Raw genomic sequence first — 56,709 nt, 5'->3', positions numbered from 1 at the left:
TGGCTGAGCGTTGTCGGACCAGGTAGCGGAGGACTCCTCGACGACCCCCTCGGGGACCGCCTGAGTCGCGTGGGCGGAGCCCGCCGAGGAGCTGAACGGGCAGGACGCCGGAAGTGCACCGAGGGCGAACGGAGGTGGCACAGCGGCCGCGGTCGGGCCCGCGCCAAGCGCCAGGGCCGCGACGACGGCGAGGCTGGTCAGCACCCGTGTCGCCCAGCGCGCCACCCACCACAGCGGACAGGTGATCGCGACCGGAAGCACGTCCCCACGCTACCGCCGTGCCGACCCCTGCGCACCGACCACGGGCGTGTCGGCTCACGCCGCGCCGAACCCCGCTGAGCAGGGTGGACAGTGTCAGCGCGAGTCGACGTACGGCGATCGACCGCCGCTCTGGTCACCCTCGCCGGCGGCGTCGGTCTGCGGCCGGGCGGCGTCAGTCTGCGGCCGGGTGGCGTCGGATTCGGCCGTGCGTTGTCGGGGGACGGGCGCCGGTCGGGCCGGACGGCGGGGCGCGAGCCGGCGCATCATCGGAGTCTCGACGTAGCGGTGCAGCAGCCCGGCGAGGACCAGGTTCGCCACCAGGAAGCCGAGCACCACGGCCGGGCCACGCCAGCCCGCGAACCCGGTCCCCCAGTCACCGCTCCAGCGCAGCACACTCGTCATCACCAGCACGTGGACCAGGTAGAAGGCGAAGGAGACCTCTCCGAGCCAGACCAGCGGCCGAGACCGCCACGGCGAGCGCTTGTTCAACACGTCCGCGTTCGCGGCGGCGGTGATCACCAACAGGTACGCGACCGCGAGCAGTGTGGTCCACAACTCCGCGCGGATCCACTGCGCGGCTGCCACCCAGGTGCCCAGGAAGATCACGGTGGCGACGGTCAGTCCCGGGCCACGCCAGAGACCCCGGCGCATCAACTCGGCCGCCACCGCGCCCAACCAGAACTCCAGTGACCGTGCCGGCGGGAAGATCTGGGTGAACCACCACCGGCTCACCTCCGGGACCAGCTGCTGGGCCGGCCAGAGCGCGAGAATCAGCAGCGGCAGCGCGACGATCAGCACCCAGAGCAGCTTCGGCCGGGCCCGGCGCAGCAGCGGCAGGGCCAGCGGCAGACACAGGTAGAAGAAGAACTCGCAGGACAGCGACCAGCTCACCGTGTTGATGCTGTAGAACCAGCCCGGCCGGGGGTCCCAGGCCTGCAACAGCAACAGGTTCTCCAGCGCGGCGGCCGGCAGGACCGGGTCGGCGAACCACCAGGCGACCAGCAGCGTCGCCCCGAACAGCACCAGGTGGTTGGGGTAGATCTTGGCGACCCGTCGCCGCCAGAAGGCGAGCCGGGAGTCGCCGTCCCGGGCCGACCAGACCAGCACGAAACCGCTGAGGATGAAGAAGAACTGCACCCCGGACAGGCCGAGGGTGAACAGCGCGTCGATCACCGCCTTGTAGTCCGGCTCGGCGATGATCCGCATGGTGCCCGCGTGGAAACCGAAGACCAGCAACGCGGCGATCCAGCGCAGCCCGGTCAGCGAGGGCAGCCGGGCCGACGTGAGGGCGGGTCGGTCGGCCGACACCGCGGGGGCGCTCGTCATGCCGGGATCCTGAAGCTCGGCAGGGTCACCAGCACGTTCGTATCCCTCCTCGGCGCGGCGTCGGACGGCGCGACGGCGACGCCCGCGACGGCCCAGCAGGGCCGCACCGAGGCACCCTACCGGGTCACTCCCGGGTGAACCGGACGCATCCCACCCGTCATTCCCGGGCCGGGCAGGCACCGGCCGGCCGTCGTTAACCTTCCGTCGGGCGGGAGTTCAGAGACTTCACCACCGGCGGCCACGCCGGGTTCCGGGGCCGGCCACCCTGGTCGCCGAAGGTGGCGGGCGTGGTCAATGAGCCGACGCACGCACCGCTGCTGAGCATCGTCGTGCCCGTGTACGGCGTCGAGGCGTACCTGTACCAGTGCCTCGAGTCGATCCGGGCCGACGTCCCGGCGGGCGAGTCGGACGCCGTCGAGCTGATCGCCGTCGACGACGCCTCCCCGGACGGCTGCGGCGACATGCTCCGCTCCTACGCCGCCGGCCACGACGGCGTGCGCGTCGTGCACCTGAGCAGCAACGTGGGTCTGGGCCTGGCCCGCAACGCCGGGCTCGACGTCGCCACCGGCAGGTACGTCTGGTTCATCGACAGTGACGACTGGGTGCCGCCCGGCACGATCCCGGCGGTGCTGGACCGGTTGCGCCAGCACGAGCCCGACGTGCTGATGCTGGACCACCTGCGGGTGCACGAGGACGGCCGGCGGGAGGTCGACGCGAGCAGTCACCTGTTGCGCGCGATCCCCGGCGTCAACCGCCTGGACGACCAGCCGCAGCTGTTGCGGGTGCAGCACACCGCCTGGAACAAGGTGGTCCGCCGGGACTTCCTGGACCAACTGGAGCTGCGGTTCTTCCCTGGCTGGTACGAGGACATCCCGTTCAGCCATCCCCTGCTGATCGGCGCCGAGAAGATCTCCGTGCTGGACCGGGTCTGCTACCTGTACCGGCAGGGCCGGCACGGCGCGATCACCTCCACCCGCAGCGGCCGGCACTTCGACGCGTTCGCCCAGTACGAGCGACTGTTGGACTGGGTCGCCCGGAAGCACCCGGACGAGCGGTTGCAGGCCGAACTGTTCCAGCTGATGATCAACCACTACCTGGTGGTGGTGGGCAACGACGGTCGGCTGCACCCCCATCTGCGGCGGGACTTCTTCCACCGGGCCGCCGCGCACTACCGCCGGTATCTGCCCACCGGTGGTTACCCCGTGCCGTCGGGCGTGGCCGGGCTCAAGCACCGCCTCGTCGGGCGCGGTGACTGGCTGGCGTACTCGGCGCTGCGCCAGGCACACCGGGTCGCTGGTCGCCTGCGCCGACCCGGCCCGGCGGCTGTCGACAGCGGCGCCGGTCCGGTCACCGCCGACGACGACCCGGGCCGAGCAACGGGCACCGCGACAGCGGTCGACGGCCGGCTCGCCGTGGCCACGGATCGGCGCGACGCGCTGGCCGGGAGCCGCCGGTCGTGACCGCGCCCACCGCACACCACGCCGGAGGCCGGATTGGCTTCCGGCGCCCTGGTTCTCCAGGTCGCCCGCCCGCCGGGTGGACGACGACAGCACCTCCGCACCCCGGTGCGGGCGTCAGTGAGCAGAGGTCGGAATGACGGCGACAATCAAGATCGGACCGCACGTGGTCGGTGCCGGGGAGCGACCGTTCGTGGTGGCCGAGATGTCCGGCAACCACAACGGCGATCTGAACCGGGCGCTGGCCATCGTCGACGCGGTGGCCGAGAGCGGGGCGCACGCGCTGAAGCTCCAGACGTACCGGCCGGACACCATCACCATCGACGTCGACACCCCGGCGTTCCGGATCTCCAGTGGGCACGAGCTGTGGGGCGGGGAGAACCTGTACCGCCTCTACGAGCGGGCGCACACCCCGTACGAGTGGCACGCCCCGATCTTCGAGCGGGCCCGGGAGCGCGGTCTGACCGTCTTCTCGTCACCGTTCGACGCGACCGCCGTGGAGCTGCTGGAGTCACTGGACGCGCCCGCGTACAAGATCGCTTCTTCGGAGCTGGTCGACCTGCCGCTGATCCGGCTCGTGGCCAGCACCGGCAAACCGATGGTGATCTCCACGGGGATGGCGACGGTCGCCGAGATCGACGCCGCGGTGCGCACCGCCCGTGACGGTGGCGCGGCGGGCATCGTCCTGCTGGCCTGCACCGCGTCCTACCCGGCGCCGCCGGCCGACAGCAACCTGCGCAGGCTGCCCGTGCTGGCCGGCGCGTTCGACGTGCCGGTCGGGCTGTCCGACCACACGCCCGGCATCGGGGTGGCGGTCGCCTCGGTGGCGCTCGGCGCCTGCTTCATCGAGAAGCACGTCACGCTGGACCGGGCCGACGGCGGCGTGGACTCGGACTTCTCGCTGAACCCGGCGGAGCTGACCGCCCTGGTCGCCGAGTCCGGCCGCGCGTACGCGGCACTCGGTGGCACCGCGATCGGCCCGACCCCGGCCGAGCGGGAGGGACTGCGGTTCCGCCGTTCGCTGTTCGTGGTCGAGGACGTGCGGGCCGGCGATCCGGTGAACGCCCACAATGTCCGGTCGATCCGGCCGGCCGGCGGGCTGGCACCGGTGGAGATCGACCGGGTGTTGGGCCGCACCTTCACCACCGACGTCCCCCGCGGCACCCCCCTGAGCTGGGATCTGATCTGACCGGGTCTCGCCCACCGGCGTCGATCATGGAGTTGTGGTGGACATTTACACCTGCGGTGCCCGCTTGGTTGGGCACCACAACTCCATGATCGACCGTGGGGGTGGGGTGGGGGTGCCCCGGATGTGGGGCAGCTCTACAGGCTGCGGTCAGCGGCACCCCGGCCGTCGGGGACGAAGCCCACGGTGACCACCAGGTCGGCCGTCCAGAGGGTCCGCCAGACCGCCGAGCCGTCGGCCGGCGTACCCAGCCCGTGGCGACGCCACCACGCCGCCACCGGGACGTCGGCCAGCTTGCAGCAGCACTCGGCGCGGGTCCACCGCGCCCAGAAGTCCTCCACACCGAACCGGCGGGCCAGCGCCGGGGGCACCGGAGCGGCCACGCGTTCCGCGTCGATGGCCACCCGCCACCCGGGTGTCGGCGGGCCGTACCAGCCGACGCACCGCCCGTCGTCGAGGTGACTGCGGGTCACCGCGTCGGTCAGGTCGGCGGGAGCGCCGATCCGCAGGTGCCGCTCGGCGGCGACGAGCAGACCCGGCACCGGACGGGGCCGGACCAGCCGGTCCAGGTCAGATGGAGGCGGCACCGTCCACCACGATGACCTGGCCGTTGATGTTGGTGTGCTCCCGCAGCAGCATCCGTACGACCGGCACGACCTCCTCCGGCTCGGTCAGGTGACCGGTCGGGGTACGGCGGACGATCTGCTCAAGCTGGGTCGGGCCGAGCACGGCGGACATCTCCGAGGCGAAGAAGCCGGGCGCCACCGCGTTGACCAGCATCCGGCCGCCCAACTCCCGTGCGAGCGAGCGCGTGGCGGCGTCCATGCCGCCCTTCGTGGCCGAGTAGGCCACCAGGCCCGGGAAGCCGCGCTGCGCGCAGATGGAGGTGATGTTGACGATCCGCCCGCGTAGCCCCTTGCCGAGCATCCGGCGGACCACCAGCCGGGTCAGTTGCAGCGGGGCGGTCAGGTTGGTTTCGATGATCCGGGCGATGTCGTCGGTGGCGGTGTGCACGTGCAGGGAGTCCTGCCCGATGGCCGCGTTGTTGACGATGCCGTCGATCGGGCCGAGACGCTGCTCCACCTCGCGGACGAAGCTCTGCGCGGCGCGCAGGTCGGTGACGTCCACCGAGCCGACACACACCTCGTCGGGGTGCTCGGCGGCGAGTTTCTCCAGTTCCGGGGTGACGGTACGGGCGAACGCCGCCACCCGTACGCCGGCGTCGAGCAGGTCGGTGACGATGGCCAGGCCCAGCCCCCGGGAGCCTCCGGAGACGAGGACCACGGAGCTGGGTGGGACGAGCTGGGTGTCGGCGGGGTCAGACATCGCTCTTCAGGGTCTCCTTGACGGGAATCTCGGTCAGCACGCGGATACGCCGTGGCACCGCGTGCTCGGGGAGCCGGTCGGCGCACCAGCGGACCAGCGCGGCCTCGTCGGCGGGGTCGGCCGGGTCGAGGACCACCTCGGCGACCACCATCCGGCCGAGCACCGGTGCGCGGCGGCCGGTCACGCGGGCCCAGGCCACCGCCGGATGTCCGGCCAGCACACCGCGGACCACACCGGCGGAGACCTTGCTGCCACCGACGTTGATCTCGTCGGAATCCAGTCGGCCGGTGATCAGCACCCGGCCGTTCAGAACCTGCACCCGGTCGCCGGTGCGGATCGGGCCGGCCAACCCGGCACCGTGGTACGGGGAGGTGACCACCAGCTCGTCGTCGCGGACGGAGAGCGTCGGCCGGCCGGGGGTCTCGCGGTCCAGCCAGTCGACCGGGAAGCCGGCCCGCCCGTCGTGCACCACAATGGACGCACCGACCTCCGAGGACGCGTAGATCCACGAGATCCGGGCCGTGGGGAAGACGTCGCGGAGCTGGTCCAGGATGGCCTGGTCCACCGGCTCACCACCGAGGGTGATCTGGCGCAGCGGCACCCGCGCCAGCGCGGCGGCATCGCGGTAGAGGGTGCGACGCCAGAAAGTGGGGGTGCCGGAGGCGGCGTCGACGCCGTGCGCGGCCGCGACCGTGGGCCAGTCGTCCAACTCGTCGGGCTCCACCACCACGAGGTGCTGACCGGGCTGGGTCAGCGACAGGGTGACCACCTGCCACCAGGCGTACGTGCCGGGTGCGTACGGGCAGAGCCAGGTGCGGTCGGGCTGGTCGCCCCGCACGGTGGTCAGCGTGTCGAGGGTGTGCCCGACCCGTTTGGGACGCCCGGTCGAGCCCGAAGTCAGCAGCCACAGCCGGCCAAGCTCGGCGGCTCGCGGTCGGGCCGGTGCGCTCGGGTGCACACCGTCGTCGTCGAGGACGCCCACGGTGAACCCGGCTTCGCGCAACTCCGTACGCAGCTGCGCGTCCACCCGGCTCGCGGTGCTCAGCAACAGTTCGGTGCCGTGCACCGCGTGCTGCCGGGCGGCGGTGAGCGCGTGCAGGGCGGAGCGGGCGAGCACCGCCGCGGGGTCGGGCAGCGTGGGCATCGGCAACGAACGCCAGGTCAGCGTGGCGTCACCGACGACGAGCCGGTTGTCGACACCAACAGGCTCCGGCTGCGCCGGTGTGGGGTGACCCGCCGTCGCGACGATCACTGGTGCTGGAGCTCGACGAGAAAGTCGAGGACGTCGGCGACGGTGGCGATGCGGCGCAGGCCGGGGGCGTCGAAGTTGAGCTCCTCCCCCGTCTCGTCCTCCACCCGCAGGGCCAGCTCGGAGAAGTCGAGCGACCGGAAACCGATCTCCCGCAACTGCGCCGCGTCGTCCGCGGGCAGCTCCTTGTCCTGGTTCTTGAGCACCTGAGCCATGAGGTCGCGAATCTGCGCGCGACTCAATTCGTTCATGCGCCGCAGTCTACAACCCAACGAATGCATATCTGCTTTCCCGGTAGGCCCGGGTAAGGTGCTCCGACCGGACGTGAACAGATTAGAAAGCGAGACGCACGTGCTGCGCGAAGCGACGGCGGACGACGTTCACCTGATGTTGTCCTGGCGTAATCAGGAAACGAACCGTCAGGTCAGCAAGACCAGTCACGAGATCACCGCCGAGGAGCACGCCCGGTGGTGGTCGGCGGTCCGGGACGACCCGTCCCGGCGGGTTCTGATGTACGTCCGCGAGGGCCTGCCCTGCGGTGTGGTCACCTTCTTCGACCTGCGGTTGGAGATCCCCCGATCGGGCGCGTGGGGCTTCTATCTCGACGCCGATGGGCTGGACGGGCGGGGCGAGACCCTGCCCGCCTGGCTGGGGGTCATGCGGGAGGCCGTCGAGTACGCCTTCGACGGGCTGCACCTGGACCGTCTCGACGGTGAGGTGCTTGGGCACAATACCGTCGTACGACAGATGAACCGACGTTTCCGATTCGTCGAGGGCACCCCCCGGCAGGAGCTGTCCGACGGTCGGGAAATCACGGTCATCCCGATTTCCCTGGCTCGCGCCGATCGTCGCCAGCGCTGATTGCCGCACATATTTCCGCTGCGGACCGAAACCATTAACCGACAGTGCTCCCGATGGACATCCGCCGTTCATGGACAGCGGTTTGCACCGGGGGCGCGACGGGTCAGGCTCGTCGCCAGGCCGCCCAGTGCTGCACCGGGTTGCCGCCCAGCCGGACGAAGCCGTACGCGGTGCCGTCCCAGTCGTCGGCCTGGCCGGGCGCCCAGCGGGCGAACACCACCTGCGCCGCGGCCGGCGGCTGCTCGCTGAACCACCGGACGTCGGTCCAGGTCACCTGGTGGCTGAGGTTGAACCGGGTGACGTAGTGCACGCCGGTCGAGGCCCACACCCGCTCGCCGGGGCGTACGCCGACGTCGGCGACCCGGGGCGTCGGCGCGGTGCTCGCGACGGCGGGCCGCACGATGCGGTGGTCGATCACCTGCATGGTGACGAGGTTGACCACGACGAGCACGCCGAGCACCGGCATGCGCAGTCGGGGAACCAGCACGGTGGCCACGAGCAGCAGACAGCCGGCGATGCCGACGAGCGACCCGATCACCGGCCGCATCTCCCGCAAGCCCCCGGTCAACGCCACCAGGTCCGGTGCGCTGAAACCGCCGTAGCGCAGCCGGTGGCCTCGACTGGCCACATACGCGAGCCGGACGGCGATCAGGGCGCCACCGCCGACCAGCAGGGTGACCGCGACGGCGGCCCGGCGCAGGACCACCCGGCGGCCGGCGGTGAGCAGCACCCCGAGCCCGACCAGCAGCCAGAACGGCGCCAGCATCTGCACGTAGCGGCCGTAGATCGCGTCCAGTGGCTTGCCGGTGATACCGGCCAGGATCACCGACGCGCCGCCGGCCACCCCGACGGTCACCACCAGCGCCACACCCATCGTCCAGCGGGCGGCGTCGCCGTGCCGTGGGCGCCACAGCTCGCGCACGGCGGCGGCCCAGGCCACCCCCGCCATCCCGAACGTGATCACCACGAGGTACCAGATCTGGGTGGCGACGCCCACGCTGACGCGGACCACCCCCTGGGTGGAGGCGACCGCCTCGACCGAGCCACCGCCGGGCGTGCTGCCCAGCAGGTAGACCTTGTCGCCGAGGTGACGGATGGCGGCGGCGTTGACGAGCGCCATGGCGAGCACGGGCAGCAGCGCGGCGAGAATCGCGGGCGGGCTGATTCGGCGGCGGGCGAACAGCAGCAGGACCAACCCGGCGTGCACCGCCACGATCACCAGACCCCGGGAGTGCAGCAGGTGGAACCCGCCGACCAGCAGACCGACGGTGGCGGCGGCGAGCGGACCGGGCCGCTCGATCCAGCGGTGCACGGCGAGCAGCCAGGCGACCACCAGCGGCGCCATCACCGTGTCGATCATCGCGACGCCCGCGTAGAAGGCGGTGGCCGGCAGGGTCGCCGCAGCGACCGCGCCGAGCAGCGCGTACGACCGGCGCAGGCGCAGCAGGCGGCGACCGAGTAGGTACGCCAACGGCAGCAACGCCGAGTTCACCATCGCGTTGATCAGCTGGACGAGCCGGTAGCTGTCGGTGAAGTCCCGGTCCCCGAGGAACGCCGGCGAGATCAGCATTGGGTAGCCGGCCCGGCGCAGCAGGTCGTTTTCGCTGCTGAAGCCATCCGGCCCGCCGGCCAGCGCGCGGGCGGTGTTCAGGTAGCTGTCCTCGTCGGTGTGCGCGATCGGCAACACGATGTGCCGGGACAGCCACATCCGCCAGGCGACGCTGAGCACCCAACCGACGACCAGCAGCAGTGGCATCACCCAGCGCCGCGCGGGTGCGGCCCCGGCCGTCGCCGCCACCACCTCCGGCCGTTCGATCACGTCGCTACCGGATGCCATCAACGCCTCCAGAGTTGCCAGCCGGACCGGGCCCGCGCGAACCCGGCGGGCAGGTGGGCCCGCGTCGGTGACGCTCGGGATGAGCCACCCGCACCGGGCTGGTGCGGAGGTCGGGTGAACGCGGTGACCGGCTGGGAAAGGGGCGGCCGGGCCACTCGCGCGGTCACTGTAACGGCCCAATGTGGCCAGGTCAGGCCCGTTAAGGGCGGGCTGGAAGTGTTCGCCTACGCGGTGCCCGGCATTCACAGGAGCAGGGGTCGTGGTTAACCCGCGAGCGCCGGGGAGTTAACCCGCCATGGCTAGCGTCTCACCCCGGTCGGCCGGAAGAGGGCCGCCCGTTCATCCACGATCACGGGAGCACCAAATTGAGTGAGTTGAATGGATCGTCCATTCTGATCACCGGAGGAACGGGTTCTTTCGGCAGGACCTTCCTGCGCCACCTCCTCACCGAGGCCGACCCCGCCCGTGTGGTGGTGTTCTCCCGCGACGAGCTCAAGCAGTACGAGCTGCGCCAGCAACTCGGCGACGACCCGCGCCTGCGCTGGTTCATCGGCGACATCCGGGACCGGCACCGACTCACCCGGGCCATGCACGGGGTGGACCACGTGGTGCACGCCGCCGCTCTGAAGCAGGTGGACACCGCGGAGTACAACCCCTCCGAGTACATCGCCACCAACATCACCGGCTCCCAGCACGTCGTGGACGCCGCGATCGAGGCCGGCGTCAAGAAGGTCATCGCACTCTCCACCGACAAGGCGTCCAGCCCGATCAACCTCTACGGCGCGACGAAGCTGGTCGGGGACAAGCTGTTCGTCTCGGCGAACCACTACGCCGCCCAGCACCCCACCCGGTTCGCCGTGGTGCGCTACGGCAATGTGGTCGGCAGCCGGGGCTCGGTCGTTCCGCTGTTCCGCCGGCTCGCCGCCGAGGGCAAGAGCCTGCCGATCACCGACAAGCGGATGACCCGCTTCTGGATCACGCTGGACCAGGCCGTGCAGTTCGTCATGGACTCGTTCGACCAGATGCAGGGCGGCGAACTGTTCGTGCCGCGCATCCCGAGCATGCGCATCCTCGACCTGGTCGAGGCCGTGGCCCCGGACGCCACCACCCACGAGATCGGGATCCGGCCGGGCGAGAAGCTGCACGAGGAGATGATCGCCCCCGACGACAGCCGGCGGACGTTGCGCGCCGACGGCCGGTTCATCGTCCAGCCGACCATCGCCACCTGGGGCTACCAGCCGCCGGTCGACTGCGACCCGGTGCCGGACGGGTTCGCCTACCAGTCGGACACCAACGACGAGTGGCTCAGCGTCGACCAACTGCGCGACATGCTCGGCATCGCCGCATGACGGGAATGCTCCCGTACGGCCGGCAGTCGGTCACCGAGGAGGATGTCGCCGCCGTCGCCGCCGTGCTGCGTGGCGACTGGCTCACCACCGGTCCGCAGGTGGACGCCTTCGAGGCCGACCTCGCCACGTGGACCGGTGGCGTCGGCGTCACGACCGTCTCCAATGGCACGGCGGCGCTGCACGTCGCGTACGCGGCCGCCGGGGTGGGGCCGGGTGACGAGGTGGTCGTCCCGCCGATGACGTTCGTGGCGACGGCCAGCAGCGCGGCCGCTCTCGGCGCGACGATCGTGTTCGCCGACGTGGAGGACGAGACCTTCTGCCTCGACCCGGCCGCCGCCGCCGACGCGGTCACCTCGCGTACCAGGGTGGTCTCCGCTGTCGACTACGCCGGCCACCCGGCGGACTACGACGCGTTGCGCACCTCGCTGGTGGGCTCCGACGCGCTGCTGCTCGCCGACGCGGCGCACTCGATCGGCGGGACGTACCACGGCCGGCCGGTGGGCTCACTCGCCGACCTGACCACCTTCTCGTTCTTCCCCACGAAGAACCTGACCACCGCCGAGGGGGGCGCGGTCGCCGCACTGGACCCGGCCGTGCTGAAGCGGGCCCGCCGGTTCCGCGGCGTCGGCCTGGTGCGCGAGCGCGACGACCTGCGGTTCCCCGACGAGGGCGGCTGGCACCAGGAGGTGCACGAGTTCGGGCTGAACTACCGCCTACCGGACGTGCTCTGCGCCCTGGGCCGCAGCCAACTGCGCCGGCTCGGCGAGTTCAAGGCGCGCCGCGACGCCCTCGTCGCCCGCTACGACAAGGCGCTGGCCGACCTGGACGGCGTACTCCTGCCGACCCGCAGGTCCTGGGCCGACCCGGCCTGGCACCTCTACCCGATCCGGGTGCTCGACGGTCGTCGCCGCGAGGTGTACGACCGGATGCGGGCCGCCGGCATCGGCGTCCAGGTCAACTACCTCCCGGTGCACTGGCACCCGGTCTTCGCCGACCTGGGATACCGGCGCGGGTCCTGCCCGGTCGCCGAGCGGTTCTACTCCCAGCAACTGTCGCTGCCGCTCTACCCGGGGCTCAGCGACACCGACCAGGATCGCGTCATCGACGCGCTGACCGCGGCCCTGCGGGCCGGCTCGGTGCGTTCCGCCGCCTGATGGGAACCTGATGCACCACGCCAACCACTTCTACGGCCACGCCCACGTGCTGGCCCGCTACGCCGGCCTCGGCGACCGGCACCCACCACGGATCAACGGGTACGTGCAGCACGGCTGGAACATCGGTGACGGCCTGGCACCCGGTCACCCGTACGCCGAGCGCACTCCCAGCCTGCTCTGGTCGGAACAGACCCGCCGCCGGGCCTGGTCGGTGGGGCGGCGAAACGTGGTCGTCATCGGCGCGCCGTTCGCCTACCTGCTGGCGATGCGGCCCGAGGACCCGCCGGCCGAGGAACGGGAGGGCACCATCTGGTACCCGTTCCACGGCTGGGAGGGCCAGCACGTGAAGGGCGACCACCGAAAGTTGATCGCCCTGATCCAGGCCACCGAGCCTGACCCGGTCACGGTCTGCCTCTACTGGCACGAGTACCGGATGCGCAACGTCCGCCGGCTCTACGAGCGGGCCGGGTTCCGGGTAATCTGCCACGGCTACCGGGGGCACTGGTGGAAGGACACCGACCCGGAGTTCCTCGACAAGCAACTGACCGAGCTGCGCCGTCATCGGCGGGTAGCATCCAACCGGTTGACCAGCGCGATCTTCTACGGCATCGCGGCGGGATGCGAACCGGCCGTCTACGGCGACCCGATGATCCTCTCCAATGAGGACCCGACCTTCGGTGGCACCGCCCGCATCCGTCGGCAGTGGCCGGAGCTGCACGGCGCCGAGGTCGACCTGCCCACCGCGGTCCAGATCGCCCACGCCGAGCTCGGCACGGACCACCGCTGCACGCCGGCCGAGCTGCGCGAGCTGCTCGGTTGGGCGAACCTGCAGGAGGAAGAGGACGACAGTGACGACTGAGACGGCACCCTCCGGCCGGATCACCCTGCCCGGTGGCGAGATGCTCGCCTGGTCCGACCTGCCGCGGAAGCGGTTGGCCGACGGTGGGCCCCTCGCCGCGCTCGCCGCCCGACTCGTGCCGCCCGGCGCCCGGGTCCTGGTGGCCGGCCCGCACGACCCTGCCCTGCTCGACCAGCTCGGTCACGCCGAGGTGACCTGCCTGCTGCGCAGCCACCCGGACGCGGTCGCGCTGGCTCCAAGAGCCGCCCATGTGGTGGTGGGCGGCCCGACCGGGCTTCCCGCCGACGAGACGTACGACGTGGTGATCGCCGGTGCCGGCCTGGACCCGGTGGAGTCCGTGGAGGGCGTCCGACTCGGCTGGGACGGCGTGCTGGCACGACTGGTCGCCGCCGTCCGACCGGGTGGCGCGCTGCTGCTGCGCCTGGACAACCCGCTCGGCCTGCACCGACTCGTCGCCACCACCCCCTGGTACGCCGGCCGCGACGATTCCGCCTGGACGATCGGCGGCGTCCTGGATCGCGGCCACCCGGCCAACCGGGACCAGCTACGCGAGCGGCTCACCGAGGTGGGGCTGCGCCCGGCCGCGTGCTGGGCCGCGTACCCCCACGCCGGTAGCCCGACGGCGCTGCTCGACGCCGACCACCTCGACCGGGACACCGGCTCCGGCCTCTTCGACGCCGTGCTGCACGGCGCGTGCGCCGGCGGCAACACCCGCGACACGGTGCTTCAGGACCCGGCCCGGCTGGCCGTGGACGCGCTGCACGCCGGGCGCGCCGCCGACCTCGCGCCGGGCTGGCTGGTGCTCGCCCGCCGACCCGCCGACGACCCCACCACGCCGGCCGCCGACAGGGATCTGCCGGTGGCGCTGATGCAGACCGGGCGTCCCGGCAGCGGCGTGCTTGATGTGCTGCACGGCCCGTCGGGGTGGCGCTGGGGGCGCACCGCCGCCACCGACCGGGACGTGCCGGCCGCCGCGCCGTTCGCCAGCCGCGAGGCCGCGTACCGGGACGCGGATGCGCTGTCCGGGCCGGTGCCGTCCGGCCGGCTGCTGCGTACCCTGCTGCTCGACGCGGCCCTGCGCCGCGACCTGGCGACAGTGCGCACGCTGCTGCACGGGTACGCGGGCTGGCTCGCCGACCAGGCCGACGGCGACGGCCGGATCGCCGGCGCGACGGCGCTGGCCGGCACCGACAACGTGGTGGTCGACGGCGGGCGTTACGCGGTGCTCGACCCGAGCTGGCGGGCCACCAGCCCGTTGCCCGCCGACGTGGTGCTGGCGCGCGGGCTGTGGCGGTTCGCGGCGGCCCTGCTCACCGGTGGGTACGCCCACCCGTGGTCATCCACCCTCGACGTCGCGGGTCTGACCGTGGTGCTCGGCGGCCTCGCCGGCCACGACCTGGACCGCGCGACAGTCACCGAGGCGGTGGAGACCGAGGCCGCCGTCGCCGCCGCGCTGCACGGCCTGGACCGCGACGGCACTGTCGACCTCGCCACCGAGTTGCACGCCGTCGCACCGACCGACCCTCCGGTGGGCGCGCGCAGCTACCAGCAGTTGCGTGAGGCGTGGCTGCGCCAGCGCGAGGAACTCACCCGGCTGACCGCACTGACCGCGTGGACCGAGGAACTGCTCACCTCGCGGGAACGCGCGCTGCGCCGGGCCGAGACGACGATCGGCCTGCTCAGCGGGTCGCTCAGCTACCGGGTGGGCCGACTCGCCATCACCCCGGCCCGGCTGGCCAAGCGGGGTGCCCGCGCCGCCAAACGCCGGGCCAGCGCAGCGCTCGCCCCGAAGTCTGAGGAACAGCAGTGACCGGCGTACCGGTGCCCGGGGTGGGCGCGACCGACGGCGCCGGGCCGCGGATCGTCGGCATCGTGCAGGCTCGGATGGGCTCGTCCCGGCTGCCCGGCAAGGTGCTCCGCCCGCTCGCCGGGCGTTCCGTGCTGGGCCGGGTGGTGCGCGCCGCCTCCGACAGCGGTGTCCTGGCCGACCTGGTGGTCGCGACCAGCACCGACCCGGTCGACGACGCCGTGGCGGCCGAGTGCGAACGGCTGGGCGTGCCGTGTCACCGCGGGCCGGTCGACGACGTCCTGGATCGGTTCGTGGGCGCGCTCGCGGCACATCCGGGCGACGCGGTCATGCGGTTCACCGCGGACTGCCCGCTGCTCGACCCGGAGATCATCACCCTGGTCGCGTCGGTGTACCGGGCCGTGCCCGGGCTGGACTACGCGAGCACGTCGATCGCCCGCACCCTGCCCCGGGGACTGGACGTCGAGATCATCCGAGCGGAGACGCTCCGCACCCTGGGCCAGCTCGCCACCGACCACCACCGGGTGCACGTGACCTCGTACGCGTACACCCATCCGGAGCTGTTCCGGGTGCTCGGCGTGACGCTCACCCCGGACCGCTCCCCGCTGCGGCTGACCCTCGACACCGAGCAGGACTGGGCGCTGGTCAACGCGGTCATCGACCACTTCGGTGACGTCAGCGTGCCGCTGGCCAAACTCGCCGACTGGCTCGACGGGCAACCCCACCTGCGCGCGCTCAACGCCGGCGTCCGACAGAAGCACCTGGAGGAGTCCTGAGCACGCTGCGGGTCGGGTTGCGCTGCGACGCCAGCCCACGGCGGGGCGTCGGCCACCTCGTCCGCTGCCTGGCGCTCGCCGAGGAGTTCCTCGCCCGAGGCGCCCACGTGGCCGTACTCGGCACCGTCGAACGACTCGACTGGGCGACCGCGGAGCTCGCCGCGCGGGGCATCTCCCTGCACCCGGGCCCGGACTCGCCGGCCGAGCTGGTCGAGGCGGCCCGCCGACACCACCTGGACGTGATGGTCCTCGACTCCTACGAGCTGGACCCGGCCGGGGCGGGCGCCCTGCGCGCCGCCGGGGTGTTCACCCTCGCCGTGATCGACGGGGACAGCCGGGGCCAGGTCGCCGACCTCTACCTCGACCAGAACTTCGGCGCGGAGCTGACGGGGCTGCCCGGCCGGCTGCTCGCCGGCAGCGGGTACGCCCTTCTGCGCGACTCCGTGATCACCGCCCGGCCGCCGGTCCCCCCGCCCGTCACGGCGGTCAGCCGACCCCGGGTGCTGGCCTTCTTCGGCGGCACCGACGCGGTCGGCGCGGCCCCGGTGCTGACCCGCGTGCTGGTGGCCACCGGTCACCCGATGGACCTCACTGTCATCGTCGGCCGACCCGAGATCGAGGCGGAGGTCGAGGACGTCACCCCCGGGCGTGGGCAGGTCATCCGACCGGTCCCGCCCACCACCTCGCTACCGACCATGATCACCGAAGCCGACCTGGTGGTCAGCGCCGCCGGCACCTCCACCTGGGAACTCTGCTGCCTCGGCGCACCCGCCGCGCTGGTCTGCGTGGTCGACAACCAACGCGAGTCGTACGCCCGGGTGGTGCGGAACGGCCTCGCCGCCGGCCTCGGCGAGTTGCCGGAGCTGACCGCCACCGGAGTCGCCGGACGGGCCACCCGAGCGGCAGCGGCACGGACCCTGCTGGGGCTGCTCAGCTCACCGCAGCGGCGCGCCACGCTGGCCGGAAAGGCCTGGTCCACCGTCGACGGGCGGGGCCGGGCCCGGGTCGTGGACGCGGTGCTCGACGCCGTACGCCCGGCCGCCGTCACCGGCTGACCGCCAACGGTCCGTCGATAGCACGGGTGTACGAAAGTGCTGCTAGGGTGGTTGCATGACGCAGGCCGCCTACCAGCCGTCGATGCTCGACCTGGCCGACGCCGGGCCAACTCTGGGGCCGCTGCCCGGCCAGATCCGCCGGCACCAGCTCAGCCGGGGCGCCTGGGTCGACCACCTCCCCGGCTGGGTGCAGGGCTCCGACGCTGTCCTCGACACCCTGCTCACCGAGGTCCCCTGGCGGGCCGAGCGGCGCACCATGTTCGACAGCGAGGTCGACGTGCCCCGCCTGCTCTGCTGGTACGACCCCGACCGGCAACTGCCGCATCCCGTGCTCACCACGGCACGAGCGGAGCTGACCCGGCACTACGCCCCGGAGCTGGGCGAGCCGTTCGTCACCGCCGGCATGTGCCTCTACCGGTCGGGTCGGGACAGCGTGGCCTGGCACGGCGACACCATCGGCCGCTCCGCGCACAGCGACACCATCGTCGCGATCGTCTCCTTCGGCGCGCCCCGCCCCCTGCTCCTGCGCCCTCGTGGCGGTGGCGACAGCCTGCGCTTCCCCGTGGGCCACGGCGACCTGATCGTGATGGGCGGCTCCTGCCAACGCACCTGGGAACATGCCATCCCGAAGACCGCCCGCCCCGTCGGCCCCCGGGTCAGCGTGCAGTTCCGCCCCGTCAACGTCGCCTGACGTTGTCGGCGCCGCCGCGGCCTGCTCTACAGCAGGCCGGCGAGTCTGTAGAGGACCAGCGACCCGGCGACGGCGACGTTCAGGCTGTGGCCGTGGCCGACCATGGGAATCTCCACGGCCGCGTCCAGGTGGTCGAGTGCCTCGGGTGGGATGCCGGTCGACTCGTGGCCGAGCAGCACCACGGTGCGCCCCCGAGCGGCGGGCAGGTCACCGAGCCGGACGGCCTCGTCGGCCAGCTCCACCCCGAGAATCCGGGTGCCGGCAGCCCGTTCGGCGGCCAACCACCGCAGCGGGCTGCCGACCCGGTGGACGCAGCTCGGCCGGCGCAGGGTGTTGCCGCGGGCCAGAGCCTCGTCCACCCACCGGAACGGCGGCACGGCCAGACAGGCACCGACCGCGTCGCAGGTGCGCAGCAGGGTGCCCAGGTTCGCGCCGTGCAGCGGCCAGAGTGGGGCGGCGATCAGGTGACCCCAGCAGCGATGCTGGCGGGGTCGGCGGGCGGCACGCAGCTCACGCCTTGGCCGAACCCGGATGGCGGCGCTCACGCCGCGCCGGCGACTCCGCCGGACAGAAGAAAGATCATGTGAGAGGTGCTTGGCGGCGCACCCAGGCCATCACCGACGACAAGAGCCCTCACCATACCCCGCGCGCGGACCCGGTCCGGATGGTCGTGCGGAGGTTCGAACGCCAAGATCCGCACAGCTTCAGGGAAAGTGCTGCCTGCGGCATGCCGGAGCCAGCAACTTCCCCGAAGCTGCGCGGATCTTGAGGTCGGGACACCCCGCACGCTCCGGCGGGCGGCGGGGTTGGTGGGTCAGTCGCGTTCGATGAGGTGGCCCACCACCGTTGGGCCGAGCATCACCGCGAAACCACTGCCGTCGCGGCGAGGGTCTGCCGCCGGCAGCTCCACCGGATCGCCGGTGCCGGTCGCGCCGACCGGGCGCGGGCCCACCCAGGCAACGGCCACATCCGTCTCACCCTTGAGGAAGCGGTGCGCGCGCACGCCGCCGGTCGCCCGGCCCTTCGCGGGGTACGCCTTGAACGGCGTCACCTTGACCGTCGCCCCGGTGGAGGTGACCACCATCGGCTCGCCATGCCCCGGGTCGTCGGTGCGGACCGCGCCGAAGAACGCCACCCGCGAACCGGCCGGCAGGTTGATGCCGGCCATCCCGCCGCCCTTGAGGCCCTGCGGACGGACCAGCCCGGCGGGGAAGCGCAACAGCGACGCCTCCGACGTGACGAACGTGAGCGATTCGGTGCCGTCGGTCAGCCAGGTCGCCCCGACCACCTCGTCACCGTCACGCAGACCGATCACCTCGAACTCGTCGGAGCGCACCGGCCACTCCGGAGCACAGATCTTCACCACGCCCTGCCGCGTGCCCAGCGCCAGCCCCGGAGAGCCCTCCGCCTGCCCACCCAGCGGGGCCAGGCCGACGACGGTCTCCCCCGCCTCCAACGGCACCAGCTCGGCCGCGGACATCCCGCCCCGCAGCGACACCGTGCCGGCCTGCTCCGGCAACACCGGCAGCGGCAGGACGTCGACCTTGAAGGCCCGGCCAGCACTGGTCAGCAACAGCACCCGACCACGGGCGGTGGAGTGCGCGATGGCGCGTACCGTGTCGTGCTTGACCCGGCCGTTGCGTCGACGCCCCTCGGCGCTCTCCTCCGACTCGGCCGCGGTCCGGGCGACCAGCCCGGTCGCGGAGAGGATCACCTGGCACGGGTCGTCGGTGACCTCCAGCGGCCCGGCCGGCGCGGACGCGGCCAGCACCTCCTTGAGGTCACCGTCGACCAGCGTCGTACGCCGTTCGGTGCCGAACTGCTTGACCACGGCCGCCAGCTCGTCGGAGACCACCTTCTTGAGCACCCGCTCGTCGTCGAGGATCTTGCTCAGCTCGGCGATCTCGGAGCGCAGCCGCTCCTGCTCGGTCTCCAGCTCGATCCGGTCGAACTTGGTGAGCCGGCGCAGCGGAGTGTCCAGGATGTAGGTGGCCTGGATGTCGGACAGGCCGAACCGGCTCATCAGCCCGTCCTTCGCGGCCTGCGCGTCGTCGCTGCCCCGGATCAGTCGGACCACCTCGTCGATGTCCAGCAGGGCGATCAGCAGACCGTCGACCAGGTGCAGCCGCTCCTGCCGCTTGCGCCGACGGTACGAGGTGCGCCGGGTGACCACCTCGTACCGGTGGGCCAGGAAGACCTCCAGCAGCGCCTTCAACCCCAGCGTGCGCGGCTGACCGCCGTCCAGGACCAGGTTGTTGACGCCGAACGACTGCTCCAGCGGGGTCAACCGGTAGAGGTCGGCGAGCAGCGCCTGCGGGTTGACGCCCACCTTGCACTCGACGACGAGGCGGGTGCCGCTCTCCCGGTCGGTAAGGTCCTTGACGTCGGCGATGCCGGTCAGCCGCTTGGTCTTGGTGACCTCGTTGGTGATGGCCGCGATGACCTTCTCCGCACCGACGCCGTAGGGCAGCTCGACCACCGTGATCGCCTGGCGACCCCGGCTGCCCTCGATCGGGCCGATCTCCACCTTGCCGCGCATCCGCACCACGCCGCGGCCGGTCTCGTACGCCCGGCGCACCTCGTCCAGACCGAGCAGCACGCCGCCGGTGGGCAGGTCGGGGCCGGGGACGAACTCCATGAGTTTGTCCAGAGTGGCGTCCGGGTGGTTGATCAACCAGCGGGCCGCCGAGACGACCTCGCCCAGGTTGTGCGGGATCATGTTGGTGGCCATCCCGACCGCGATCCCGGACGCGCCGTTGACCAGCAGGTTGGGGAATGCGGCCGGCAGCACTGTCGGCTGGGTCAGCGACCCGTCGTAGTTGGGCTCGACGTCGACGGTGTCCTCGCCCAGCTCACCGACGAGCAGCATGGCCTCGCGGGACATCCGGGCCTCGGTGTAACGGCTGGCAGCCGGTCCATCGTCCGGAGACCCAAAGTTGCCATGCCCGTCGATGAGGGGCACGTTGAGCGAGAAGTCCTGCGCGAGGCGGACCATGGCGTCGTAGATCGCCGTGTCGCCGTGCGGATGGTACTTTCCCATGCAGTTGTGAACGACAAAGCCCTCGGCGACGAACGCGTGCTCGTCACTGCCAACCTGGATGTCGTACGTGACATCGGGCGAAGCCGCCTCAACCGAGGTGACCCGCAGGAACGAACTGCCGACCAACGCGTCGAGCCGGGCAGCGAGCGGTGAGCCAAGGCGGCGGAGTTTGTGGATCCAACCGTCTCGTACCGCCCGCTCCAACTGGAACGACCGGTCCGCGAGCGCAACGCCGTTGCGGTCCTTGCCGTACCGCACTTTCGGGCCACCGCTCGCCGAGAGCGAGTCACGGAACGCCTGTCCGTCCTGGTCCCGGAACCACCCGCCGCCCTGATGCGCTGCCGTGAACTCCGCGATGACCGGACCGTACGGTAACCGGTCGTTGCCCTGCTTGCCGCTGTACTCGTAGCCGATCTCGGCGACCCGCTGCAAGCCGTCGTGCTTGTATCCGATCCGCACCCAGGGCAGCAATAACCGGGCAAGGTCCGCGGCGTCCCGCCCGCTGACCGAAAGACCAAAAAGCGGATTACCCGCGGAGGCGCGCCCGCTGGTCCAGTGGTGCCCGTGCAGCCCCAGGTCGGCAAGCATGGCGTAGATCTGCCGCACCAGCACCTCGCTCGTGCTGACGAAGACGATCTCCCTGAAGCGCTTACGGACGTACCCGTCCCCGTCGAAGAAGCCGGCGAGGAACGGCACCCATGCCGACCGGTTCGTGACGATGTCGCCCGGCACGTGCTTGTCCCGGCTGAGCGGGCGTGTGGCCTCCAGCAGCCCCTCGTGCCGGCTGAAGGTCAGAATGTGCTGGTCGCGATGGAGAGGATTGCGTGCCTCGCGCTTACCTCTGGAGACGTTCAATCCACTAGCGACCGCCCAGCCGTGAGCGACATCCAGCGGCTCGACGTCACACATGTGGATCCGGACCCGGCCGTCCGCTTCGCGAGACCGATGGGCGGGGAAGCCCTCAGCCACCAGCAGCCCGCGAACATAGTCGTAGACATCACCGGCAGGCGTCGACACCGCATTGCGGCGACTGCCATACGCCAATGCCAGTCGCCCCGAGAGATCCCGAGCCTCCGCCCATTGAACCGAAAGGTCATCGGCGACCACGCGGAAGCGCTGGCCCGGCGTGACGAGCATGGTGTGCCCGTTGCTCCAGGTCACGCGCACGAGTTCGGAGGCCGGATTCCGATAAACAGCAGTCACCGGCACGGAGACTCCGTCGCCGTCCAGCACGAGGTCCCCGACCTTGATCTCCTCAATGGCCCGCAAACCGTCGGGCGTCGAGACGAGTGTGCCGGCAACGAAGCAGTCCCCGACAATTCGGGCAGACTTCACGTGCCCGCGATCCGGGCGGTAGCCCTGCTCGTACATCGACCAGAGGATGCGCCGGTGCACGGGCTTGAGGCCGTCACGCGCGTCGGGCAGCGCGCGGGAGTGGATGACCGAGAACGCGTACTCCAGGTAGGAGTCGGAAACCTCGGTGACCAGCGGGTTGTCGAAGACCCGCGCGCCAGCCTGGTCGAACGAGGAGAGGTCGACCTTGTTTTCCTTACGGCGTGCCATGACTCAGCTCTCCATCGGAACGGAACGGGCGCTCATGCGTCGATCGCATCCCGGTCGACGCGGTCGGCGGAGTCGATCAGCCAGTTGCGGCGCGGCTCGACCTTTTCGCCCATCAGCAGTTCGAGGATGCGTTCGGCGGCATCGACGTCGTCGAGGGTGATCCGGCGTACGGCGCGGGTGGCCGGGTTCATCGTGGTGTCCCACAGCTCGTCGGCGTCCATCTCACCGAGACCCTTGAAGCGCGGGATGGGTGTGACGATCTGCTTGCCGGCCTTCTCCAGCTTGCGGACCGTCGTCTCCATCTCGGCCTGGGTGTAGGTGTAGACAGTCTGCGGGCTGCGGCCCTTGGTGGTGATCTTGTGCAGGGGCGGCATCGCGGCGTAGAGCCGACCGGCCTCGATCAGCGGGCGCATGTACCGGGCGAAGAGGGTGATCAGCAGCGTGCGGATGTGCGCGCCGTCCACATCGGCGTCGGCCATGATCAGCACCCGGCCGTAGCGCAGTGCCGAGAGGTCGAACGTGCGCCCCGAGCCGGCACCGAGGACCTGGACGATCGCCGCGCACTCGGCATTGTCCAGAACCTGCTGGAGGTTGGCCTTCTGCACGTTGAGGATCTTGCCGCGGATCGGCAGCAGCGCCTGGTATTCCGAGGATCGGGCCATGCGGCTCGTCCCGAGGGCGCTGTCCCCCTCCACGATGAACAGCTCACTGCGGTCGATGCCGGTGGCCCGGCAGTCGACCAGCTTCGGCGGCATGGACGCGCCCTCCAGGGCGGTCTTGCGCCGGGCGGCGTCCTTCTGCTGCTTCTGGGTGAGCCGCACCCGGGCCGCGTCGACGATCTTCTGGAGGACCGTGCGGGCCTCGGCCTTGGTGCGCCGGTCCTCCAGCCAGGCCTTGACGTGCGCGTCGACCAGCGTCTGGAGAACCTTGGTGATGCCGGTGGTGGAAAGCTCGTCCTTGGTCTGCGAGGTGAACTGCGGCTCGGGGATCCGCACGTGCACCACAGCGGTCATCCCCTCCAGGACGTCGTCCAGGGTGGGCGGCTCCTCCTTGGCCTTGAGCAGGCCGCGGGTGTTGCGGATCGCGTCGGCGAGCGAGCGGACGAGGGCCCGCTCGAAGCCCTTGCGGTGGGTGCCGCCGTGCGCGTTGCGGATGGTGTTGGTGAAGCACTCGACGGTGCGCTCGTAGCCGGTGCCCCACCGGAACGCCACCTCGACCTCGGCACGCCGCTGCACGTTGGACTGCATGACGCCGTTGGCGTCGGCGGCGTTCTCCCGGTAGGTGCCCTCGCCGTTGACCAGCAGGATGCCGGAGACCGGCCGGTCGCCGGCCGGGGCGAGGAACTCCACCATGTCGCTGAGCCCGTTGGGGTAGTGGAACCGCTCCTCGGCGGGCGCCTCGCCGGTCAGGTCGCGCAACAGGTAGGTCACGCCGGGGACCAGGAAGGCGGTGTTGCGCAGCTTGGTGCGGACCGCCTCGACGTCGAGCGCGGCGCCGGTCTCGAAGTAGCGGGCGTCGTGCCACCAGCGGATCGACGTGCCGGTGCGCTGGCCGCGCTTGACCGCGCCGACGACCTGGAGCCCGGGGCCGGCGGTGAAGGGCGCGTCCGGCCCGTCGCCGTCGAAGATGCCCGGGACGCCGTGCCGGAACGACATCGCGTGGATCTTTCCGGCCCGGCGGACGGTCACGTCGAACCGGCGGGACAGCGCGTTGACCGCCGAGGCGCCGACGCCGTGCAGGCCGCCGGAGGTCTTGTAGCCGGAGCCGCCGAACTTGCCGCCAGCGTGCAGCCGGGTGAGCACCAGCTCGACGCCGGAGATGCCGGACTTGGCGTGCACGTCGGTGGGGATGCCCCGGCCGTCGTCGTCGACCTGCACCGAGCCGTCGGCGTGCAGGATCACCTCGACGGTGCTGGCGTGACCGGCGACACCCTCGTCGGTGGAATTGTCGAGGATCTCGTTGACGAGGTGACCCACGCCACGGCTGTCGGTGGAACCGATGTACATGCCGGGCCGCTTGCGGACAGCGTCCAGCCCCTCAAGGTGGGTGAGGTCATCGGCCCCGTACAGGGTGTCAGGCTCTGCGGTCAACTGGTCGTACTCCCCGGTCTCGGCGGTGTGCAGCCGGTCACCGGCGACATCAGCCGGCGTGGCGCGCCGCAGCGAGCCTAGCCCGAGGCTAGGACAACTCCCGGAGGGCCCGCGCGACCCGCCGCGCGGGAGCCTCCGGACGTGAGCGAGGAAACAGCCTGCGGGTGATCACGGGACCACGCAGAGGCACCGTCGTCGGTACGCTCCCATGATCACGGCTGGTCGAGGGCATTCGTCGGGAGGCGACCGGGATGGACGAGACGACACGTGACGCCCTGCGACGCTCCCTCGGCACCCGCGCCCGGCGGTGGCTGCTCGTGGGCACCCTGCTGGCGGGTGTGCTGTGCGCGGTGGCGCTGGTGGCGGCGGCGGCTCCCGCCGACCGGACGTTCGCGGCGCTCTCGGAGACGGTCCAGAGCCTGATGTCGGTCGTGACGCCGCTCTTCGGCATCCTGCTGGTGCGCGACCTGCGGCGGGCGCCCGGCTCCGCCCGGGTCCTGCCCAGCGTGCTCGCGGTGGGGCTGCCGGCCGTGGTCATCGGTGTCGTCGGGGTGCTGATCTGCGCGGCGACGCTGGCGCTCACCCCGGCCGAGGTCGCCGACGAGCCGTGGCGGCACGCCGGCACGGTCGCGGTGGGCAGCGTGCTGGTGCAGGTCGTCGCCGGCCTGGTCGGCACCGGGCTGGGTCTGCTGCTGCGGTCCACAGTGGTCGCGTTCCTCGCCACGATCGTCCTGCCGCTGGGCCTGTTCGGGCTGTTGGGCGCCGCGGACGCCCTCCGTCCGGCGCAGCCGTGGCTCACCCCGTTCGGCAGTGTCCGCAACCTGCTCTCGGGGGACATGACCGTGCTGCGGTGGGCGCAGTGGTTGTGCGTACTGCTGCTCTGGGGTGTCGGCCTGAACGCCGCCGGCGCGGCCGTGCTGAAGCGCGGCGGCGATCTGAGCGGCAGGTAACTCGGCGCGGCCACCCGGCGAAGGCCGGCGTGCTCGACGGCCGCGGTCACCCGAAACTCCTGGTCCGCCTCGGCGAGGCGCACGGTGCGCCTACGCGCGCATGTCTTTCATCGAACGATTCTGTTACGGGCCATTGACGCCCATCGCACAGGGGTGATCTGATCGCGCCCTCAGAGAATCTTTCATCTTTCGATGGATGGGGGCCCCATGCCCAGGTTCCGCCGTACCGCGCTCGCCGCGGGACTAACGATCGCCATGGCCGCGCTGTCGACCGCCGTCGCGCTGCCCGCACCCGCGTCCGCCGCGCTGCCCACCGCCGCGGTGGCACTCGGGGACAGCTTCATCAGCGGCGAGGGCGCCGGGGCGTACACCCCGGTGGTCGACGTCAACGGGGTCGCCCAGGGCTTCCCCGGCTGGACGGCGGCGAACAACAACGCCTTCTTCTGCCACCGATCCGCGAACGCCTCGCTCAACAAGGCCAACCTGCCGGGCATCCAGAACCGGTTCAACCTGGCCTGCTCCGGCGGCCAGCCACGCGACATCGCCACCGCCTCCGCCGCCCGGGAGAAGGGCCGCACGGTGGCCGCGCAGATCGACCAGCTCCGCGCCGTCGCGCAGACCCAGGACATCGACCTGGTGCTGATCGGCCTGGGCTCCAACAACAGCTCGTTCACGTTCGGCAGCGTGGCGGAGAAGTGCGCCAACCGGTTCATCGCCGACGCGTGGACCGGCTGGTGGGAGTTCTGGGCGTACCTGGGCGGCCCGGTGGAGCAGAAGCCGTGCAGCGACGCCGACCTGGCCACCGCCGCGCAGGTCAGCGCCGCGACCGCGGAGACCATCGCCGCCGTACGCCAACTGCTGACCACCCTGAACCAGGTGGACGCGGACGGGCAGCACCGGGTGGTGTTCCAGGACTACACCAACCCGCTGCCGCTGGACCTGAACCCGCAGTTCCACGAGGAGGACAGCCGGGACGACACCCGGGACAAGTTCCGCGACCTGGGTGCCGAGCGGTACGCGGCCGGCTGCCCGATCCACCGGGCCAGCCTGGCGCCAGGGCACCGCTTCTCGCAGGGCCTGGGGACCATCGTGAAGACCACCCGGGACACTCTGGCGGCCGAGTTCCCTTCCAACGACCTGGTGTACCTGAACGTGCAGCAGGCATTCAACGGTGCCCGGCTCTGCGAGCAGACGACCAGCCCGACGGGCTCGCTGGCCACTCCGATCCGGCTCCAGGACGGCGCGACCGGCACCTTCGTCACCAGCCTCGCCGGCAAGGACAAGCTCGACATCCAGCGGATCGCGAACACCTGCGTGAGCTACTTCCAGACCTGCCAGGAGTCGTGGCACCCGAACGCCGCCGGGCACCAGGTGCTCGGCCAGTGCCTCGCCGGCGCCGCCACCACCGCCGCCCGAGCGGTGTCCTGCGTCCGCGCGGGCAACGGGACCATCTCCGTCTCCTGATCGCGTCGTCGTCTCGGAGGCCCCGCCGATCGGCGGGGCCTCCGTCGTGTCCGACCACCTGTGGCTACCCGCCAGTAACGTCAGGCCGTAGGCTGGGCCGATGAACGGGGAACCGGAGTACGCGCAGGAGTTCGTCGAGGTCGACGGTGGTCGGCTGGGTGTGCAGGTTTACCCGGAGCCGACCGGTGTGACGGATGCGCCGGTGGCCGTGATCTGGCCCGCGATGGGGGTCCGCGCCCGTTACTACCGGCCCTTCGCCGCCGAGCTGCGCGCCGCCGGGCTGGCCGTGGTCGTCGCCGACCTGCGTGGCACCGGGGCGAGCACCCCCACGCCGAGCCGGGCCGACCGGTACGGCTACCCGGAGCTGGCCGACGACGTCGGCGCCGTGCTGGCCGCGCTCAAGCCACGACTGGACGGGCGCACCCGGTTGCTGGTCGGGCACTCGCTCGGTGGGCAGGCCGCCCTGCTGCACCTCGCCCTGCACGGCGGCGACGAGGTGGACGGGTTGGCGCTGATCGCGGTCGGCATCCCGTACTGGCGAAACTATCCGGGTCGGCGCGGCCTCGGCGTGCTGCCGTACACCCAGGGGATCGCCGCCACCACGGCTCTGCTCGGCGTGTGGCCGGGCTGGGGGTTCGGCGGCCGGCAGGCGCGCGGCGTGATCCGCGACTGGGCATACACCGCGCGCACCGGCCGGTTTCCCCGGCTCAACGGCACGGACACCGAGGCGGCGGTACGCGCGGTGCGGACACCGGTGCTGGCCGTCAGTGTGGACGACGACCAGTTCACCCCACACGAAACCGTGGACAACCTCTGCGGGAAGCTCGTCACGGCCCCGGTGACCCGGGAGCGCTACACAGTGGCACAGGCCGGCGCGCCGCTGGACCACTTCACCTGGGTTCGCGCGGGCGCACCGCTGGCGCGTCGGGTCGCCGAGTTCGCCAGCGACCTGCCGCCACGCTGAGTCGTACCGGCCGGTCGCGGTGCGACGGCCCGGCCGGCCGACTCACTCGTCCTGCTCCAGCGGCACCAACTCGTCGTCGCGCTCCACCTGGATCGCCGCGTGATCCTTGCGCGGCGCGACCTCCGCGGTGTTCTTGTGCGGGTCGTTGTCCGGGTGCATGAGCACAGCGTCTGTCTTGGGGGTCTTCTCCCGGCTCTCGTCCGGCTGCGACATCGCGTTCCCCTCTCGTCGGCGTCGCTTGCGGATCTACCCACCACCGCGCAAACGACTCCTGCTTGCGGCGATACGGTCCACCGACGCCCGCAACGTCCCCTGACTGCCCGGTACGGAGTGGATCGGCCCGCACGGGGCGGGGTTAGCCGCCCGACCGGCGGGTAAGCCGCAGCGCCCGACACGGCGGAAGGGGATCACATGTCCGAACGGCATACCGCACTGCGCTCGATGCACGATCTGGGCCTCGCGGCCTGGTTTGGCGGCTCCCTCATGGGTGCCTTCGGCGTCAACGGCGCAGCGGCGAAAATCAGCGACTCGACCCAGCGACTCCCGGTCGCCTCGGCGGGATGGTCCAGGTGGACCCCCGTCAACGCGGCGGCCATCGGCGCACACCTGGCCGGCGCGGTGGGCGAACTGGTGACGGAGAGCCCACGGGTGGCGGCCCAGTCCGGCGTCGCCCGGACGAGCGTCATCAAGACCGCGTTGACGATCGGCGCGCTGGCGGTCACCGGCTACAGCCGGTTGCTCGGCATGCGGTTGGAGAAGGCGGGCGGCCCGTCGGTGAGCGGCGCCACCGAACCGAACCACCAGACTCCGGCCAGCGTTGCCTCCTCGCAGCGGCAGATGAAGCTGCTCCAGTGGGCCATTCCGGCACTGACCGGCACCCTGGTGGTGGTCACCGCGTACATGAGCGAGCAGCAGAAGCCCGGGCAGGTGTTCCGGGGGATGCTCGGCCGAGGCGGCGGGATGAAGAGCGCCTCGAAGACCATGATCAAGATGGCCGGGATGAGCAACGGCAAACGGCCGATGGCGATGGCCGGACGCTGAACGTCGGGCCGGCCGGCGTCCCGCCGCCACCTCGACGGCGGGGCGCTGGCTGGCCCTACGCAGGCTCATTGACGCGTCGCGCAGGTCAGGTGGCGACGACGGTGGGCGGGGACGGCACACCATCCGCCGGTAGCGGCGGACCGACGAGCGGGGTGGCCATGGCGGCGTACGAGGCACGCAGCGGCGACAACGACCGGCAGGAGCCGGAGGCGTCGCAGCCGTGGGGCACCAGCGACGGCTTCGACGCCGACGCGCCCTGGGGCACGGATGAGGATTCACCGATGGACGAGGGCAGCGAGGAGACCGCGGTGCCCGAGGGACGGCGCGGAGAGCGACGCGCGGGTGCCCCGGCAGGGCCGTCGGACCCAGCGGGACGGCACGGCTTCGGCTCGGTGGAGCCGACCCGCACGACGATGGCCGGTCCGGGCGCCCCACCCGACCCGGCGCCCAGCGGCCGGACCTTCCCCGACGACGCGGACATCGGTGAGTCGACGCAGGACGCGTTCCGCGCCCGGGGCCGGCGCTCCTGACCCGACCGCCGGCCTTACCAGCCGTCAACCGGTGGACGACGTCGCCCGGGCCGGGACGGCCTGATCGGCGATCATCGTCTCGGCGAGCAGTTGCGCCAGCCGGGTGGCGTCGCGTTGGGACTGCCCGGCGCAGCAGTTGTTGAACAGCACGTGCAGGTCGTCGGCCTCGGTGGCCAGCTCGGCCAGCAGACCGGCCCAGTGCCGAAGCTCGTCCTCGGCGTACGCGTACCGGAACTTCTCCTGCTTGTCTCCGTCCCGCCAGGCCTCGCTGTGGCCGTGGAACCGGACAATCGCCGGCTCCGCCGTCGTGGTGAGGATCGGTGGCACCGACGACGGATGCCCCTGCGGCATGTCGACGCAGACCAGGGACAGGTCGTGCGCGCGCAGCAGGTCCAGGGTGTCCGCCGCGGCCGGTCCGTCGAACCAGGACCGGTGCCGCAACTCCACGCCGACCCGCCACGGCCGACAGCGCTGCGCCAGCTCGACGATCCGGCGTTCGGCCGCGACGCCGCGGGCCAGCCACGGTGGGAACTGCAACAGCACCACACCCAACTTGCCGGCCGCCGCGATCGGGTCGAGGGCCGCGCGAAACCGGGCCCATAACTCGTCGTACGCCTCCGGCGGCAGGTCCCGGCGGCGAATCCGACTCGGGCCGCCCGCCGGGCGCAGGTCCCGGGGCAGCGCGGCGACCGGCGTCGGATGGCCGGTGAAGAGGCTGAACGCCTTGACGTCGAAGGTGAAGTCGTCCGGGGTGGCGTCGACCCAGCCCTGGGTGGTCTCCGGCACCGGGACTGCGTAGTAGGAGGTGTCCACCTCGACCAGAGGGAACCGGCCGGCGTAGAAGCCCAGTCGACGGGCCGGTGTGTTGGCCGAGCGCGGGTACCACCCGGAGCGCAGCAGCGACTGGTCCGCCCAGGACGACGTGCCCACCTTGATTACACCCATGTCATTCAGTGGACGGCCACCGGCGCGGATCGGCAACCGCTGGCGGGTCACGCGTCGTCCCGGTGTCGCGCCCCGGAAGTGTCGGTACCTCGTCCTACGGTGACACCGGATGAGATTTCGGGTGTCGAGCGCACAGCGACGAAGGGTGGCGGCATGACCAGCACGGAGCAGCTCACCGGTGAGCGGGCCGACCTGTTGCAGAGTCTGCGCAGGCATCGCGGTTTCCTCCTGCAGACCGTCGACGGGCTCACCGACGAGCAGGCGGCCACCCGCCCCACGGTCAGCGCGCTCAGCCTCGGTGGCCTCGTCAAGCACGTTGCCGGCATCGAGCACCGCTGGATGCTCTTCGCCGTGGGCGGCGCGGAGGCGATGGAGCGCGAGGCCGTCGACTGGGTCGGTCAGTTCCGGATGGAGCCGGGCGAGACCCTGACCGGGCTCGTCGAGCGGTTCCAGGAGGTAGCTGCCCAGACCGACGAGCTGGTCGCCACCCTCGACCTGGACACGGCGCACCCGCTGCCGCAGGCGCCGTGGTTCGAGCCGGGTGCGAGGTGGACGGTTCGTCGGGTGCTGCTGCACCTGATCGCCGAGACGTCCCAGCACGCCGGGCACGCCGACATCCTGCGGGAGTCGATCGACGGCGCCAGGACCATGGGCTGACCGAGGCGCTCACCGAAGACCGCGCGGGTCTCAGTGCTCCCGAGGGCGGGCCCTGTGCGCGGTGCTCCGGTCCCTCGCGTAGGCGTCGGAGTGACCCCATCGACCGGGGATGTCCAGCAGGTCCAACCGACCGAAGCCGGCCGGCACGGCCGGGTTCACCAGCAGGTTGTCGCCGGTGGGGCGCAACCCCAGCATGGTGCTCAGCAGCATCAGCAGCGCACCCGACGACCACGCCTGCGGGCGCCCGGCCGCCGGCAACTGGACGGGATACTTCGTCAGCCGGCGCTCGTGGCCCGCGATCATCTCCGGCACCGCCCCACCGAGGGTCTGCGCCATGTCGAAGATGGCGGCCGCGATGGTGGCTGCCTGGGTGTCGAAGCCGTAGCGGCGCAGCCCGGCGGCGATCAGGGCGTTGTCCGCCGGCCACACGGCGCCCAGATGCGAGCCCACCGGGTTGTACGACCGCTGCCCGGTGGCGAAGGTGCGCACCCCCCAGCCGCCGAACAACCGCGACCCGACCACGTGCTCGGCGACCGCCTCGGCGCGGTCGTGCGGGACGATCCCGCTCCACAGCAGATGCCCGATGTTGGATGACAGCGCGTCGACCGGCTCGCCGTACGGGTCGAGGGCCAACGCGTAATACTGCTGGTGCGGCAGCCAGAAGTCCCGGTTGAAGCGCTCCTTCAGCGCCGCGGCTTCCCGCTCCAGACGGTCGGCGTACGCGGGGTCACCCCAGAACTCCCGGGCCAGCCGGGCACCGCGCCTCTTCGCGTCGTAGACGTAGCCCTGCACCTCGCAGGTGGCGCGGGGAAAGGCGGGTTGCCGACCGTTGGCGTCGGTGATCGAATTCGGGGAGTCCTTCCAGACCTGGTTGATCGCGCCGTACCGCTCGTTGCGACGCTGGTAGCGCACGTAGCCGTCCCCGGTCAGGTCGCCGTACTCGTCGATCCAGTCCAACGCCATCCGGGCCGGGTGGCGCAGCTCGCGGACCAGGTCCGCGTCACCGGACCAGCGCTCGTACTCGTCGAGCAGGACGACGAAGAGCGGGGTGGTGTCCGCCGAGCCGTAGTACAGCGCGTTCGCCCGGTCGCCGAACGCGCCGGACTCGCCGTAGCGCAGATGGGCCAGGATCTTGCCCGGCTCCTCGTCGATGTCGTCGTCGAGCTGACCGCCCTGCATGAGCGCCAGCATCCGCAGCGTCGCGGGGGCCAGTTCGGGGGTGAACGCCATCGTCTGCAGGCTGGTGATGATGCTGTGCCGTCCGCACAACCACATCGTCCACGGCAGACCGGCGACGGGCACCCGATCGTCGTACGACAACGGCCTGTACCGCAGCGCCGCCAGGTCGGCCAGGCTGCCCCGGTACATCTCCTCCAGCCCGCGGCGCTCGGCCATCAGCTGCGGCGCCCGGTCCATCCAGCCCGCCAGGTCCTCGCGCATCCCGGTCCGCACGGCCCACTGGTGCGACTTGAGGTGGGCGCGCATGTCCTGGCCGTCCTCGCCGCCCATGGTCATGGCGACGTGCAGGTCCGTCTCCCACTTCCCGTCGGCGTCGATCCGGATCCGGAACGTCATTCCCCCCTCGTCCACCTCGACGGGAAGGGTGCTTCGCACGGTGGTCTGGCGGACGAACCGGTCCCGCTGATAGCGCAGCACGAGCTGTTTGTTCGCCGAGTCCGCGGTGGCCTCGACGGTCCGCTGCCGGAGCCCGAGCTCAGCGATGTCGGAGAAGTCGCTGCCCATCTCCATCCGTACGGTGAACTCGGCGGGCTGCGCCGAGTGGTTCAGCACGGTGATCTTCTCGTGGAAACAGTCGTGGACCGACCGGTGCCGGATGATCGAGACGTCGGTGTCGACGTAGTGACTCGCCGCGCCGGGCACCAGGAAGAACCGGGTCTCGAAGTACGTCATGTCGTCGCGGGAGAGCGCGTTGATCCGCTCGCCGTCGATCCTGAGCACCCAGTGGGAGAGGAAGCGGGTGTCGAACGCGAAGAGACCGACCGGCTGCTGCGGGTCGACCTCCATGTCGCCCTGAGCGTCGCTGTTGGCGAACACGGTGCCGGCGACCACGTGGAGCAGTTCCTGCCTCACTGTCACGCCTCCCGGATGGCCACCGTGTCGGGCCCCGGTGCCCGGCGCGCCAACGCGGCCCGACCGAGTTCCCGCGGATGGCGGGCGCCGGCCGGTCCCGGCAAGATTCGCCGCAGCAGCATCAACAGTTGGATGTTGCCCTGCACGGTCAGCTCGTTGCGCAGCAGAGCCGCGCCGGGATGCAGCTCACCGTTGACCATCTGGTCGACGACCGTCCGGTCCGCGCGGACCACCAGTTCGGCGTCGTCGGCCGAGCGGGTCACGGTGACGCGCTGGTCGGAGATCGTCAGATACCAGTGTTCGGTGCAGCCGTCGGCGCGTACGTCCAGCCGCAGTGTGCCCGCTGTGGTTTCCGGCAGGTCGGGGCGCCGACCGGCGTCCAACTGTCGCAGGTACTGCTCCGCCGTCGTACGCATCGGGTTCCCCTCCCACGGTTCTCCGCAGGATCACCGGCGCCGGGGTGACGCCGGTTCACCCGGATCGGGTGAGGGCCATCGTGGGCTGCCCTGGGCCCGGCGGACCCCGGTCAGCCGGCCTCGATCAGGCCGCGTACGTAGGCGGCCTGGCCCACGTGTTGCAGGTCGTCCTCGGCGACGCTGACCAGACGGACGCCGAGGGTGACCGGCGGGTCCCACGCTTCGTCGACCACCCGGTCCAGGTCCGCCGGGCGCAGGCCGGCCACAAACGATCCGGTACGCGACGCGACCGCCTCGTAGTAGTCGATCAGCGCCTGTGCGCTCTCCGGTCGCACTGCGGCGACCTGCGCGGGCGAGTGTCCGTAGCCGGTGTTGTCGGGGTCGGCGGTGAGGCCGAACCGGCCTGCCCAGTCGCCGCTCACCCAGATCTGCTCGGCGTCGAGCAGGTCGGCGACGTGATGGTCCTGCACGCGGGTGAGGTGCCAGACCAGCCAACCGATCGAGTTGGTGCCCGGTCTGGGCTCGTGGCGCAGTTGCTCCGGGCTGAGCCCGTCGACCGCCGCGCGGACGAGCTCGGGCAGCCGGTCGTACGTCTCGGTCAGCAGGTCACTCACGTCCACCGGGCACGCCTCCTGGTCGGTTTCGCACCAGGTACCGCCGGAGACGGGCGCTCAAACCTCGGCCGCTACGGTGATCGAATGGTCGCGGCGTTGGAGTTGTATCTGGACCCGGACGCCACCCGCCGGATCCGGGTGCTGTGGGACGCGCTGGAGGCCGAGGGCGTGCAGAGCATGCGATCGCTGCTGGAGCAGCGCCACCGACCGCACGTCTCCCTCGCGGTGGCGCCCCGCTTCGATCCGGAGCAGGTCGCCGAGGCGCTGCGCGGGACAGTGGTCGCGGCCCCGCTGCGCCTCGACTTCCAACACGCCGGCCAGTTCGTCGGTCGGGTGCTCTGGCTCGGCCCGGCGCCCACCCCGGAGCTGCTGGCCCATCAGCGCCTGGTGTCCGACCGGCTCACCGCCGCCGGCATCCCGCTGGCCGAGCACTACCAGCCGGGTCGCTGGGTGCCGCACTGCACGCTCTCCATGCGGGTGCCGAACGCGCTGATGGCCGCCGCGGTGCGGCGCTGTCTGGAGGTGTTGCCGCTGCCCGCGACCGTGGTCGGCGCAGCGCTCACCGACCACGCGCGCGGCATCGCCCACCCACTGCCCTGAGCACTGCCCAGGGGTCTGCCCCTGCGGCGCGGGAGGCGCCCACAAAATGTCCGGTTTGGCGGGCGACAGTCGGGAAACTGAAAACAAGCGGTGGTAACGCGGCCCGACGTGGGATGGTTCGACATGGATGCCGTACCGGTGGTGACCTGCCTGAGCGCGGGTGGCCCGGCCGGTGGCGCGGGCGCACCCCGTGCCGCCGAGGCGGCTTCGACGAGGAGAGGCAGTGCCTATGCAGGCTCAGCGCAGGCCACCGCGCGGGGAGCGGAGCCAGACCCGGGACGACCGGACCGGGGGCGGAATGACCGGGGCGGCCACGCCACTGACGATCTGGGCCGCCGCCGTGCTGCTCGGCCGGATCAGTGCCGGCGACGACGACGTCGAGGACGAACGGCACATCCTGCGCGGCATCGAGTGATCCCGGCCGCGCGGCTCACAACCAGCCGCGCCGCTTGAAGATCAGGTAAAGGGTGCCGCAGACCAGCAGCATCAGCAACAACGCGAACAGGTAGCCGAAGTGCCAGTTCAACTCCGGCATGTGGACGAAGTTCATCCCGTACACGGTGCCGATGAGCGTGGGAGCGAACAGGATCGCCGCCCAGGACGAGACCTTCTTCAGCTCCTCGTTCTGGGCGTAGCTGGCCGCGGTGAGGCTGCGCATCTCCTCGTTCTGCTGCTGCGAGACGAGCGTGGCGTTGACGGTGAGGATGTTCTGCAACAGGTGCCGGAACCCGTCCACCCGCTCCACGACCTGGGTCAGGTGGTCGGTCACGTCGCGCAGGTAGCGGCGCAGCTCCTCGTCCTCGCTGCCGCTGCCGGCGCCGTCGGCCAGCGCGTCGAGCACCGTGAGCAGGGGGCGGGCGGCCCGCTGGAACTGGATGACCTCGCGGCTGAGGCCGTAGATGCGCCGGCTCGCGTTCGGGTCACCACCGAACACCTCGGTCTCGATCTCGTCGATGTCGTTCTCCAGCCCGGCCACCACCGGCGCGTACCCGTCGACGACCTGGTCGAGGATCGCGTACAGCACCGCCTCCGGGCCCCGGGCGAGCATCTGCGCCTCGGTCTCCAACCGCCGCCGCACCGCGGCCAGATCCGGTGCCTCGCCGTGGCGGACGGTGACCACGAAGCCCGGCCCGATGAACAGGTGCAGCTCGGAGAACTCGACCTCCTCGCGCAGGTCTTCGTAGCGGGCGGCACGCAGCACCACGAACAGGGTCTCCCCGTACCGTTCGAGCTTGGGTCGCTGGTGGGCGTTGATCGCGTCCTCGACCGCCAGGTCGTGTAACCGGAACTCCCGGGCCAGCGAGGTGATCTGCTCGATGTCGGGCCGGTACAGGCCGATCCAGGCCATCGCGCCGTCCTGCTCCTGCAGGCAGCGGTACGTCTCGGCGAGGCCGGACGGCGAGGCGAACCGGTGCCCTCGGATGTAGACGGCGCTGTCCACCAGGCCGCTGGGGGGCGGATTGGGCGACTCCGTGGACGGCGGCACGCCGACCCTGGTCTCGTACTCGTCGAGTTGGCGACCGAAGCCACCACCCGGGCGGAAGCGACGGCCACCGACCATGCCCTGTCCCCTCCCCCGGCGACGCCCGGCACGGCGCACGCCCGCCGACCCGGGGGCGCTGTTTCCCCCCTGCCCCGGGCCCGAAACCCGCCGCCGCGCCGGCTGGGTTCCGCGCACCGGCGGACGGGCGCGGCACGGCGGGCGGATACTCACGGTGACCATGGGCGGGATGACGGGGGACGCGCCGGTGGAGGTCGACAGACGCGCGGGCCGGCTGCGCAGGTGGCTGCTCGGCACCGGCTCGGAGCAGCCCGTGCAGCACCCGGGGCCGCATGGGCGACCGCCGGAGCACCGGCACCACCCGTGGTGGAAGGTGATGTGCCTGACCGGCGTCGACTACTTCTCGACGCTCGGCTACCAGCCGGGCATCGCGGCTCTGGCCGCCGGGGCGCTCTCGCCGGTGGCAACCCTGGTGCTGGTGCTGGTGACACTGCTGGGTGCGCTGCCGGTCTACCGGCGGGTGGCGGTGGAGAGCCCACACGGTGAGGGTTCCATCGCGATGCTCGTACGCCTGCTGAGCTACTGGCCGGGCAAGTTGCTGGTGCTGGTGCTGCTCGGTTTCGCGGCCACCGACTTCATCATCACCATCACCCTCTCGGCGGCCGACGCGACAGCGCACATCGACGAGAACCCGTTCTGGCCCAGCGGGCTCAAGGGACACGAGGTGCTGGTCACGCTGGTGCTCGTGTCGCTGCTGGGCGCGGTGTTCCTCAAGGGATTCACCGAGGCCATCGGGATCGCCGTCGTCCTCGTCGCGCTCTACCTGGGGCTGAACGCGGTGGTGATCGTCGACTCGCTGTGGCGGGTGGTGACGCACCCGAGCGCCGTCGAGGACTGGACCACCACGCTGAGCACCGGGCACGGCGATCCCTGGATGGTGGTCGGGCTGTCGTTGCTGGTCTTCCCGAAACTGGCGTTGGGGCTGTCCGGTTTCGAGACCGGGGTGGCAGTCATGCCGAGCGTACGAGGCGACCCGCAGGACTCCGAGGCGCGCCCGCTGGGCCGGATCCGCGGCGCGCGCCGGCTGCTCACCACCGCCGCGGTGATCATGAGCGTCTTTTTGATCACCAGCAGCGTGACGACCACCGTCCTGATCCCGCCGGAGGCCTTCCAGCCGGGCGGCCCGGCGAACGGCCGGGCGCTGGCCTACCTGGCGCACGAGCAGCTCGGGGAGGTGTTCGGCACCGTCTACGACCTGTCCACCATCGGGATCCTCTGGTTCGCGGGGGCCTCGGCGATGGCCGGTCTGCTCAACCTCGTACCCCGGTATCTGCCGCGCTACGGCATGGCACCGACCTGGGCGCGGGCGGTCCGGCCGCTGGTGCTGGTCTTCACCGCGGTGGCGTTCCTGATCACGGTCCTCTTCGAGGCCAGCGTGGACGCGCAGGGCGGCGCGTACGCCACCGGGGTCCTGGTGTTGATCACGTCGGCGGCGACGGCGGTGACCCTCGCGGCGCGACGGCGACGGCAGCGCGGCCGCACCATCGCGTTCGGAACCATCGCGGTGATCTTCATCTACACCACAGCGGCGAACGTGGTGGAACGCCCCGACGGCGTCAAGATCGCGGTCTGCTTCATCAGCGCGATCATCGTGGTCTCGGTGCTCTCCCGGTTGTCCCGGGCCTACGAGCTACGGGTCAACCAGGTCGAGCTGGACCCGGTCGCGACCAGGATGATCGACGAGCGCGCCGGGCGGCGGATCCGCCTCATCGCGCACGAACCCGACCACGGGGACGTGGCGGAGTACCGCGCCAAGCTGGCACAGACCATGGCGGACAACGACTTCCCCGACGACAGCGACGTCATCTTCGTCGAAGTGCACGTCACCGACCCCTCGGACTTCGAAACCGAGTTGCTGGTCCGCGGCAGCATGGCGGACCACCGCTTCCCGGTGCTCAGACTGGCCAGCTCCTCGGTGCCCACCGCGCTCGCCGCCCTGCTGCTGGAGATCCGCGACCGGAGCCGGCGACGCCCACACATCTACTTCGAGTGGAGCGAGGGCAGCCCGGGCCGCAACATCCTGCGCTACCTGGCGTTCGGGCAGGGTGCGATCGCCTCGGTCACCCGGGAGATCCTGCGCCGCCAGGAGCCCGACCCGCGCCGCCGGCCGCACGTACACGCCGGCTGACCTGCGGGGCGGGGCACCTCGTCGCGCACGGTGAGCGTGGTCATAACGACTGGACGACCCACCGGTGCCTGCTGCTAGCCTCGGCCCAGGTCATGAGCGCCAGCGCGAAGCCCCGGCTCGCTGGCCGGCAACCCTCCTCCGCGGTGGGGTGCCCCGGGTGAAGACCAGGCACCGGCACGACGTCGGTGCAAGCGTGGCCTGGCACCCAGGTCAGCACAGACCCGGGAGAACCATGCGCATCCTCAGCACCGCCCCACCGACCGACGTCGCGGAACTCCGCGCCGGTTGGCCCTCGCCGGCACTGACCCGGCGACGGCACGTGGACATGATGCGAATGTGCAGCGCCGCCTGTCGCGGCACCACGCACTAGCGCAGCACTTCTCCCGAACCCTCTCCCTCACCGGTACGCCCATCGGGCGCACCGTCGGCGACGCACACCCGTGCGTGCCGAGACACGACCCTCTCGGAGACACCCGTGCGACTTCTTCCTGCCCTGACCCGTGCCGCCGCCCTCGGCGCGGCCACCATCCTGGCCGCCACCGCCCTCACCGCCTGCGGCGGCGACAGCTCGTCCGACGCCACCGCCAACCCGTACGGCCTGGCCCAGCCGGGCGTGCTGCGGGCCGGCACCCTGACCGACGCCCCGCCGAACGTCTTCCTCAAGGACGGAAAGTTCACCGGCTTCGACAACGACCTGTTGACCGCGGTGGCCGGCAAGCTCGGCCTCACTGTGGAGTTCGTCGGCACCGACTTCTCCGCGTTGCTCTCCCAGGTCAACAACCGCAAGTTCGACGTCGGCAGCTCCTCGATCACCATCACCGAGGCGCGGAAGAAGACCGTCGACTTCGGCAACGGCTACGACTTCGGTTACTTCGGCCTGGACGTCCCGGCCGGCTCCCCGATCACCGGCTTCGACCAGCTCGCCGGCAAGCGGGTCGTGGTGGTGCAGGGCACCGTCCAGGACGACTACGCCACCGGCAAGCAGCTCGACCCGGTGCGGGTGCCGGACTACAACGGCGCGATCAACCAGCTCAAGGCCGGCACCGCCGACGCGTGGATCGCCCCCGCCGAGATCGGCGAGAAGTCGGCCGCCGACAGCAACGGCAAGATCACCGTGGCGGCCAAGCAGCTCAGCCCGGCACCGACCGCGTACGCCGTCGCCAAGGGCAGCGACAAGCTGCGCGAGGCGCTGAACAAGGGCCTCGACGAGGTCATCGCGGACGGCACCTGGAGCCGGTTGCAGGCGCAGTACTACCCGGGCCGGCCGATCCCGGCGGACTTCACGCCGGGCAGCGGCACGGTGACGGCACCGTCCGCGTCCGTCGCGCCGTCCGCGTCCGTCGCGCCGTCGGCGTCCGCGTCGGCCGCGTCCTGAACCGGTGACGAGCGAGCAGGGCGGTAGGAGAGGCGACCGATGGATCCGTTGAGCACCCTGTGGGAAACCTTCTTCGACTGGGACGCGATGGGCGAGGCGCTGCCCGAGATGCTGACCGTCGGGCTGCCCAACACGCTGATCCTGGCGGTCTCCGCCGCCCTGCTCGGCTCGGTGCTGGGCCTGCTGCTGGCCGTCGCCGGGATCTCCCGCAGCCGGTGGCTGCGCTGGCCGGCGCGGGTCTACACCGACGTGTTTCGTGGGCTGCCGGCCGCGGCGACGATCCTGCTGATCGGCGTCGGGCTGGCCCCGCTGGGCATGCAGGTCTGGGGACCGGACCCCTACCCGCTGGGGATCCTGGCGCTGTCACTCATCGCCGCCGCGTACATCGGGGAGATCTTCCGCTCCGGCATCCAGTCGGTGGAGGCCGCCCAGCTGGAGGGTGCCCGCGCCCTCGGCTTCTCCTGGTCCGACTCGATGCGGCTGGTGATCATCCCGCAGGGCATCCGGCGGGTGCTGCCGGCCTGGGTCAACCAGCTCATCGCGCTGATCAAGGACTCCAGCCTGGTCTACTTCCTCGGCCTGGTGGCCAGCCAGCGGGAGCTGTTCCGGATCGGGCAGGACTACGCGGCCACCACCGGCAACGAGTCCGCGCTGCTGCTGGCAGGGCTCTTCTACCTGGCGCTGACCGTTCCGCTGACGCACGTCGTCAACTGGATCGACCGACGGCTGCGCAACGGTCGGCCGGCCGCCGCGCCGACAGACGAGGACGACGACGACACCACCCCGGCGTACGCCCCGACCGAAGGAGACCGGCGATGAGCACCGACACGACCACCTCGGTCAGCCTCGACGTCCGCGACGTGCACCTCGCCTTCGGGCCGAACCGGGTGCTGCGCGGCGTCGACCTCACGGTGCCGCGCGGAGCCACGGCCTGCGTGATCGGCCCGTCGGGGTCGGGCAAGTCCACCCTGCTGCGCACCATCAACCGGCTGATCGAGCCGGACCGTGGCGACGTGCTGCTGGACGGGCGCAGCGTGCTGGGCGACGACCCGGACGCGCTGCGGCAGCGGGTCGGCATGGTGTTCCAGCAGTTCAACCTCTTCCCGCACATGAGCGTGCTGCGCAACGTCACCCTCGCGCTGCGTCGGCTCCGCAAGCTCGGCGAGGACGAGGCGGAGTCCGTGGCACGGGCCCAGTTGGAGCTGGTGGGGTTGGCCGGCAAGGCCAACTCCCGACCCGCGCAGCTCTCCGGCGGTCAGCAGCAGCGGGTCGCGATCGCCCGGGCGCTGGCGCTGCGGCCCGAGGTGATGCTCTTCGACGAGGCCACCTCCGCGCTCGACCCGGAGCTGGTCAAGGGCGTCCTCGCGGTGATGGCCGACCTGTCCGCCGCCGGCATGACCATGGTGGTGGTCACCCACGAGATGGGCTTCGCCCGGCAGGTCGCCGACACCGTGGCCTTCATGGACCGGGGCGTGGTGCTGGAGGCCGGTCCGCCCGGGCAGGTCTTCGAACGGGCCGAGCATCCTCGGCTGCGCCGGTTCCTCGCCCAGGTGCTCTGAGCCCCGCCGTGCTCTGAGCCCGCCGGGAGCGGGTCGCAGGTGTTCACTCGTTGGGCCCGCGGCCCAGCAGCCGGATCTCCTCGTTGTCCAGCGCGGCCTGGAGCTCCTGAAGCACGAGATCGTCGATCTCCCGGTTGTCCCGCAGTCGGGTGACCTCCCGACGCTTGTGGGCGAGGACGCCGAGGCGCAGCCGGCGTTCCAGCCGGCGCTCCTCAGCCGTGCTCCCGCCGCTCTCGTTGAGGTCCGCCAGATGCCGCTGGTACTCGGCTTCCAACCTCTGCACCGCCTCCTGCCGGGCGCCGATCTCGGCGGCGACCCGGGGAAGAGCGGCCAGGCCCACCTCCGCGGCCCGCCGCCGGGCGTTGCGGGTCTCGTCGACGCGTTCCGGGTCGCCGGCCAGCCGGGCCCAGCGCACCACCAGCGGCAGGGTGGTGCCCTGAATGAGCATGATCAGCACGATCACCAGCGCGGTGACGAAGATGATCAGGTCTCGTTCGACCACCGGTCGACCGGAGACCGTCATCGTCGGGACGGCCAGGGCCGCGGCGAGCGACACCGCACCCCGGAAACCGGCCCAGCCGGCAACTGTTCCCACCCGCCAGCTCGACGGCCCCTGGCTCGGGTCGAGGATCCGGCGGCGCCGCAACTTCGCGACCTGCGCGGTCAGGTAGACGAATGCCAGGCGGGTGCCGACGACTGCCAGGGTGACCATCACCACGATCAGTAGAGCCCGCTGGGACGAGGTGCTGGTGATGCCCCGGACCGCGCGGGGAATCTGCGTGCCGAGCAGGACGAACAGACCGCCGTTGATCAGGAACGTGGACAGGTCCCAGAACGCGTACGCCAGCACCCGGGACCGGGCGCGGATCACCCGGGGGCCGGCATAGGCCAGCACGAGACCGGCGACCACCACTGCCAGCACACCGCTGGCGTGCACCGAGTCGGCGAGCAGGAAGGCGCCGAACGGTGTCAGCACGCTGAGCGCGCCCTCGCGCAGCGGATCGTCGAGCCGTTTGCGGATCAGCACCACGGCGGCCCCCACCAGCAGACCGGCGACCACGCCACCGACGCTGGCGCCGACGAACTCCTCACCGATGCCCAACACGCCCGGCTCCGCGCTCTGGCTGAGCAGACCCACGGCCACGGCGAAGACCACCAGCGCGGTGCCGTCGTTGATCAGGCTCTCCGCGTGCAGGGTGGTGAGGAGCTTGCGGGGCAGCCGTTTGGCGAGGCCGGTGACCGCCGCCGCGTCGGTCGGGGCGAGGACCGCGCCGAGCACCCAGGCGGCGGCGGGGTTCACCCCGAACGCCTGCGCGGTCAACGACACCGTGACCATGGTGAGCACCACCAGGACCACGGCGAGCAGCCCGATCACCGGAAGGTTGGCCCGGATCTCGCGCAGGCTGATGGTGAGGCTCTCCCGGTACAGGATCGCCGGCAGGAAGATCAGCAGCACCAGGTCGGGTTCGAGGGTCACCTCGGACAGCGGCGGCGTCAGACCGAGCAGGACCCCGAAAGCGATGAGCAGGACCGGCGGGGCGACCCGGTACCGACCGCCGAGGGTGGTGCCGATAAGGACGGTCGCGCCCAGCACCACGATCAGGACGAGCACCTGCACGGCGTACCCCCCTGATCGACGGCCGACGGTGGACGCGCCGGTGGTTCCATCTGACCGCACCCGCCGCCAGGTTCCGACGCGAATCGGCAAGTCGCCGCCGGCAACGGGCGGCGGTCAGGGCGCAGGGGTGGCGGCGCGGGCCCGGGCGGTGACCGCGCGGGCGGCGCGGCGGTGCGCGGCCGCTTCCTCGTCGCGGCCCAGCGCGTCGGCCAGGGCGGCGAGGTGCCCGGCCACCGGGCCGACGGTGAGCACCCCACTGCCGGCGGCCAGTTCATCCGCCGCCGGGAGCAGCTCGACGTAGACCCGCTCCATCGTGACCCGGTCTCCGAGGGCGTGCGCCGCCCGGCCGACGAGGCAGAGTCGCACCTCCCGCAGCAGATCGTGCGGCCCGTCCGGAAGAGTCCGCAGGGCCGCCGCGGCCGCGTTCCGGTCACCGTCGGCGAGCAGCAGCAACGGCCGAACCCACGGCTCGTGCGGACCCCAGTCCAGATCCGCCCAGCCCGCACCGACCGGCCCGGGGATCGGCTGGTCCGGACCGTCCGGACCGGGGTGCGGCCGGTCACCGCCGACGGCCTCGGCGAGCCGCAGGCCGAGCAGGGCGAGCGGAAGCAACCCGCGGGTCAGGCCCGGCATGCCGTCGGCGCTCAGCCGGGCGGCAGCCAGCCGGTACGCGTCCGCCGCCGCGGCCGAGTCGCCGTCCAGAGCCAGGCGCAGTGCCGCGTACCAGCGGGTGAAGACGCCGACCAGGGGCAGTTCGTACCGTTCGGCGAGGCGGTCGGCAGCGCGGGCGTGCGCGTCGGCAGCGGGCCGGTCGGCCAGCGCGCAGTGCGCCTGGAGCAGGACGAGGTGACCGAGCACCTCGAAGGTCACCAGCCGGTGCCGGGCCGCCAGGTCGACCAGTTCGGCGCCGATCCGGGCCCGGTCGGCGGCCAGGCCGACGCGGTCGAAGGCGTGCATGAAGCGGGCGTTGAGCGCGAAGGCCAGCAGCCCCGGGTCACCGACGGTCCGGGCGATCGTCTCGGCCTCGTGCGCCGCACGGCGGCCCCGGTCGGTGGTGGTGCCGCGCAGCTCCAGCGCGAGGGTGCTCAGCAGCCGGCTGCGCCGCGCCGAGCCGGTCGGGCCGAGAGCGGTCAGGGCGTGCTCGGCAGCGCGGACGATGTGCCCGGAGAGCAGGTCGTCGTCGTTGCGCGTCCAGATGGCGGGCACGTCGAAGCCGGCCAGCACCTCCTCGATCAGCAGCGGATCGCCGACGGACTCGGCGGCGGTGATCGCCTCGGCACGCCGCCGCCGCGCCTCGGCCAGCCGGCCCGTCACGGCCAGCGCGCGTCCCAGACCGAGCAACGCCGTCAACCGCTCGCGCTGCTCGACCGCACCGGCGCGGTCGTACGCCTCGATCGCCTGCCCCCACAGGCGGGCCGCCTCGTGCGGGGTGCCGCCCCGTTCGGCCTGCTCGGCGGCTGTGCGAGCGTACGCCGCAGCGCGACCGGCGGCGACCGGTCCGCCCGCGCGGAGCAGGTGGTGCGCGAGCGCGGCGGGCTCGACGGGCTCCCGTTGTCGCAGCACCTCAGCGACGGCCGCGTGCCAGGCGGCGCGGCGCGGCGTGGACAGGTCGGCGTAGAGCGTGTCGCGGACCAGGATGTGGGTGAAGCGCAGCCGCCCGTCGGGTTCCCGCTCGGTGAGGAAGCCGGCCTGAAGGGCGCGGTCGACGGCGTCCAGCACGGCGGCGGGATCACCGGCCAGCGCACCGAGCACCTCCGGGTCGAGGTCCCGGCCGAGCACGGCCGCCTGCCGCAGCACCGTACGTGTCGGCATGGGTAGCTGCGCCAACCGGTGCCGGATCACGTCACGCACCCCGGGCGGCACCGCGGCCAGCGCGGCCTCCCCCTCGCTCGCGTACAACTGGGCCAGCTCCCGGACGAAGAACGGGTTGCCGCCGCTGCGATCGTGGATCAACCGGGCGGTGGCCGGGTCCAGTGCCGCCCCGACGACAGCTCGGGCCAACTCGTCGGTCGCCGACACGGGCAGGCCGGCGAGATACTCCCGGATCGGCTCCAGCCCGGCGGCGCGGGCCAGGGCGGCGGTCAGCTCGGGGCTGATCTCGGTGGCCCGGTAGGTGCCGAGGATCAACACCGGCCCGGTGGCCGGCTGCGGGCCGGTGAGCAGGGCGGTCAGCAGGTCCAGGGTGTCACCGTCGGCGCGGTGCAGGTCGTCGAGGACCAGCAGCACCGGCCCGCGGTCGGCGACAGCCGAGACCAGTGACGCCACCGCACGGTGCCGGCGAAAGCGCGTCCCGGCGGGGTCCCCCGGGCCAGCATCGGCAACAAGGCCGTCGGCCGGCCCGGCATCGGTCGGCCCGGCGAGCGCGTCGGTGATCTGGGTCCACGGCCAGGCCGGCGGGGCACCCTCGTACTCCGGGCTGCGTCCCCACGCCGTGGTCCAGCCCTCGGCGGCGAGCCGCTCGGTCAGGGTCTCGGCCGTCGCGGTCTTGCCGGCACCCGGGTCGCCACTGAGCAGCGCGAGGGTGGGCTGGCGGCGTCGGGACGCCGCCTCGGCGGCCTGCCGCAGGCGATCCAGCTCGGCGTCCCGGCCGACGAACGGGCGCTGCCGGGCCGGGCCCGGCTCGACGGGTCGCACGGGGGTGGCGGCGTGGTCGAGGGCCGGGGTGAGGTGCGGCGCCTGGGCCAGGATGTCGGCTTCCAACCGGCGCAGCTCGGGCCCCGGGTCCACGCCCAGCTCGGTCACCAGGGCGTGTCGCGCCTCGCGCAGCGCGGCCAGCGCGTCGCCCTGCCGGCCGGCGCGGTAGCGGGCCACCGCGAGCAACCGCCAGGCATCCTCGCGCAGCGGATAGCTGGCCAGGTGGGCCGGCAGGTCGGCGGCGGCCTCGTCGGGCCGACCCAACGCCAGCAGCGCCTCCGCCCGCCGCTCTACGGCCAGCATCCGCAATTCGTCCAGCCGGTTGATCTCGGCGACCGCCCAGGGCTCGTTGGCGCAGTCCGCGTACGCGGGCCCGCGCCAGAGCCGCAGTGCTCCGTCCAGCGTCGCCAGGGCCGGCGCGGGACGTCCGGCCGCCAGCAACCGGCCCGTCTCGCCGACGGCCGCCTCGAACTGCCCGGCGTCCACCGCGTCCGGGGCGGCCCGCAGCACGTACCCGGGTGGCTCGGTGACCAGGATCCGGGGCGGCTGCCGGGGTGGTCGATCGGGCTCCAGGGCCCGGCGCAGGTCGGCGACGAAGGTGCGGATGGCGCCCACCGCGCCGTCGGTTGCGACCTCCCACAGGTCGTCGACGAGACGTTCCACCGGCACCACCCGCCCGTGGGCGATCAGCAGCCGGGCCAGCACCAGGCGATGCCGGTGCCCGCGCAGCGGGGCCGGGCCACGCGCGGTCACGGCGGTCACCGGCCCGAGGACGCCGAAGGTCACCGCGTCCGGTGCCGCCGGTTGCCTGGTCATGGCATCAATCTAGGCGCGCCGGGAGGACCGCACTGACTCGGCACTGATCGCCTGCTGATCACCACCGCGCAGGCTCGACCAGGTACGACGGCGAGGGCCACCGCCCCTGCCGGCACCGCTCACCAGGAAGGTTTCCCGTGGACCCCAGGATCAACGGATTCGACTACCGCCGTGTGACAGTCGCCGACGGTGTGACGCTCAACGTCGCCGTGGGCGGCTCCGGGCCGGCGATCGTGCTGCTGCACGGCTTTCCGCAGACCCACCTCATGTGGCGGCACGTCGCGGCCGACCTGGCCGCCGACCACACGGTCATCTGCCCCGACCTGCGCGGCTACGGCGACAGCGACAAGCCCCTCGACCCCGACGGCGACGGGTACGCCAAGCGCACCCTCGCCGCCGACGTCGTGGCGCTGGCTGCCGCGCTCGGCCACCAACGGTTCGCGTTGGCCGGCCACGACCGTGGTGCCCTGGTCGCGTTCCGCGCCGGTCTCGACCACCCGGAGGTGATCAGCCATCTCGCGCTGCTCGACGTGGTGCCCACCCTCGACACGTGGGAGGTGCTGCACGGCACCTCCGCCGCCGTCGCGTTCCACCTGTACCTGATGGCGCAGCCAGCCGGTCTGCCGGAAGCGCTGATCAGCGGCAGCCCGGACGCCTTCTTCGGCCATTTCCTGGACGTCTGGACCCGGGATCCGGAGGCGATGCCGGCGGACGTGCGGGCGGAGTACCTGCGCGCCTCCCGGGAGGCGGTCCCCTCGATCGTCGCCGACTACCGGGCGTCGGCCGGAATCGACGTCACCCAGGACACCGCCGACCGGGAGGCCGGCAACCAGCTGCGGATGCCGGTGACCGTGCTCCAGCAGGACTGGGGCGCCGCGCTGGGCTACGACGCGGCCGCGGTGTGGCGCGCCTGGGCTCCGGATCTGGAGCATCGGACGGTCACTTGCGGCCACTTCATGGCGGAGGAGGCACCCGCCGAGGTGGTCCGGGCGCTGCGGGCCCTGCTCGCCCGCTGACCGATCGGCGACCCGATCGCACCATTGTCACCCTCGGCAAGATATCTGACACTCTTCGTCACCGAGGTCATGGTGCGGTCGGGCCGCCGCGCTCCGGGCGACCCGACACGGTCGAATCCGGCCCGAAATGGGCTCTGACCTGCGTTAACCCGATGTTGCACCTGGTGGACGACAACCGGTCATCGGTGCTACACAGGCAGATATCGGCAGCCAACGACGGCGAGTCGCAGTTTTCTCGCTCAACGACCGTCCACAGGCAGCGCACCAACGGGCCACGCCGCACGGAACCGCCGCTCCACAGTCGCGACCCACCGAACGGCATCGGCCCACCGGCCGCTGCTGGACGCCGGTCCTCGACCAAGGAGTTGCCGTGGGAAACCTCCGTATCCGATCCCGTCACCAGCCGTACGAGATCGCTGTCCTGGCCGCGGCACCCGTCTGCGGCGTGCTGATGTTGACCCTCGACGTCCGGCCGACCTCCGTGCAGACGGCCATGCCGGTGCCCATCCAGGTCGCCTGGGAGCTGGGTCTCATCGCGGTGGGTGTGGGCGGGCTGCTGGGCATCGTGTGGCCCGGCCGGCTCTCCACCGGGCTCGGCGTCGAACTCGCGTCGGTGCTGGTGCTCGGCACGGTCACCGGCATGTACGCGGTGGCCCTGGCGGCCATGTCAGGCCAACAGTCCATCGCGACGACGTCGTTCGTCGCCGCGGTGGCGGTCGGGTCGCTCTGGCGGGCTGGGCAGATCGCCGTCGACCTGCGCAGGCTGGCCCAGGCGTGCGAACTGGTGAGCTACGAACAGTTGCAGGCGGGTGTCACGTGATCACTTCTCCGGCGCCGGCCGCACCGCAGTGGGTACAGATGGTGCTCAGTATCCTCGGCATCCTCGGTGGCAGCACCGGCCTGGCCGCGATCGCCACTGTGGTGGTGCAGCGGGGCAAGTTCAAGGCCGATGCCGCCGACACCCTCACCGAGGCCGCCCTCACCCTGGTGCAGCCGTTGCAGACCCGCATCACCCAGTTGGAGGGCGAGGCGCTCAACGCCCGCTCCGAGCTCAACGTGCTCCGCGAGCAGGTCAACCAGTTGCAGTTCCTGGTCCGGATCCTCAACCGGACGCTGGACCGCTGGCGGGCCGCGATCCGTGCGCCCGATGCGACCCTGCGAAAGGTCCGAGCGACGGTGGCGGAGACCGACAGGTCGACCGAGGGCCGTTGACCGGCACGCGGTCGGGAAGCCTCAGAGACGGAGGCGTCGGGCGAGCTCGCTCATCGCCGCCCGGAAGTCGGGATCGGACTCGCCCGGATGGTGCCCCCGCACCGGCGGCGGACGGCGCTCCCCCGGAGGGGGCAGCAGGCCCTGTGGGTCCCGCAACCGCCGGTCGACCCGGCCGGCCGGGTCGGCGGGGTCCGGAGGCGGATCGCCGGGCCGGTGCGGGGCGAAGATCCAACCACCGACGGGGTCGGTGTCCCGCCACAGGTTGAGCCACCGCCACTCGACCCGATCCCCCACCGTGCGAAGCACCGTTTCGTTGAGGTAGGCCGGAAAGAGCCGGGCGTACAGGCGGTCCAGCGGCGACCCGTAGGTGAGCAGGACGACGCGCTGGCGTACCCGCGGGGGCAGCCGCAGCACCGCGAGGGCGAGCAGCACCGACCCGTGGCTGTGCCCACAGAGCAGCACCCCGTCGTGCCGCTCGGTCAGGTGGATGATCCGGTCGGCCAGCTCCGGCACCGCACGGTCGGCGTAGCTCGGCGGTGCGAACGGGTGCGCGGCCCGGGGCCAGAAGGTCCCCAGGTCCCACAGGATGCCGACGTGCCGGCGGAACCACGCCGTGCGGTAGGCGAACACGCCTCCGAGGATCAGGGCCACCAGCACCGCAGCGACGAGATAACTGCCCAGGGCGAGCCCCATGCCGACGGCCCCGGCCGGCAGCCCGAGGACACGCCACGCCAGTTGGTCCGGTGCCAGGTCGGTCAGCCTCAACAGGCTGGTGGCCAGACCGATCCCCGAGAGCGCCGCGTACGTGATGGCGAGGAGTCCCAGCCACTCGGCGAACCGCGCCCGGGCGACCGCCCTCGTCACCTGTCGCAGCCGCTCGGCGCCCTCCGGCCCCACCGTCGGGAAGTCGCGGGCGGTGATCGCCGCCGCCGCCCGCCACCGGCGGCGTCGCGACAGGAGGGTCAGCCCACCGCACAACACCACGCCCGCGATGACGTGCACGAAAAAGGCCAACAGCGTCCACTGGTACGGCAGCGGTGGCCCGCCGTCGCCACGGTACCCGCCGAGCAGGTTGCCGCTCTGGTAGACGAGGTTGGCGGCGAACGCGCTGCCGAGGCCGACCGCGATGGCCGCGACCACCGCCGCGCCCAACCCCTGCGGCAGCGCGTTGCGGCGGTCTCCCCGGCCGTGGTGCCCCAGCACCAGCCCGCTCAGCGCCACCAGCAGCGTCATCTGCGTGAGCAGGGCCCAGCTCGCGACCTCGTCGTAGCCCGGCAGCCCGTCCGACGACGGCCAGGGGCGCTCGTCGAGGGCGACGGCGACGAGGGTGGCCACGCTCAGAGCAACGGCCACCGCGCCCACCGCGCTGGCGGTCCGGGTGACCATCCGCATGGTCGCCGCCCGGTCCAGCAGGCCGGGGACGGCGAGCAGACCGGCGCAGACCGGCAGCACCGCCGCGCTGAGCGTCAGCAGCACCGTCGTCGAGGCCGTCGCACCGCCGGCGGTCCGGGCCACGAGCAGCATCAGGTTGAGCACCGCGAGCGCGGCGGCGACGTGGACCGCGCGCAGCCGTCCCACCATCGGCTCGACGGCCCACAACGGGTTGCCTGCCGGACGGGGCCGACGGGTGCCGAGCAGCCGGAGGAAGGCGACGGCGGCGATCGGCAGCAGAGCGAGCACCGCCAACCGCGGCCCGACCTCCCGTCCGTCCAACCCCGCCATGGTGTCGAAGGGACCACGGCACCGCGCCGCGCCCAGACACCGCCAGGCGAGCAGGTCGAGGGCCACCCCGCCGATGGAAACCACGTACACCACGGTGAGGTTCAGGGCGAGGAGCCGGCACAGCACGGTGACCCCGGCGCCGCTGCGACGGTCGGTCGGCCGCATCCAGACCGCCACGTTGCTGAGCATGAACGGCAACAGGAAGACCAGCGAGAGCGTCCGGGCCACGGTGCCCGAGGGCAGATCACCCCACCGGTACGCCTCCAGCGTCACACCGTCCCGCTCGGCGTCCTCCGTTTCGGCGGCGCGGTGGAACCCACCGCTGTCGTCACCCGCGACCTGCCGGACGTGCGCCAGACCGAGGACCTGCTCCGGTCGCGCCCCCGACACGCCGTGCACCCGCAACTCCACGACGTCGTGCCGACCGGACCGCTGGTGGTGCGGCGTGTCATCCATCGGTGCGCCCAGCGGGTCGACTTGGCGTCTCCCGCCGTTGCGGCAGCCGCCCCGCAAGCCCACTCGCCATCGCCATCCCCCCGGCCCGCGGCTGCCACCGCCGCCCCAGTCGTACCACCCGGGCGAGAGGCCCGGGGCGGGTTCGGTCAGGCCCGACGGTCGTACTCAGCGGCCGGCGGTGCCGACGCGATGAGAGATCAGGTCCGACGCGACATTCCAGAGCCGTTCGGCGTTGCCCGGGTCGACGGCGTACGCGGCCACGCCGGTGTAGTCGGCAGGGCGCTCGGTGACGACCGCCGCCTCGGCGCAGTCCTCGAAGTAGCGACCGCCCACGCCGTCCAGCAACGGGGACGCGGCGAGCAGCACCGAGGTGGCGGCACCCTGCTGCGGGGTCTTCTGCCGTTCCTTGGGCGTACGCAGCCCGCCGGTGTGCTTCTGCAACCCGGTGGCGATCGCGCCCGGGTTGAGCGCGTTGGCGTGGATGCCCTCGCCGGACCAGCGGCGGGTCGCCTCGACCGCGAGCAACGCCTCGGCGCTCTTGGACTGCCCGTACGCGAGCAGCGGGTCGTAGGGCCGGAACGCGAAGTGCAGGTCGTCGAAGATCACCGGAGAGAAGAGGTTCCCGCTGGAGCTGACCGACACCACCCGGGCGCCACCCGCCGCGGCGAGCGCGTCGTGCAGACCGACGGTCAGGGCGAAGTGCCCCATGAAGTTGGTGGCGAACTGCATCTCCCAGCCCTCGACGGTGCGCTCCAACTCGGGCAGCGCCATGATCCCCGCGTTGTTGACCAGGATGTGCAGGGGCTGGTCCCAGCCGGCGACGAACCGGCGTACCGAATCCTGGTCGGCCAGGTCCAGCTCGCGGGCGCTGACCCGGTCCGCACCGATGCTGGCGGCGATGTCGGCGGCGGCCTGCTCGCCGGCGGCGACCCGGCGTACCCCGAGCACCACCTCGGCGCCGGCGGCGGCGAGCGAACGGGCCGTCTCGACGCCGATGCCGGCGGCGCCTCCGGTGATGACGGCCCGCTTGCCGGTCAGGTCGACCCCGGCGAGGACCTCGTCGGCGGTCGAGGCGAAACCGAAGGGAGTGTTGATCCGAGTTGTCATTGCTGTCCCGTCTCTCGATCACGCTTACCCCGACACTGTCACCCAGGCGGCCGGTGCCAGCCGGATCCCTGCTTTTCCTGGGACTGGCAGGACCAGGATGGGCACCGGCGGTGGCTCCTACGATGAGCGGGTGAGCACAGCCGGCCCGCTCGGCGAATACCTGCGTGCCCGGCGCGAGCTGATCAGGCCGGGTGACGTCGGGCTGCCCGCGCACGGCCGTCGGCGGGTGCCCGGCCTGCGGCGCGAGGAGGCTGCCCTGCTCGCCGGCATCAGCGTCGACTACTACCTGCGGTTGGAGCAGGGCCGGGACCGGCACCCGTCGACGCAGGTGCTGGATGCTCTGGCCCGCGCACTGATGCTGGACGCGGAGGCCGCGGCGCACCTGTACGGCCTGGCCCGGCCGGCGCCGGCCCGTCCGGCAGCGCGGCGGCAGGAGCGGGTGCCCCTGGGCATCCGGCAGTTGGTCGGCTCGTGGAGCGAGACCCCCGCCTTCGTGCACTCTCGACACCTGGATGTGCTTCTCGCCAACCCCATCGCGACCGCGCTGGCACCGATCTTCACGGCCGGGGTGAACCTGCTGCGCGCGGTCTTCCTGGACCCGAGCGTGCCGGCGCTCTACCCGGCCCTGACGGCCGTCGCGGCCAACGCGGTGGCCGGCCTGCGCGCACAGGTCGGCGCCGAGGTGGACGATCCTCGGCTCACCGAGCTGGTCGAGGAGCTGACGGCCGGCAGCGAGCGGTTTCGACGGTTGTGGGCCCGGCACGACGTCACCGTTCGCGCGGGCGGCGGTCTACGGGTGTTCGGGCATCCGCGGGTGGGCGAGCTGGAGCTGCGCTACGAGAAGTTCACCATCAGCGGCACCACCCAGTCGCTGGTCGTCTACCACGCCGAGCCGGGTGGCCCGTCGGCGCGTTCGCTCGCGCGGTTGGCCCGAAGCGCGGGCAGCCCGGCGGGTGCGGCAGCGGACAACGACGAATCAGGCTAGCTCCGCGGCGCCGGTCACCGGGTGGCCGCCCGCTCCGCGACCACCACCGAGATCCCGTCGAGGACGCGTTGCAGACCGAACTCGAAGGCGTACTCCGGGCCGTACGCGGCACCGTGCTGCTGACCGGCCGCGGTGCCGACCCGGGAGGCGATCGGATAGCTGCCGGCCGTCATGAACGTCTCCAGCCAGGGCGCGTGCGACTGCCACCACTGGCCGTCGGTCATGCCGGACTGGCGCTCCAGGTCGACCACCTCGGAGGCGGCCCGCGCCGCGCTCTTCACGTGGCCGAGGACGAGCGTGAGCACCGCGTCCATCTCGACGTCGCTGAGACCGATGTCGACGACCGCGCCGAGCTCGTAGTCGTACTTGGCCAGCAGGTGCGGGCCGAGCACCGGTCGGGTCGTCTCGGCCCGCAGCATCCAGGGATGCCGCTGGTAGAGCGCCAGGTTGTCGCGGGCGATCCGCTCCAGCCGGGCCCGCCAGTCACCCTCGACGGCGGGGCGCGGCATCTCGCCGTACGCGGTGTCGACCATGACGTCCACGAGTTCGGCCTTGCCCGGCACGTACGTGTAGACCGACATGGTGCCGACACCCAGCGCCTCGCCGACGCGTCGCATGGTCAACGCGTCGAGGCCCTCCGCGTCGGCGATGTCGATCGCGGCCCGGACGATCCGGTCGACGCTGAGGCCGGGCCCGGCGCTGCGGCTGGTCGGCTCCCGGGTGCGCCAGAGGATGGCCAGGCTGCGGGCCGGGTCCGCGGTCGCCTTGCGCTCACTCGCCATGGTGCGGCCATCCTAACAACGCGGGCGTACGACGTACGCCGCGCGGCTGGCCGATGCTCGCACGCTGCCGCCGAGGTCCGGTCACAAACGCCTCGCGGTCGTCGGACAGCGCCGCACCGCCGTTCGGTGGGTAGTGCTGGGCATACCCCGAGAAGTGGATCTGGACGGCTGGGGTGCGCCCTCGTCCCCGATTAGCGTCTCTGGCATGACCCCGGAAAGTCCTTCTCACCTGGCCAGGGCGCTTCGTCGCCGCGACTGGCTGGTCTCCGCCTGGCCGTGGCGGGCGCTGGCCTACCTGGTCAGCACCGTGCCGATCGCGGGCGTGCTCGCCGTCGGGCTGCTCGTCATCGGCGCGCCCCTCTTCGCCGCCCTCAACGCGCTGCTGCACGACCGGCCGCCGGGCATCCCGCTCATGTTGTTCCTGGCGGTCGACAGTCTCACAGTGCTGGCGTTGGCGCCGATCATGAGCTTCCCGGTGGCCGTCGTCGAGCGGTGGCGGCTGGGGCTCGTGGACGGCCGGCCGCTGCCCACGTCACCGTGGCCCGGCCTGGCCGCCCGTTACCGCAGCGCCGCCGGGTGGCGGGAGGTGGCGTACCTGTTCTGGCTGGGCGGGGTCACCCCGGTCGCGTACTGGGTGTTCCTGGTGGTGGTGCTGCTCGACCTCGGGATGATCACCAGCCCCTGGCTGGCCGGCGACTCCAACCAGCCCGTCGTGATCTGGCAGCCGATCGACACCACCGGCGAAGCCGTCCCGTACGCGATCGTGGGCGTGCTGCTGATCCCGGTGCTCGGGTACGCCGTCGGTCTGCTCGCCGCCGCCCAGGCCGCCGTGGCCCGGTGGGCGCTGGCCTCGCCGGTCGACGCCGCGGCGCTGCGCGAGGTCGCCCGCTCCCGCACCCGGCTGGTCGGCGCGTACGAGGCCGAACGCCGCCGGATCGAACGGGACCTGCACGACGGCGCGCAGCCGCGACTGACCAGCCTCACCCTTCAGCTCGGCCTGGCCCGACTGGACGTACCCGAGGACTCCCCCGCCGCCCGGCCGCTCGCCGTGGCGCACGAGCAGGCCCGGGGCCTGATGGTGATGCTGCGCCAGTTGGTGCACGGCATCAGGCCGCAGAGCCTCACCGACCTCGGCCTGGCCGGCGCCGTACGCGAGTTGGCCGACGCGGCCACCGTCGCGGTCACCGTCCGCGCCGACCTCGACGGCGAGCTACCGGAGATCGTCCAGACCACCGCGTACTTCGTGGTGTCCGAGGCTCTCGGCAACGTGGTCCGGCACGCCGGGGCGACCAGCGCGGACGTCCGTCTCGCCCGGACCGGTGGCGACCTTGTGGTGGAGGTGTCCGACGACGGCCGGGGCGGCGCCGACCCGACCCGGGGTACGGGCCTCACCGGTCTCGCCGACCGGGTCGCCGCCGTGGACGGGCGGCTGTTGCTGTCCAGCCCGCCCGGCGGGCCTACCCTGGTCCGGGTGGAGCTGCCGTGCCGTCGCTGACCCGGGTGGTGCTCGCCGAGGACGAGGTGCTGCTGCGGGAGGGCCTGGTCGCGCTGCTGACCCGCTTCGACTTCACGGTCTGCGCCGCGGTCGGCTCCGCGCCGGACCTGCTCGACGCCGCCCGCGAGCACGAACCGGACCTGGTGCTGACCGACATCCGGATGCCGCCCGGCCGCCGCGACGACGGGCTGCGCGCAGCCGTCGCGTTGCGCGCCGAGCGACCCCACCTGCCGGTCGTGGTGCTCAGCCAGTACGTGCAGACCGGGTACGCGGCGGCGCTGCTGGACAGCGGAGACGGCCAACGGGTGGGGTACCTGCTCAAGGACCGGGTGGCCGAGGTCACCGAGTTCGTCGACACACTGCGCCGGGTCACGGCGGGTGGCACCGCCATCGACCCGGATGTGGTCCGGCAACTGCTGCACCGCCCCCGCGATCCGCTCGCCGCGCTCTCCGCCCGGGAGCGCGAGGTGCTGGCGCTGCTGGCCGAGGGCCGGTCGAACGCCTCGATCGCCCTCCGGCTGCACGTCACCGAGGCCGCGGTCGGCAAGCACGTGGGCAACATCCTGCTGAAGCTCGACCTGCCACCGAGCGACGACACCAACCGTCGGGTGCTCGCGGTGCTCACCTACCTGCGGGCCGACCCGGCGAGCTGACCGGCCTCGGGCCGAGATCGGGTCGGGCCGCTCGGGGCGATAGGTTTTCCTCAGCGGTACCGCCGCCACGTCGGGCGCGGACCAGGGAGATGGGGGCACGGCATGGCGGAGGCGCTGCGGGTTGGCCTGCTGGGGTACGGGCTGGCGGGCCGGGTGTTCCACGCACCGCTGATCGCCGCGACGCCCGGGCTGCGGCTCGACGCCATCGTGACCCGCGACCCGCAGCGGCGCGAGCAGGCCCGGCAGCACTTCCCGGACGCCCGCCTGGTCGACGACGCCGACGAGTTCTGGCGTACGCCGGACGCTCTGGACCTGGTCGTGGTGGCCACGCCGAACCGGCTGCACGTGCCGATGGCACGGGCGGCGCTCGCCGCAGGCCTGCCGGTCGTCGTCGACAAGCCGTTGGCCGCGACGGCCGCCGAGGGTCGCACGCTGGTCGACGAGGCGACCGAGCGTGGGGTGCCGCTGACGGTGTTCCAGAACCGGCGTTGGGACGGCGACTTCCTGACCGCCCGCCGCCTGGTCGAGCAGGGCGAGTTGGGGCGGGTGCTGCGCTTCGAGTCCCGGTTCGAGCGGTTCCGTCCGACGATCAAGCCGGGCTGGCGGGAGCTTGCCGGCCCCGAGGAGGCCGGCGGCGCCCTCTTCGACCTCGGCGCCCACCTCGTCGATCAGGCGGTGCAGCTCTTCGGCCGGGTCGACCGCGTCTACGCTGAGGTGGACCGTCGTCGCGCGGGCGCGGCTGTCGACGACGATGCCTTCGTGGCGTTGACCCACACCAACGGGGTGCACTCGCACCTGTGGATGGGCGCGGTCACCGCTCAACTCGGCCCCCGCCTGCGCGTGCTGGGCGACCGGGCTGGCTACACGACGTACGGGCTGGACGTGCAGGAAGCGGCGCTGCACGAGGGCGGCCGGCCGGACCAGCCGGGCTGGGGCGAGGTCCCGCCGGAGCGGTACGGCAAGCTCGGTGTCGACGGTGACCTGCGACCGGTGGCAACGGAACCCGGTGCGTACCAGAGCTTCTACGCGCAGGTGGCGGCGGCGCTGCGCGACGGCGCGCCCATGCCGGTGGACCCACGGGACTCGGTCGCCACGGTCGAGCTGATCGAGCTGGCCCACCGGTCCGCGGTCGAAGGCGCGGTGCTGCCGGTCCCGACCGTCTGACCTCCGTAACCGGCACCTGTCCAGTCGGACGGTCCTGAGGCGCTCGAAAAACCAGTGGATCGGTGCCGCTGGGCGCCGTTACCGTGCGCGGAACCAGGTCGTCTAGGCAAGGACGTGCCGTTGTACACCCTGTGAGACATCCCAAGCGCTGATCTGTCGCGCGTCGCGCCGTGTGCGCCGCGCTCCTTTTTGCTGCGGACCTCTCACTGAAACCGGTGTACCTCTGTGCTCAGAAACTGGGCCGTCGTGCCCACCTGCCTGCCACTC

51 protein-coding genes, 2 pseudogenes and 1 riboswitch (2 of these 54 only partly in view) are annotated in these 56,709 nt (G+C 72.1%); of the genes and pseudogenes, 30 read left to right on the top strand and 23 right to left on the bottom strand.

Going from position 1 to position 56,709, the window contains the following annotated elements; all coding sequences use genetic code 11:
- Nucleotides 1-261, bottom strand: partial view of a hypothetical protein gene (locus tag HNR22_RS29040; protein WP_179783047.1) — the 5' portion only. The gene continues 126 nt to the left of window position 1, outside the view; only the first 261 of its 387 coding nucleotides appear in the window; the start codon lies at nucleotides 259-261; its stop codon lies beyond the left edge, outside the window.
- 93 nt (nucleotides 262-354) lie between these two features.
- Nucleotides 355-1,587: an acyltransferase family protein gene (locus HNR22_RS29035; protein ID WP_179783046.1), complete on the bottom strand. Its 1,233-nt coding sequence runs from the start codon at nucleotides 1,585-1,587 to the stop codon at nucleotides 355-357.
- Nucleotides 1,588-1,874: 287 nt separating this feature from the next.
- On the opposite strand from HNR22_RS29035, the gene HNR22_RS29030 reads away from it, so the two are divergent.
- Both HNR22_RS29030 and pseI read left to right on the top strand, forming a co-directional pair.
- Nucleotides 1,875-3,047: a glycosyltransferase gene (locus tag HNR22_RS29030; protein WP_179783045.1), complete on the top strand. Its 1,173-nt coding sequence runs from the start codon at nucleotides 1,875-1,877 to the stop codon at nucleotides 3,045-3,047.
- 133 nt (nucleotides 3,048-3,180) lie between these two features.
- Nucleotides 3,181-4,233 (top strand): pseudaminic acid synthase, encoded by a 1,053-nt coding sequence (pseI, locus tag HNR22_RS29025; protein WP_179783044.1) that lies wholly within the window; start codon nucleotides 3,181-3,183, stop codon nucleotides 4,231-4,233.
- A 134-nt stretch (nucleotides 4,234-4,367) separates the two neighbouring features.
- Here the strand turns inward: pseI and HNR22_RS29020 are convergent, their stop codons facing one another.
- The 4 genes from HNR22_RS29020 to HNR22_RS29005 are packed head-to-tail and all read right to left on the bottom strand — an operon-like array spanning nucleotide 4,368 to nucleotide 7,056.
- Nucleotides 4,368-4,817, bottom strand: a complete 450-nt coding sequence (locus HNR22_RS29020; RefSeq protein WP_343060008.1) for a hypothetical protein — start codon at nucleotides 4,815-4,817, stop codon at nucleotides 4,368-4,370.
- Nucleotides 4,801-5,556, bottom strand: a complete 756-nt coding sequence (locus tag HNR22_RS29015; protein WP_179783043.1) for an SDR family NAD(P)-dependent oxidoreductase — start codon at nucleotides 5,554-5,556, stop codon at nucleotides 4,801-4,803. Before HNR22_RS29015 ends, HNR22_RS29020 begins: the two co-directional genes overlap by 17 nt.
- Nucleotides 5,549-6,808 carry an AMP-binding protein gene (locus HNR22_RS29010; protein ID WP_343060007.1) on the bottom strand — a complete coding sequence of 420 codons (1,260 nt, stop codon included), beginning with the start codon at nucleotides 6,806-6,808 and terminating at the stop codon, nucleotides 5,549-5,551. Before HNR22_RS29010 ends, HNR22_RS29015 begins: the two co-directional genes overlap by 8 nt.
- A complete protein-coding gene (locus HNR22_RS29005) occupies nucleotides 6,805-7,056 on the bottom strand; it encodes an acyl carrier protein (RefSeq protein WP_179783042.1) in 252 nt (83 codons plus the stop codon). Before HNR22_RS29005 ends, HNR22_RS29010 begins: the two co-directional genes overlap by 4 nt.
- Nucleotides 7,057-7,129: 73 nt before the next feature.
- Between HNR22_RS29005 and HNR22_RS29000 the strand changes: the two genes are divergently transcribed.
- Nucleotides 7,130-7,666: a GNAT family N-acetyltransferase gene (locus HNR22_RS29000; protein WP_343060006.1), complete on the top strand. Its 537-nt coding sequence runs from the start codon at nucleotides 7,130-7,132 to the stop codon at nucleotides 7,664-7,666.
- Between the two features lie 103 nt (nucleotides 7,667-7,769).
- Here the strand turns inward: HNR22_RS29000 and HNR22_RS28995 are convergent, their stop codons facing one another.
- The gene (locus HNR22_RS28995) at nucleotides 7,770-9,503 is read right to left on the bottom strand and encodes a glycosyltransferase family 39 protein (RefSeq protein WP_179783041.1); all 1,734 of its coding nucleotides are present in this window, start codon (nucleotides 9,501-9,503) and stop codon (nucleotides 7,770-7,772) included.
- 365 nt (nucleotides 9,504-9,868) lie between these two features.
- Here HNR22_RS28995 and pseB point away from each other — a divergent pair, with 365 nt between their 5' ends.
- Genes pseB through HNR22_RS28960 form a run of 7 tightly spaced genes read left to right on the top strand, consistent with a single transcriptional unit; the run spans nucleotide 9,869 to nucleotide 17,194 of the window.
- A complete protein-coding gene (gene pseB, locus HNR22_RS28990; RefSeq protein WP_179783040.1) occupies nucleotides 9,869-10,852 on the top strand; it encodes a UDP-N-acetylglucosamine 4,6-dehydratase (inverting) in 984 nt (327 codons plus the stop codon).
- Complete coding sequence (locus HNR22_RS28985) at nucleotides 10,849-12,006, top strand: DegT/DnrJ/EryC1/StrS family aminotransferase (RefSeq protein WP_179783039.1); 1,158 nt, start codon at nucleotides 10,849-10,851, stop codon at nucleotides 12,004-12,006. Before pseB ends, HNR22_RS28985 begins: the two co-directional genes overlap by 4 nt.
- Before the next feature lie 10 nt (nucleotides 12,007-12,016).
- The gene (locus HNR22_RS28980; RefSeq protein WP_179783038.1) at nucleotides 12,017-12,865 is read left to right on the top strand and encodes a hypothetical protein; all 849 of its coding nucleotides are present in this window, start codon (nucleotides 12,017-12,019) and stop codon (nucleotides 12,863-12,865) included.
- A complete protein-coding gene (locus HNR22_RS28975; protein WP_179783037.1) occupies nucleotides 12,855-14,675 on the top strand; it encodes a class I SAM-dependent methyltransferase in 1,821 nt (606 codons plus the stop codon). Before HNR22_RS28980 ends, HNR22_RS28975 begins: the two co-directional genes overlap by 11 nt.
- A 20-nt stretch (nucleotides 14,676-14,695) precedes the next feature.
- A complete protein-coding gene (locus HNR22_RS28970; RefSeq protein ID WP_343060057.1) occupies nucleotides 14,696-15,448 on the top strand; it encodes a cytidylyltransferase domain-containing protein in 753 nt (250 codons plus the stop codon).
- Nucleotides 15,445-16,503, top strand: a complete 1,059-nt coding sequence (locus HNR22_RS28965) for a PseG/SpsG family protein (protein ID WP_179783763.1) — start codon at nucleotides 15,445-15,447, stop codon at nucleotides 16,501-16,503. The genes HNR22_RS28970 and HNR22_RS28965 overlap by 4 nt, the downstream gene beginning before the upstream one ends.
- A 55-nt stretch (nucleotides 16,504-16,558) precedes the next feature.
- A complete protein-coding gene (locus HNR22_RS28960) occupies nucleotides 16,559-17,194 on the top strand; it encodes an alpha-ketoglutarate-dependent dioxygenase AlkB (protein WP_179783036.1) in 636 nt (211 codons plus the stop codon).
- A 26-nt stretch (nucleotides 17,195-17,220) separates the two neighbouring features.
- Here HNR22_RS28960 and HNR22_RS28955 read toward each other — a convergent pair whose 3' ends face one another.
- From HNR22_RS28955 to HNR22_RS28945, 5 genes and pseudogenes are all read right to left on the bottom strand, one after another.
- Nucleotides 17,221-17,739 carry a TrmH family RNA methyltransferase gene (locus HNR22_RS28955; protein ID WP_179783035.1) on the bottom strand — a complete coding sequence of 173 codons (519 nt, stop codon included), beginning with the start codon at nucleotides 17,737-17,739 and terminating at the stop codon, nucleotides 17,221-17,223.
- 269 nt (nucleotides 17,740-18,008) lie between these two features.
- The gene (locus HNR22_RS28950) at nucleotides 18,009-20,492 is read right to left on the bottom strand and encodes a DNA topoisomerase (ATP-hydrolyzing) (protein ID WP_343060056.1); all 2,484 of its coding nucleotides are present in this window, start codon (nucleotides 20,490-20,492) and stop codon (nucleotides 18,009-18,011) included.
- Nucleotides 20,493-20,741: 249 nt separating this feature from the next.
- Nucleotides 20,742-21,503: pseudogene (locus HNR22_RS31955) on the bottom strand (LAGLIDADG family homing endonuclease); the annotation flags it as partial.
- Nucleotides 21,504-21,539: 36 nt separating this feature from the next.
- A pseudogene (locus HNR22_RS31950) lies at nucleotides 21,540-21,797 on the bottom strand (DNA gyrase subunit A); the annotation flags it as partial.
- Nucleotides 21,798-21,829: 32 nt separating this feature from the next.
- The gene (locus tag HNR22_RS28945) at nucleotides 21,830-23,887 is read right to left on the bottom strand and encodes a DNA gyrase/topoisomerase IV subunit B (protein ID WP_246381017.1); all 2,058 of its coding nucleotides are present in this window, start codon (nucleotides 23,885-23,887) and stop codon (nucleotides 21,830-21,832) included.
- A 251-nt stretch (nucleotides 23,888-24,138) separates the two neighbouring features.
- Between HNR22_RS28945 and HNR22_RS28940 the strand changes: the two genes are divergently transcribed.
- The 3 genes from HNR22_RS28940 (at nucleotide 24,139) to HNR22_RS28930 (ending at nucleotide 27,265) form a co-directional block, all read left to right on the top strand.
- Nucleotides 24,139-24,837: a hypothetical protein gene (locus HNR22_RS28940; RefSeq protein WP_179783033.1), complete on the top strand. Its 699-nt coding sequence runs from the start codon at nucleotides 24,139-24,141 to the stop codon at nucleotides 24,835-24,837.
- Nucleotides 24,838-25,044: 207 nt separating this feature from the next.
- Complete coding sequence (locus HNR22_RS28935) at nucleotides 25,045-26,301, top strand: SGNH/GDSL hydrolase family protein (RefSeq protein WP_179783032.1); 1,257 nt, start codon at nucleotides 25,045-25,047, stop codon at nucleotides 26,299-26,301.
- A 100-nt stretch (nucleotides 26,302-26,401) separates the two neighbouring features.
- A complete protein-coding gene (locus tag HNR22_RS28930; RefSeq protein ID WP_179783031.1) occupies nucleotides 26,402-27,265 on the top strand; it encodes an alpha/beta hydrolase family protein in 864 nt (287 codons plus the stop codon).
- Between the two features lie 42 nt (nucleotides 27,266-27,307).
- Here HNR22_RS28930 and HNR22_RS28925 read toward each other — a convergent pair whose 3' ends face one another.
- A complete protein-coding gene (locus HNR22_RS28925; protein WP_179783030.1) occupies nucleotides 27,308-27,478 on the bottom strand; it encodes a hypothetical protein in 171 nt (56 codons plus the stop codon).
- Between the two features lie 198 nt (nucleotides 27,479-27,676).
- On the opposite strand from HNR22_RS28925, the gene HNR22_RS28920 reads away from it, so the two are divergent.
- The gene (locus tag HNR22_RS28920) at nucleotides 27,677-28,306 is read left to right on the top strand and encodes a hypothetical protein (protein WP_179783029.1); all 630 of its coding nucleotides are present in this window, start codon (nucleotides 27,677-27,679) and stop codon (nucleotides 28,304-28,306) included.
- Between the two features lie 68 nt (nucleotides 28,307-28,374).
- A complete protein-coding gene (locus tag HNR22_RS28915; protein WP_246381016.1) occupies nucleotides 28,375-28,836 on the top strand; it encodes a hypothetical protein in 462 nt (153 codons plus the stop codon).
- A gap of 24 nt (nucleotides 28,837-28,860) precedes the next feature.
- Here HNR22_RS28915 and HNR22_RS28910 read toward each other — a convergent pair whose 3' ends face one another.
- Complete coding sequence (locus HNR22_RS28910) at nucleotides 28,861-29,781, bottom strand: DUF72 domain-containing protein (RefSeq protein WP_179783028.1); 921 nt, start codon at nucleotides 29,779-29,781, stop codon at nucleotides 28,861-28,863.
- Between the two features lie 153 nt (nucleotides 29,782-29,934).
- Here HNR22_RS28910 and HNR22_RS28905 point away from each other — a divergent pair, with 153 nt between their 5' ends.
- The gene (locus HNR22_RS28905; RefSeq protein ID WP_179783027.1) at nucleotides 29,935-30,438 is read left to right on the top strand and encodes a DinB family protein; all 504 of its coding nucleotides are present in this window, start codon (nucleotides 29,935-29,937) and stop codon (nucleotides 30,436-30,438) included.
- Between the two features lie 30 nt (nucleotides 30,439-30,468).
- Here the strand turns inward: HNR22_RS28905 and HNR22_RS28900 are convergent, their stop codons facing one another.
- From HNR22_RS28900 to HNR22_RS28890, 3 genes are all read right to left on the bottom strand, one after another.
- Nucleotides 30,469-32,529, bottom strand: a complete 2,061-nt coding sequence (locus HNR22_RS28900) for a glycogen debranching N-terminal domain-containing protein (protein ID WP_179783761.1) — start codon at nucleotides 32,527-32,529, stop codon at nucleotides 30,469-30,471.
- Between the two features lie 2 nt (nucleotides 32,530-32,531).
- A complete protein-coding gene (locus HNR22_RS28895) occupies nucleotides 32,532-32,945 on the bottom strand; it encodes an SCP2 sterol-binding domain-containing protein (protein WP_179783026.1) in 414 nt (137 codons plus the stop codon).
- 110 nt (nucleotides 32,946-33,055) lie between these two features.
- Nucleotides 33,056-33,565 carry a mycothiol transferase gene (locus HNR22_RS28890; protein WP_179783025.1) on the bottom strand — a complete coding sequence of 170 codons (510 nt, stop codon included), beginning with the start codon at nucleotides 33,563-33,565 and terminating at the stop codon, nucleotides 33,056-33,058.
- Nucleotides 33,566-33,643: 78 nt separating this feature from the next.
- Here HNR22_RS28890 and HNR22_RS28885 point away from each other — a divergent pair, with 78 nt between their 5' ends.
- A complete protein-coding gene (locus HNR22_RS28885) occupies nucleotides 33,644-34,159 on the top strand; it encodes a 2'-5' RNA ligase family protein (RefSeq protein ID WP_179783024.1) in 516 nt (171 codons plus the stop codon).
- A gap of 223 nt (nucleotides 34,160-34,382) precedes the next feature.
- Nucleotides 34,383-34,574, top strand: coding sequence for a hypothetical protein (locus HNR22_RS28880; RefSeq protein ID WP_179783023.1), 192 nt, complete (start codon nucleotides 34,383-34,385; stop codon nucleotides 34,572-34,574).
- Between the two features lie 15 nt (nucleotides 34,575-34,589).
- Here the strand turns inward: HNR22_RS28880 and corA are convergent, their stop codons facing one another.
- On the bottom strand, nucleotides 34,590-35,720 hold the full coding sequence (gene corA / locus HNR22_RS28875) for a magnesium/cobalt transporter CorA (protein ID WP_179783022.1): 1,131 nt from the start codon (nucleotides 35,718-35,720) through the stop codon (nucleotides 34,590-34,592).
- Between the two features lie 169 nt (nucleotides 35,721-35,889).
- Between corA and HNR22_RS28870 the strand changes: the two genes are divergently transcribed.
- The 4 genes from HNR22_RS28870 to HNR22_RS28855 all read left to right on the top strand — a co-directional run bounded on the left by HNR22_RS28870 (nucleotide 35,890) and on the right by HNR22_RS28855 (nucleotide 40,782).
- On the top strand, nucleotides 35,890-37,848 hold the full coding sequence (locus HNR22_RS28870) for an APC family permease (protein ID WP_179783021.1): 1,959 nt from the start codon (nucleotides 35,890-35,892) through the stop codon (nucleotides 37,846-37,848).
- Between the two features lie 88 nt (nucleotides 37,849-37,936).
- A riboswitch (SAM riboswitch) is annotated at nucleotides 37,937-38,048 on the top strand.
- A gap of 275 nt (nucleotides 38,049-38,323) precedes the next feature.
- Nucleotides 38,324-39,223 (top strand): transporter substrate-binding domain-containing protein, encoded by a 900-nt coding sequence (locus HNR22_RS28865; RefSeq protein WP_179783020.1) that lies wholly within the window; start codon nucleotides 38,324-38,326, stop codon nucleotides 39,221-39,223.
- Nucleotides 39,224-39,262: 39 nt separating this feature from the next.
- The gene (locus HNR22_RS28860; RefSeq protein WP_179783019.1) at nucleotides 39,263-40,042 is read left to right on the top strand and encodes an amino acid ABC transporter permease; all 780 of its coding nucleotides are present in this window, start codon (nucleotides 39,263-39,265) and stop codon (nucleotides 40,040-40,042) included.
- Complete coding sequence (locus HNR22_RS28855; RefSeq protein WP_179783018.1) at nucleotides 40,039-40,782, top strand: amino acid ABC transporter ATP-binding protein; 744 nt, start codon at nucleotides 40,039-40,041, stop codon at nucleotides 40,780-40,782. Before HNR22_RS28860 ends, HNR22_RS28855 begins: the two co-directional genes overlap by 4 nt.
- A 43-nt stretch (nucleotides 40,783-40,825) precedes the next feature.
- On the opposite strand, the gene HNR22_RS28850 is transcribed toward HNR22_RS28855, so the two are convergent.
- Complete coding sequence (locus HNR22_RS28850; protein ID WP_179783017.1) at nucleotides 40,826-42,400, bottom strand: Na+/H+ antiporter; 1,575 nt, start codon at nucleotides 42,398-42,400, stop codon at nucleotides 40,826-40,828.
- A gap of 114 nt (nucleotides 42,401-42,514) precedes the next feature.
- Nucleotides 42,515-45,850, bottom strand: a complete 3,336-nt coding sequence (locus HNR22_RS28845) for an ATP-binding protein (RefSeq protein ID WP_179783016.1) — start codon at nucleotides 45,848-45,850, stop codon at nucleotides 42,515-42,517.
- 137 nt (nucleotides 45,851-45,987) lie between these two features.
- Here HNR22_RS28845 and HNR22_RS28840 point away from each other — a divergent pair, with 137 nt between their 5' ends.
- The 3 genes from HNR22_RS28840 to HNR22_RS28830 all read left to right on the top strand — a co-directional run bounded on the left by HNR22_RS28840 (nucleotide 45,988) and on the right by HNR22_RS28830 (nucleotide 48,078).
- Nucleotides 45,988-46,866 (top strand): alpha/beta fold hydrolase, encoded by an 879-nt coding sequence (locus HNR22_RS28840; protein WP_179783015.1) that lies wholly within the window; start codon nucleotides 45,988-45,990, stop codon nucleotides 46,864-46,866.
- Nucleotides 46,867-47,236: 370 nt separating this feature from the next.
- On the top strand, nucleotides 47,237-47,686 hold the full coding sequence (locus tag HNR22_RS28835; RefSeq protein ID WP_179783014.1) for a hypothetical protein: 450 nt from the start codon (nucleotides 47,237-47,239) through the stop codon (nucleotides 47,684-47,686).
- A gap of 38 nt (nucleotides 47,687-47,724) precedes the next feature.
- Nucleotides 47,725-48,078 carry a hypothetical protein gene (locus HNR22_RS28830; RefSeq protein WP_218906775.1) on the top strand — a complete coding sequence of 118 codons (354 nt, stop codon included), beginning with the start codon at nucleotides 47,725-47,727 and terminating at the stop codon, nucleotides 48,076-48,078.
- Nucleotides 48,079-48,099: 21 nt separating this feature from the next.
- Here the strand turns inward: HNR22_RS28830 and HNR22_RS28825 are convergent, their stop codons facing one another.
- Nucleotides 48,100-50,256 (bottom strand): hypothetical protein, encoded by a 2,157-nt coding sequence (locus HNR22_RS28825; RefSeq protein ID WP_179783012.1) that lies wholly within the window; start codon nucleotides 50,254-50,256, stop codon nucleotides 48,100-48,102.
- A 165-nt stretch (nucleotides 50,257-50,421) separates the two neighbouring features.
- On the bottom strand, nucleotides 50,422-51,363 hold the full coding sequence (locus HNR22_RS28820; protein WP_179783011.1) for an SDR family NAD(P)-dependent oxidoreductase: 942 nt from the start codon (nucleotides 51,361-51,363) through the stop codon (nucleotides 50,422-50,424).
- Nucleotides 51,364-51,493: 130 nt separating this feature from the next.
- Here HNR22_RS28820 and HNR22_RS28815 point away from each other — a divergent pair, with 130 nt between their 5' ends.
- A complete protein-coding gene (locus HNR22_RS28815) occupies nucleotides 51,494-52,348 on the top strand; it encodes a helix-turn-helix transcriptional regulator (protein WP_343060003.1) in 855 nt (284 codons plus the stop codon).
- Between the two features lie 14 nt (nucleotides 52,349-52,362).
- On the opposite strand, the gene HNR22_RS28810 is transcribed toward HNR22_RS28815, so the two are convergent.
- The gene (locus HNR22_RS28810) at nucleotides 52,363-53,130 is read right to left on the bottom strand and encodes a TetR/AcrR family transcriptional regulator (protein ID WP_179783009.1); all 768 of its coding nucleotides are present in this window, start codon (nucleotides 53,128-53,130) and stop codon (nucleotides 52,363-52,365) included.
- Between the two features lie 205 nt (nucleotides 53,131-53,335).
- Here HNR22_RS28810 and HNR22_RS28805 point away from each other — a divergent pair, with 205 nt between their 5' ends.
- The 4 genes from HNR22_RS28805 to HNR22_RS28790 form a co-directional block, all read left to right on the top strand.
- Nucleotides 53,336-54,625 carry a sensor histidine kinase gene (locus HNR22_RS28805; RefSeq protein ID WP_179783008.1) on the top strand — a complete coding sequence of 430 codons (1,290 nt, stop codon included), beginning with the start codon at nucleotides 53,336-53,338 and terminating at the stop codon, nucleotides 54,623-54,625.
- Entirely contained in the window at nucleotides 54,613-55,278 is a 666-nt protein-coding gene (locus tag HNR22_RS28800) for a response regulator transcription factor (RefSeq protein WP_088947172.1), read from the top strand. Before HNR22_RS28805 ends, HNR22_RS28800 begins: the two co-directional genes overlap by 13 nt.
- Nucleotides 55,279-55,380: 102 nt before the next feature.
- Complete coding sequence (locus tag HNR22_RS28795) at nucleotides 55,381-56,442, top strand: Gfo/Idh/MocA family oxidoreductase (protein ID WP_179783007.1); 1,062 nt, start codon at nucleotides 55,381-55,383, stop codon at nucleotides 56,440-56,442.
- 225 nt (nucleotides 56,443-56,667) lie between these two features.
- Nucleotides 56,668-56,709, top strand: the start of a protein-coding gene (locus HNR22_RS28790; protein ID WP_179783006.1) for a DUF1062 domain-containing protein. 507 nt of this gene lie beyond the right edge of the window; only the first 42 of its 549 coding nucleotides appear in the window; the start codon lies at nucleotides 56,668-56,670; its stop codon lies beyond the right edge, outside the window.

Source organism: Micromonospora jinlongensis, assembly GCF_013410645.1.
Lineage (GTDB): Bacteria > Actinomycetota > Actinomycetes > Mycobacteriales > Micromonosporaceae > Micromonospora > Micromonospora zamorensis.
Note: the sequence above shows the minus strand (reverse complement) of the source record. Positions and strands in the feature narration are given on the sequence as shown.

What these genes read in the sequence shown, in the direction of transcription:
- HNR22_RS29035 (WP_179783046.1), bottom strand. Translation starts at nt 1,587, where the DNA reads ATGACGAGCGCCCCCGCGGTGTCGGCCGACCGACCCGCCCTCACGTCG.
- pseI (WP_179783044.1), top strand. Translation starts at nt 3,181, where the DNA reads ATGACGGCGACAATCAAGATCGGACCGCACGTGGTCGGTGCCGGGGAG.
- HNR22_RS29015 (WP_179783043.1), bottom strand. Translation starts at nt 5,556, where the DNA reads ATGTCTGACCCCGCCGACACCCAGCTCGTCCCACCCAGCTCCGTGGTC.
- HNR22_RS29005 (WP_179783042.1), bottom strand. Translation starts at nt 7,056, where the DNA reads ATGAACGAATTGAGTCGCGCGCAGATTCGCGACCTCATGGCTCAGGTG.
- HNR22_RS28995 (WP_179783041.1), bottom strand. Translation starts at nt 9,503, where the DNA reads ATGGCATCCGGTAGCGACGTGATCGAACGGCCGGAGGTGGTGGCGGCG.
- HNR22_RS28985 (WP_179783039.1), top strand. Translation starts at nt 10,849, where the DNA reads ATGACGGGAATGCTCCCGTACGGCCGGCAGTCGGTCACCGAGGAGGAT.
- HNR22_RS28980 (WP_179783038.1), top strand. Translation starts at nt 12,017, where the DNA reads ATGCACCACGCCAACCACTTCTACGGCCACGCCCACGTGCTGGCCCGC.
- HNR22_RS28960 (WP_179783036.1), top strand. Translation starts at nt 16,559, where the DNA reads ATGACGCAGGCCGCCTACCAGCCGTCGATGCTCGACCTGGCCGACGCC.
- HNR22_RS28940 (WP_179783033.1), top strand. Translation starts at nt 24,139, where the DNA reads ATGGACGAGACGACACGTGACGCCCTGCGACGCTCCCTCGGCACCCGC.
- HNR22_RS28935 (WP_179783032.1), top strand. Translation starts at nt 25,045, where the DNA reads ATGCCCAGGTTCCGCCGTACCGCGCTCGCCGCGGGACTAACGATCGCC.
- HNR22_RS28930 (WP_179783031.1), top strand. Translation starts at nt 26,402, where the DNA reads ATGAACGGGGAACCGGAGTACGCGCAGGAGTTCGTCGAGGTCGACGGT.
- HNR22_RS28925 (WP_179783030.1), bottom strand. Translation starts at nt 27,478, where the DNA reads ATGTCGCAGCCGGACGAGAGCCGGGAGAAGACCCCCAAGACAGACGCT.
- HNR22_RS28920 (WP_179783029.1), top strand. Translation starts at nt 27,677, where the DNA reads ATGTCCGAACGGCATACCGCACTGCGCTCGATGCACGATCTGGGCCTC.
- HNR22_RS28910 (WP_179783028.1), bottom strand. Translation starts at nt 29,781, where the DNA reads ATGGGTGTAATCAAGGTGGGCACGTCGTCCTGGGCGGACCAGTCGCTG.
- HNR22_RS28905 (WP_179783027.1), top strand. Translation starts at nt 29,935, where the DNA reads ATGACCAGCACGGAGCAGCTCACCGGTGAGCGGGCCGACCTGTTGCAG.
- HNR22_RS28895 (WP_179783026.1), bottom strand. Translation starts at nt 32,945, where the DNA reads ATGCGTACGACGGCGGAGCAGTACCTGCGACAGTTGGACGCCGGTCGG.
- HNR22_RS28885 (WP_179783024.1), top strand. Translation starts at nt 33,644, where the DNA reads ATGGTCGCGGCGTTGGAGTTGTATCTGGACCCGGACGCCACCCGCCGG.
- corA (WP_179783022.1), bottom strand. Translation starts at nt 35,720, where the DNA reads ATGGTCGGTGGCCGTCGCTTCCGCCCGGGTGGTGGCTTCGGTCGCCAA.
- HNR22_RS28870 (WP_179783021.1), top strand. Translation starts at nt 35,890, where the DNA reads ATGACGGGGGACGCGCCGGTGGAGGTCGACAGACGCGCGGGCCGGCTG.
- HNR22_RS28860 (WP_179783019.1), top strand. Translation starts at nt 39,263, where the DNA reads ATGGATCCGTTGAGCACCCTGTGGGAAACCTTCTTCGACTGGGACGCG.
- HNR22_RS28855 (WP_179783018.1), top strand. Translation starts at nt 40,039, where the DNA reads ATGAGCACCGACACGACCACCTCGGTCAGCCTCGACGTCCGCGACGTG.
- HNR22_RS28845 (WP_179783016.1), bottom strand. Translation starts at nt 45,850, where the DNA reads ATGACCAGGCAACCGGCGGCACCGGACGCGGTGACCTTCGGCGTCCTC.
- HNR22_RS28830 (WP_218906775.1), top strand. Translation starts at nt 47,725, where the DNA reads ATGGTGCTCAGTATCCTCGGCATCCTCGGTGGCAGCACCGGCCTGGCC.
- HNR22_RS28825 (WP_179783012.1), bottom strand. Translation starts at nt 50,256, where the DNA reads ATGGATGACACGCCGCACCACCAGCGGTCCGGTCGGCACGACGTCGTG.
- HNR22_RS28820 (WP_179783011.1), bottom strand. Translation starts at nt 51,363, where the DNA reads ATGACAACTCGGATCAACACTCCCTTCGGTTTCGCCTCGACCGCCGAC.
- HNR22_RS28810 (WP_179783009.1), bottom strand. Translation starts at nt 53,130, where the DNA reads ATGGCGAGTGAGCGCAAGGCGACCGCGGACCCGGCCCGCAGCCTGGCC.
- HNR22_RS28805 (WP_179783008.1), top strand. Translation starts at nt 53,336, where the DNA reads ATGACCCCGGAAAGTCCTTCTCACCTGGCCAGGGCGCTTCGTCGCCGC.
- HNR22_RS28795 (WP_179783007.1), top strand. Translation starts at nt 55,381, where the DNA reads ATGGCGGAGGCGCTGCGGGTTGGCCTGCTGGGGTACGGGCTGGCGGGC.